The 55,815-nt window shown below is 63.4% G+C and carries 52 protein-coding genes, 2 tRNA genes and 1 pseudogene (2 of these 55 cut by a window edge); 35 read left to right on the top strand and 20 right to left on the bottom strand.

The window, feature by feature from the left end; translation table 11 throughout:
- Nucleotides 1–239, bottom strand: partial view of a M56 family metallopeptidase gene (locus F2P46_RS14930; RefSeq protein ID WP_166890928.1) — the beginning only. 1,030 nt of this gene lie to the left of the window's left edge; the window shows 239 of its 1,269 coding nt (coding positions 1–239); the start codon lies at nt 237–239; its stop codon lies off the left edge, out of view.
- Nucleotides 236–619, bottom strand: coding sequence for a BlaI/MecI/CopY family transcriptional regulator (locus F2P46_RS14935; RefSeq protein ID WP_166890931.1), 384 nt, complete (start codon nt 617–619; stop codon nt 236–238). The genes F2P46_RS14930 and F2P46_RS14935 overlap by 4 nt, the downstream gene beginning before the upstream one ends.
- A 262-nt stretch (nt 620–881) precedes the next feature.
- On the opposite strand from F2P46_RS14935, the gene F2P46_RS14940 reads away from it, so the two are divergent.
- Entirely contained in the window at nt 882–1,184 is a 303-nt protein-coding gene (locus tag F2P46_RS14940; protein ID WP_166890934.1) for a hypothetical protein, read from the top strand.
- Nucleotides 1,185–1,216: 32 nt separating this feature from the next.
- On the opposite strand, the gene F2P46_RS14945 is transcribed toward F2P46_RS14940, so the two are convergent.
- Nucleotides 1,217–1,570 (bottom strand): energy transducer TonB, encoded by a 354-nt coding sequence (locus F2P46_RS14945; RefSeq protein WP_166890937.1) that lies wholly within the window; start codon nt 1,568–1,570, stop codon nt 1,217–1,219.
- 186 nt (nt 1,571–1,756) lie between these two features.
- Between F2P46_RS14945 and F2P46_RS14950 the strand changes: the two genes are divergently transcribed.
- Nucleotides 1,757–2,476 carry an SIMPL domain-containing protein gene (locus F2P46_RS14950; RefSeq protein WP_166890940.1) on the top strand — a complete coding sequence of 240 codons (720 nt, stop codon included), beginning with the start codon at nt 1,757–1,759 and terminating at the stop codon, nt 2,474–2,476.
- Nucleotides 2,477–2,524: 48 nt separating this feature from the next.
- Here F2P46_RS14950 and F2P46_RS14955 read toward each other — a convergent pair whose 3' ends face one another.
- A complete protein-coding gene (locus F2P46_RS14955; RefSeq protein ID WP_166890943.1) occupies nt 2,525–3,826 on the bottom strand; it encodes a dicarboxylate/amino acid:cation symporter in 1,302 nt (433 codons plus the stop codon).
- Between the two features lie 457 nt (nt 3,827–4,283).
- Here F2P46_RS14955 and F2P46_RS14960 point away from each other — a divergent pair, with 457 nt between their 5' ends.
- Together F2P46_RS14960 and F2P46_RS14965 are read left to right on the top strand one after the other, a co-directional pair.
- Nucleotides 4,284–4,610 (top strand): low molecular weight protein tyrosine phosphatase family protein, encoded by a 327-nt coding sequence (locus F2P46_RS14960; protein WP_166890946.1) that lies wholly within the window; start codon nt 4,284–4,286, stop codon nt 4,608–4,610.
- 82 nt (nt 4,611–4,692) lie between these two features.
- Nucleotides 4,693–5,205, top strand: a complete 513-nt coding sequence (locus F2P46_RS14965) for a hypothetical protein (protein WP_166890949.1) — start codon at nt 4,693–4,695, stop codon at nt 5,203–5,205.
- Between the two features lie 678 nt (nt 5,206–5,883).
- Here F2P46_RS14965 and F2P46_RS14970 read toward each other — a convergent pair.
- On the bottom strand, nt 5,884–6,678 hold the full coding sequence (locus F2P46_RS14970) for a 3-hydroxybutyrate dehydrogenase (RefSeq protein WP_166890952.1): 795 nt from the start codon (nt 6,676–6,678) through the stop codon (nt 5,884–5,886).
- 258 nt (nt 6,679–6,936) lie between these two features.
- Between F2P46_RS14970 and F2P46_RS14975 the strand changes: the two genes are divergently transcribed.
- The 7 genes from F2P46_RS14975 to F2P46_RS15005 all read left to right on the top strand — a co-directional run bounded on the left by F2P46_RS14975 (nt 6,937) and on the right by F2P46_RS15005 (nt 13,533).
- A complete protein-coding gene (locus F2P46_RS14975; protein WP_166890955.1) occupies nt 6,937–7,818 on the top strand; it encodes an alpha/beta fold hydrolase in 882 nt (293 codons plus the stop codon).
- 8 nt (nt 7,819–7,826) lie between these two features.
- Nucleotides 7,827–8,177 (top strand): RidA family protein, encoded by a 351-nt coding sequence (locus F2P46_RS14980; RefSeq protein WP_166890958.1) that lies wholly within the window; start codon nt 7,827–7,829, stop codon nt 8,175–8,177.
- A 5-nt stretch (nt 8,178–8,182) separates the two neighbouring features.
- Nucleotides 8,183–10,423 (top strand): bifunctional (p)ppGpp synthetase/guanosine-3',5'-bis(diphosphate) 3'-pyrophosphohydrolase, encoded by a 2,241-nt coding sequence (locus F2P46_RS14985; protein ID WP_166890962.1) that lies wholly within the window; start codon nt 8,183–8,185, stop codon nt 10,421–10,423.
- On the top strand, nt 10,424–11,233 hold the full coding sequence (locus tag F2P46_RS14990; RefSeq protein ID WP_368737915.1) for an MlaE family ABC transporter permease: 810 nt from the start codon (nt 10,424–10,426) through the stop codon (nt 11,231–11,233).
- A gap of 130 nt (nt 11,234–11,363) precedes the next feature.
- The gene (locus F2P46_RS14995) at nt 11,364–12,227 is read left to right on the top strand and encodes an MlaD family protein (RefSeq protein WP_229505732.1); all 864 of its coding nucleotides are present in this window, start codon (nt 11,364–11,366) and stop codon (nt 12,225–12,227) included.
- Complete coding sequence (locus F2P46_RS15000; protein ID WP_166890968.1) at nt 12,224–12,895, top strand: hypothetical protein; 672 nt, start codon at nt 12,224–12,226, stop codon at nt 12,893–12,895. Before F2P46_RS14995 ends, F2P46_RS15000 begins: the two co-directional genes overlap by 4 nt.
- Before the next feature lie 23 nt (nt 12,896–12,918).
- Entirely contained in the window at nt 12,919–13,533 is a 615-nt protein-coding gene (locus F2P46_RS15005; RefSeq protein ID WP_166890971.1) for a hypothetical protein, read from the top strand.
- Here F2P46_RS15005 and F2P46_RS15010 read toward each other — a convergent pair whose 3' ends face one another.
- Together F2P46_RS15010 and F2P46_RS15015 are read right to left on the bottom strand one after the other, a co-directional pair.
- A complete protein-coding gene (locus tag F2P46_RS15010; protein WP_166890974.1) occupies nt 13,534–15,348 on the bottom strand; it encodes a DUF4153 domain-containing protein in 1,815 nt (604 codons plus the stop codon).
- A 71-nt stretch (nt 15,349–15,419) separates the two neighbouring features.
- On the bottom strand, nt 15,420–16,673 hold the full coding sequence (locus F2P46_RS15015) for a hypothetical protein (RefSeq protein ID WP_166890978.1): 1,254 nt from the start codon (nt 16,671–16,673) through the stop codon (nt 15,420–15,422).
- Between the two features lie 256 nt (nt 16,674–16,929).
- Between F2P46_RS15015 and F2P46_RS15020 the strand changes: the two genes are divergently transcribed.
- Complete coding sequence (locus F2P46_RS15020) at nt 16,930–17,328, top strand: VOC family protein (RefSeq protein WP_208296630.1); 399 nt, start codon at nt 16,930–16,932, stop codon at nt 17,326–17,328.
- A gap of 29 nt (nt 17,329–17,357) precedes the next feature.
- Here the strand turns inward: F2P46_RS15020 and F2P46_RS15025 are convergent, their stop codons facing one another.
- On the bottom strand, nt 17,358–18,050 hold the full coding sequence (locus F2P46_RS15025) for a DUF1349 domain-containing protein (protein ID WP_166890981.1): 693 nt from the start codon (nt 18,048–18,050) through the stop codon (nt 17,358–17,360).
- 187 nt (nt 18,051–18,237) lie between these two features.
- Here F2P46_RS15025 and F2P46_RS15030 point away from each other — a divergent pair, with 187 nt between their 5' ends.
- Both F2P46_RS15030 and F2P46_RS15035 read left to right on the top strand, forming a co-directional pair.
- A complete protein-coding gene (locus F2P46_RS15030) occupies nt 18,238–18,621 on the top strand; it encodes a MerR family transcriptional regulator (RefSeq protein ID WP_166890984.1) in 384 nt (127 codons plus the stop codon).
- An 80-nt stretch (nt 18,622–18,701) separates the two neighbouring features.
- The gene (locus tag F2P46_RS15035; protein ID WP_166890987.1) at nt 18,702–19,295 is read left to right on the top strand and encodes an NAD(P)H-dependent oxidoreductase; all 594 of its coding nucleotides are present in this window, start codon (nt 18,702–18,704) and stop codon (nt 19,293–19,295) included.
- Here the strand turns inward: F2P46_RS15035 and F2P46_RS15040 are convergent.
- The gene (locus tag F2P46_RS15040) at nt 19,292–19,831 is read right to left on the bottom strand and encodes a metal-dependent hydrolase (protein ID WP_166890990.1); all 540 of its coding nucleotides are present in this window, start codon (nt 19,829–19,831) and stop codon (nt 19,292–19,294) included. The two genes, F2P46_RS15035 and F2P46_RS15040, sit on opposite strands and share 4 nt — an antisense overlap.
- Before the next feature lie 599 nt (nt 19,832–20,430).
- Here F2P46_RS15040 and F2P46_RS15045 point away from each other — a divergent pair.
- On the top strand, nt 20,431–21,960 hold the full coding sequence (locus tag F2P46_RS15045; RefSeq protein WP_166890993.1) for a slipin family protein: 1,530 nt from the start codon (nt 20,431–20,433) through the stop codon (nt 21,958–21,960).
- Nucleotides 21,961–21,983: 23 nt separating this feature from the next.
- Here F2P46_RS15045 and xth read toward each other — a convergent pair whose 3' ends face one another.
- Complete coding sequence (gene xth / locus F2P46_RS15050; RefSeq protein ID WP_166890996.1) at nt 21,984–22,772, bottom strand: exodeoxyribonuclease III; 789 nt, start codon at nt 22,770–22,772, stop codon at nt 21,984–21,986.
- A gap of 199 nt (nt 22,773–22,971) precedes the next feature.
- Here xth and F2P46_RS15055 point away from each other — a divergent pair, with 199 nt between their 5' ends.
- From F2P46_RS15055 to F2P46_RS15090, 8 genes are all read left to right on the top strand, one after another.
- Nucleotides 22,972–24,549, top strand: coding sequence for an ATP-binding protein (locus F2P46_RS15055; RefSeq protein WP_166890999.1), 1,578 nt, complete (start codon nt 22,972–22,974; stop codon nt 24,547–24,549).
- Entirely contained in the window at nt 24,546–25,235 is a 690-nt protein-coding gene (locus F2P46_RS15060; RefSeq protein WP_166891002.1) for a response regulator, read from the top strand. The genes F2P46_RS15055 and F2P46_RS15060 overlap by 4 nt, the downstream gene beginning before the upstream one ends.
- Nucleotides 25,236–25,347: 112 nt before the next feature.
- On the top strand, nt 25,348–29,973 hold the full coding sequence (locus tag F2P46_RS15065; RefSeq protein ID WP_166891005.1) for a calcium-binding protein: 4,626 nt from the start codon (nt 25,348–25,350) through the stop codon (nt 29,971–29,973).
- 170 nt (nt 29,974–30,143) lie between these two features.
- Nucleotides 30,144–31,061 (top strand): STM4015 family protein, encoded by a 918-nt coding sequence (locus F2P46_RS15070; protein ID WP_166891007.1) that lies wholly within the window; start codon nt 30,144–30,146, stop codon nt 31,059–31,061.
- Nucleotides 31,024–32,208, top strand: coding sequence for an STM4014 family protein (locus tag F2P46_RS15075; protein ID WP_166891010.1), 1,185 nt, complete (start codon nt 31,024–31,026; stop codon nt 32,206–32,208). Before F2P46_RS15070 ends, F2P46_RS15075 begins: the two co-directional genes overlap by 38 nt.
- A complete protein-coding gene (locus F2P46_RS15080) occupies nt 32,198–33,031 on the top strand; it encodes an STM4013/SEN3800 family hydrolase (RefSeq protein WP_208296631.1) in 834 nt (277 codons plus the stop codon). The genes F2P46_RS15075 and F2P46_RS15080 overlap by 11 nt, the downstream gene beginning before the upstream one ends.
- Entirely contained in the window at nt 33,028–34,407 is a 1,380-nt protein-coding gene (locus F2P46_RS15085) for an STM4012 family radical SAM protein (protein WP_166891013.1), read from the top strand. The genes F2P46_RS15080 and F2P46_RS15085 overlap by 4 nt, the downstream gene beginning before the upstream one ends.
- Complete coding sequence (locus F2P46_RS15090) at nt 34,401–35,348, top strand: STM4011 family radical SAM protein (protein WP_229509297.1); 948 nt, start codon at nt 34,401–34,403, stop codon at nt 35,346–35,348. The genes F2P46_RS15085 and F2P46_RS15090 overlap by 7 nt, the downstream gene beginning before the upstream one ends.
- 133 nt (nt 35,349–35,481) lie before the next feature.
- Here F2P46_RS15090 and F2P46_RS15095 read toward each other — a convergent pair whose 3' ends face one another.
- The 5 genes and pseudogenes from F2P46_RS15095 to F2P46_RS15115 form a co-directional block, all read right to left on the bottom strand.
- Nucleotides 35,482–36,060 carry a hypothetical protein gene (locus F2P46_RS15095; RefSeq protein ID WP_166891016.1) on the bottom strand — a complete coding sequence of 193 codons (579 nt, stop codon included), beginning with the start codon at nt 36,058–36,060 and terminating at the stop codon, nt 35,482–35,484.
- Between the two features lie 76 nt (nt 36,061–36,136).
- A complete protein-coding gene (locus F2P46_RS15100; RefSeq protein WP_166891019.1) occupies nt 36,137–36,661 on the bottom strand; it encodes a hypothetical protein in 525 nt (174 codons plus the stop codon).
- Between the two features lie 190 nt (nt 36,662–36,851).
- Nucleotides 36,852–37,751 (bottom strand): CsgG/HfaB family protein, encoded by a 900-nt coding sequence (locus F2P46_RS15105; RefSeq protein WP_306667695.1) that lies wholly within the window; start codon nt 37,749–37,751, stop codon nt 36,852–36,854.
- A 22-nt stretch (nt 37,752–37,773) separates the two neighbouring features.
- Nucleotides 37,774–38,220 (bottom strand): annotated as a pseudogene (locus tag F2P46_RS15110) (curli assembly protein CsgF); the annotation flags it as partial.
- Nucleotides 38,210–38,617 (bottom strand): CsgE family curli-type amyloid fiber assembly protein, encoded by a 408-nt coding sequence (locus F2P46_RS15115; RefSeq protein WP_166891024.1) that lies wholly within the window; start codon nt 38,615–38,617, stop codon nt 38,210–38,212. The gene F2P46_RS15115 and the pseudogene F2P46_RS15110, both read right to left, overlap by 11 nt.
- A gap of 317 nt (nt 38,618–38,934) precedes the next feature.
- On the opposite strand from F2P46_RS15115, the gene F2P46_RS15120 reads away from it, so the two are divergent.
- Nucleotides 38,935–40,452 (top strand): carboxylesterase/lipase family protein, encoded by a 1,518-nt coding sequence (locus tag F2P46_RS15120; RefSeq protein ID WP_166891027.1) that lies wholly within the window; start codon nt 38,935–38,937, stop codon nt 40,450–40,452.
- 31 nt (nt 40,453–40,483) lie between these two features.
- Here F2P46_RS15120 and F2P46_RS15125 read toward each other — a convergent pair whose 3' ends face one another.
- Both F2P46_RS15125 and F2P46_RS15130 read right to left on the bottom strand, forming a co-directional pair.
- The gene (locus F2P46_RS15125) at nt 40,484–41,740 is read right to left on the bottom strand and encodes a PepSY-associated TM helix domain-containing protein (protein WP_166891029.1); all 1,257 of its coding nucleotides are present in this window, start codon (nt 41,738–41,740) and stop codon (nt 40,484–40,486) included.
- A gap of 1 nt (nt 41,741) precedes the next feature.
- Nucleotides 41,742–43,886, bottom strand: a complete 2,145-nt coding sequence (locus F2P46_RS15130) for a TonB-dependent siderophore receptor (RefSeq protein WP_166891032.1) — start codon at nt 43,884–43,886, stop codon at nt 41,742–41,744.
- 323 nt (nt 43,887–44,209) lie between these two features.
- Here F2P46_RS15130 and F2P46_RS15135 point away from each other — a divergent pair, with 323 nt between their 5' ends.
- Entirely contained in the window at nt 44,210–44,635 is a 426-nt protein-coding gene (locus tag F2P46_RS15135) for a hypothetical protein (RefSeq protein ID WP_166891035.1), read from the top strand.
- 47 nt (nt 44,636–44,682) lie between these two features.
- Here F2P46_RS15135 and F2P46_RS15140 read toward each other — a convergent pair whose 3' ends face one another.
- The 3 genes from F2P46_RS15140 to F2P46_RS15150 form a co-directional block, all read right to left on the bottom strand.
- Entirely contained in the window at nt 44,683–45,252 is a 570-nt protein-coding gene (locus F2P46_RS15140) for a hypothetical protein (protein ID WP_166891038.1), read from the bottom strand.
- 123 nt (nt 45,253–45,375) lie between these two features.
- On the bottom strand, nt 45,376–46,311 hold the full coding sequence (locus F2P46_RS15145) for an NAD(P)/FAD-dependent oxidoreductase (protein WP_166891041.1): 936 nt from the start codon (nt 46,309–46,311) through the stop codon (nt 45,376–45,378).
- A 259-nt stretch (nt 46,312–46,570) separates the two neighbouring features.
- Nucleotides 46,571–47,485, bottom strand: a complete 915-nt coding sequence (locus F2P46_RS15150; protein ID WP_166891044.1) for a cation diffusion facilitator family transporter — start codon at nt 47,483–47,485, stop codon at nt 46,571–46,573.
- 127 nt (nt 47,486–47,612) lie between these two features.
- On the opposite strand from F2P46_RS15150, the gene F2P46_RS15155 reads away from it, so the two are divergent.
- The 10 genes from F2P46_RS15155 to F2P46_RS15200 all read left to right on the top strand — a co-directional run.
- A tRNA-Val gene (locus F2P46_RS15155) sits at nt 47,613–47,689 on the top strand.
- Nucleotides 47,690–47,768: 79 nt separating this feature from the next.
- Nucleotides 47,769–47,845: transfer RNA gene (locus F2P46_RS15160), tRNA-Val, on the top strand.
- A gap of 218 nt (nt 47,846–48,063) precedes the next feature.
- Nucleotides 48,064–49,971, top strand: coding sequence for a threonine--tRNA ligase (gene thrS / locus F2P46_RS15165; protein WP_166891046.1), 1,908 nt, complete (start codon nt 48,064–48,066; stop codon nt 49,969–49,971).
- A gap of 32 nt (nt 49,972–50,003) precedes the next feature.
- The gene (gene infC / locus F2P46_RS15170) at nt 50,004–50,543 is read left to right on the top strand and encodes a translation initiation factor IF-3 (RefSeq protein ID WP_099878062.1); all 540 of its coding nucleotides are present in this window, start codon (nt 50,004–50,006) and stop codon (nt 50,541–50,543) included.
- Nucleotides 50,544–51,051: 508 nt separating this feature from the next.
- Complete coding sequence (gene rpmI, locus F2P46_RS15175; protein ID WP_054262960.1) at nt 51,052–51,249, top strand: 50S ribosomal protein L35; 198 nt, start codon at nt 51,052–51,054, stop codon at nt 51,247–51,249.
- Between the two features lie 27 nt (nt 51,250–51,276).
- A complete protein-coding gene (gene rplT, locus F2P46_RS15180; protein ID WP_054262959.1) occupies nt 51,277–51,636 on the top strand; it encodes a 50S ribosomal protein L20 in 360 nt (119 codons plus the stop codon).
- Nucleotides 51,637–51,760: 124 nt separating this feature from the next.
- The gene (pheS, locus tag F2P46_RS15185; protein ID WP_166891049.1) at nt 51,761–52,777 is read left to right on the top strand and encodes a phenylalanine--tRNA ligase subunit alpha; all 1,017 of its coding nucleotides are present in this window, start codon (nt 51,761–51,763) and stop codon (nt 52,775–52,777) included.
- A 17-nt stretch (nt 52,778–52,794) separates the two neighbouring features.
- On the top strand, nt 52,795–55,221 hold the full coding sequence (gene pheT / locus F2P46_RS15190; RefSeq protein WP_166891052.1) for a phenylalanine--tRNA ligase subunit beta: 2,427 nt from the start codon (nt 52,795–52,797) through the stop codon (nt 55,219–55,221).
- A 107-nt stretch (nt 55,222–55,328) separates the two neighbouring features.
- Nucleotides 55,329–55,676, top strand: coding sequence for an integration host factor subunit alpha (locus F2P46_RS15195; RefSeq protein WP_166879215.1), 348 nt, complete (start codon nt 55,329–55,331; stop codon nt 55,674–55,676).
- 8 nt (nt 55,677–55,684) lie between these two features.
- Nucleotides 55,685–55,815 carry the beginning of a MerR family transcriptional regulator gene (locus tag F2P46_RS15200; protein ID WP_166891055.1) on the top strand. 277 nt of this gene lie beyond the right edge of the window, so 131 of the gene's 408 nt are visible here — the first part of the coding sequence; it begins with the start codon at nt 55,685–55,687; its stop codon lies beyond the right edge, outside the window.

Genomic DNA, 55,815 nt, shown 5'->3' on the forward strand with positions numbered 1-55,815 from the left:
TGATCGCTCAAACGCATGGCCGTCGCGCCGGCGCCGCCATCGTGCAGGCGCATCGTCAGTTCGGCGGCGGGCCACAGCACGCAGGCCAGCAGCGCCGCGCAAGCGAGGTTGTAGCGGTATTCGGGCCGGGTGTTGCGCATCAGGTCCAGCAGGACCGCGCAGGTGCAGCCGATCAGCAAGCCTTGCCAGGTGAAGTGGAGCAGGGTCCAGCCGATGCTGTCGATGAGGGACGCCGTCATTGGTCTTCTTCCTTGAGCATGTTTTCGATCTCCTCGCGCTCTTTTTTGCTGATGCCGCTGCGCAGGGCGGCCATCACCAGCGCCTTGGCCGAGCCGGAAAAGGCTTTCTGGATCAGGTCCTTGAGCAAATTGGTCTGCAGCGAATCCTGCGCCTGGGCCGGCGCGTACACGTGCGAGCGTTCGCGCTCGTCGCGGATCAGCAAGCCCTTGGTGTGCATGATCTGCATCAGGCGCAGCACCGTCGCGTAGGTCGCCTCCGGCCGCTCCTTGAGGATGGCCTGGTGGACCTGCTTGGCGGTGGCCGCGCCGAGTGGCCACAGGGTTTGCAGAAGATCGAGTTCGGCCGCTGTCGGCTTGGGCGGGGCGGGAAGCGTTGGCATGATGCTTTTTTCCTTGAATGACAACTGTCAGCTTAGCCCATCTAGACTTTCGTGTCTAACAAAAATCCCGGCACGCCTGAGAATAGCGCTCGTCTATGGCGCTGCCTCGCCTTAACATAGACAACATGGTCTATGGCGGACGCGGCATGGCATATCCGGACGGGCGGCGGCCGGCGTTGCGCGGGTAAAGTTTGCTTTGCCAGCGACAGGCATGGCAAGTACCATGCCTGTGCCGCCATGGCAAACGACACAAGGAAATCCATTGAAGACCGCGCAACTTGCACTGGCGAGCATCGGCGTCGCCGTACTGACCTGCGCGCTGGCGATTCTTGTCACGCGCGGTACGTTGTCGGGATGGACCGGCGGCTGCGGCGACTTCGGCATGCGCTGCGTGGGGCAGGGCGTCATCGTGCTCGGGGTGGGATGCCTGGCCGGCGTGGTGCTGGCCGTGGCCGCGCTGGGGCATGCCGAGGCGCGCACCTGGCTTGGCTGGGCGGCGCTGCTGATGAACGGCTTGCCGCTGGCCGCGATCGGCCTCATGGCGCTGCTGATCGCGCTGCGTTAAGCGGCGCCGCCCGGCAGGTTTTTCGAGCTCCCCTACAGTTTCCAGACGTAGGCGACGTGAGCCCAGCTTTCCACCGGCTTGCCTTTGGCGCTGGCGGCGCTGAACTTGCACAGCTTGAGCGCCTGGTGCGCCGCGTCGTCGAGCGCGGGGTGGCCGCTCGATGTGTCGACCTTGCTGTCGGCCAGCTTGCCGTCGGCGCCAACCAGGAAGGCCAGTTTCACCGTGCCTGCGTGCCTGGCGGCGCGCGCATCGGCCGGGTACACCGGCTTGGCGCAGGATGCCAGGTCGGCCCTGGCTTCGGTGTTGCCGGCCGGGGCGGCATGCGCGCCGCCGGCCATGCAGGCTGCCACTGCCATTACGGCCAGCGAATTGATCAATGAGGTCATGCGAGTCTCCTTCTGCGGCGTCGTGCGCCATGGTTGAGGCGGGTGCCTGATTTATAGATTAATCTGTCTAGACAAAGTTGTCTATAGCTTTCTGCGCTCATTCGCAAAAGGATTCTTTTCGTAGACAACAGTGTCTACATTCAGTATTCTGGCGACTCCCGTTTCAGATCAATCTTCGGAGAACCCATGCTCAAAACGATCGCCGCCGCCGGCGCACTGACCTTGTTGCCGCTGGCCGCGCAAGGGGCCGACTTGCCCGATTATCCTTTCATCCATGTCAGCGGCGTGGGTTCTGCGATCGTCATGCCGGACCTGGGGCAGATCGATTTCGAGATCAGCGCCTTCGACGCCGATCCGGCCGCGGCGGCGGGCGTGGTCGAGGCGCGCGCCACCGACATCCGCGCGGCCATGGCGCAGGCGGGCGTGCCGCTGGAGGATGTGGAGATTCGCGATGTGCGCAAGGACTTCCGCAAGCAGGACCCGGCGGCTGCGTGCGCGCCGGTGCAGTACGATATCCGCGCCGGGGTGCGCATCAATGTGCGCAACCTGACCCTATGGCGCGCCGCCGCCACGCCGTTGCTGACCATGCCGAACCTGGATGGTTTCATGATCGTGTTCGATACCACCGGGCGTGAAAAAATCGAGACGGAGCTGGCGGGCGATGCGATCAGGATCACGCGCCGCAAGGCGGAGGGGATTGCGGCCGGACTCGGACGCAAGCTGGGAGCGGCGAGCGCCGTCAGTACGGGGGACTTGAAGAACCTGACGCGGGCCATGGGATTGGCGCCGAGCGAGCCCGGTTCACGTTCGTCGTCGCAGAAGATCGGCACGGAGCGCGCCGACCTGCTGACGGTGATGTCGCTCAAATTCGCGCAATCGGTCGATGTGATCTACCGCTTGAAATGAGCCGGGTTCCCGCGGGGGTTGCTTGTCCCCCGCGGGAGAGGGCGAGCGTCAGGCGGCTTTGCGAACAGGGTACATTTCGCGGTCGTCGTCAATATGGGTAGGATTGGCCAGTTCGTTTTTCATGCGCTCGTGATCGAGTTCTTTTTCCCAGTGCGAGACCACCACGGTGGCCACGCCGTTGCCTACAAAGTTGGTCAGCGCGCGGCATTCGCTCATGAAGCGGTCGATGCCGAGAATGAGGGCCATGCCGGCCACCGGGATGGTCGGCACCACGGCCAGGGTCGCGGCCAGGGTGATGAAGCCGGCGCCGGTGATGCCGGACGCGCCCTTGGAGGTCAGCATCGCCACGCCCAGGATGGTGAGCTGCTGGCTCAAGGTCAGGTCGGTATTGGTGGCCTGCGCCACGAACAGGGCCGCCATGGTCATGTAGATGTTGGTGCCGTCGAGGTTGAACGAGTAACCGGTCGGCACCACCAGGCCGACGACCGATTTGGAGCAGCCGAGTTTTTCGAGCTTGCGCATCAGGGCCGGCAGGGCGCTTTCCGAGGAACTGGTGCCGAGCACGATCAGCAGTTCTTCCTTGATGTAGGCGATGAAGCGGAAGATCGAAAAGCCGGTCATGCGGGCGATGGCGCCGAGCACGATGAACACGAACAGGGCGCAGGTCAGGTAGAAAGAACCCATCAGCTTGGCCAGCGGCAGCAGCGAGGCCAGGCCGAATTTACCGATGGTGAAGGCCATTGCGCCGAACGCGCCGATGGGAGCGACTTTCATCACAATCCCGACCACGCCGAAAATCACATGCGACATATCGTCGACCAGCTTGGCGATCGGACGACCGCGTTCGCCCAGCATCGACAGCGCGAAGCCGAACAAGATCGCAAACAGCAGCACTTGCAGGATGTCGCCCTTGGCGAAGGCATCGACGACGGTGGTCGGGATGATGTTCATCACGAAGTCGAGCGTGCTCTGGTTATGCGCCTTGGCGGTGTATTCGGCGACGGCCTTGGTGTCGAGCGTGGCCGGGTTGGCGTTGAAGCCATCGCCCGGACGCACCACGTTGGCGACGACCAGGCCGATCGCCAGCGCGAAGGTGGAGACAACCTCGAAATACAGCAGCGCCTTGCCGCCGACGCGGCCGATTTTCTTCATGTCCTGCATGCCGGCGATACCGGCGACGACGGTGCAGAAAATCACGGGGGCGATGATCATTTTGATCAGCTTGATGAAGCCGTCGCCCAGCGGTTTCATGTCGACCCCGAGTTTCGGGTAGAACACGCCGAGCAGCACGCCGCACACGATGGCGATCAGAACCTGCACATACAGGATCTTGTAGAAGGGTTTTTTCATGACGGTGTCTCCGTTCGATATTTGAATATCTGTATCTTTATCGAAATCCTGCACGTCATCTATTGTGGATACCCGCAGAATGCGAAGTTTCCTGATGTAAATATTTAATGGTTGATATGCGGCAATGTCAGTGTCTCTTATCGGGGACACGCCGAGCGTATGAAGTTGGCAATGACCTGTTCGCGCGCGTGGCCGCTGTGGGCAAACACGCCGATATCGCTGCCGTTGGCGATCGTCGCGCCAAGCCTGCGCGCCAGCTGGGAGGCGCGCGCAGCTTGCAGCTTGTAGCATCAGCCGAAAGAAATGCTGGGCAACAGGGTCGACAGCGCGAGGCGCAATAGTGATCGCACGGGCTTCCTTTGTTGGTACGGGAAGGGCCGTGGTGGCTGAGTCGGGCCACTGCGTCTGCATGGGCGTGGGGCGTGGGATAATGTTGGATTGACATTGAAGGAAATGCATGCAGCGAGCACTCTTTATCTGCAGCCAGAACCGGCTGCGCAGCCCGACGGCCGAGCAGGTCTTCGCCAGCTGGCCCGGGGTCGAAACCGATTCGGCGGGCCTGGGCGGCGACGCCTCGGTGCCGCTGTCGCCCGAGCAGATTGCCTGGGCCACCATCGTGTTCGTGATGGAAAAGGCGCACCGGCGGCGCCTGGGCGAGCGTTTTCGCGCCCATTTGAACGGCAAAAAAGTGATTTGCCTCGATATTCCCGACAACTATGCCTATATGCAGCCGGAGCTGATCGGCATCCTGGAAGCGAAAGCCGGAAAGTTCCTGCGTCCGTGAAGCAGCCAGTGTTACGTGGCGCCTTGTGCGCGCTGTTATAGTCATGCTTTCGACCCCGCGTCGGCCACCTGGGACACCCGCCATGAAACTACTCCGTCATCTGCTGCTCGTTGCCGCCATCGCACCAGCCATCGTGCACGCGGCGCCCAAGGCGAAACCGGCGCCCAAGTCGGTGACCTCGTTCTTCCCTCAACTCGAACTGGGCCGCTTCCTTGCCGATAACTTCGACCTGGCCTCGGTACGCAGTTCGCTGGCCGCGCGCCGTACGCCCGAGCTGCGCACCTTCGCCGATTTCGGCATGCTGCCGACCAACAGCGGCGACGACGTGGTCACCTTCGACGGCGAGCGCTGGCTGTACCAGCTGCGCGTGGTGCGCCGCGCCGACATCAACAACGACGGCATCGAAGACCTGGAAGTGTGCTTCACCGACCGCGCCAAGGGCGCCGCCTACGACTCGTCGCAAGGCCTGCTGGTGAGCCGCTATTCCGACGAAACCTACGCGGTCGCGCTGCGCTATGAATCGGAAGCCTGCGGCCCGGCCAAACGCGACAAAACGACCACCACGCTGACCGTTGCGCCAGCCAAGGCGCAATAGCGATGGCATAAGGCTGAGCTGGCAGGAGGGGCAGGCCCGGCTCCGGCTGGGAATTAACGCCGATTGTTTTTCGTTAATGGGACTGTTTCGTGCGCAAAGCACTCAATATTGTCGTTGTTCTTTGGGCTTGGGGATGCTGGGCTTGGGTAGCCTATAGCCATCAGTGGTTTTGGCTGGCTGTTTCCTCAGGCCCGTACTTGCTGTTTAATGCTTTTGGTCACCACCTGGATAAAAGCAAGGAGTAATCGGCAGGGCGGTGACGGCGGCGCGCTCTGGCGCCACTCCGTCCACCACGATGGCCCCGCTATGCCGGGAGCGACTGCACCAAAGGTAAGCTTGTCAAGAATCCTATTGATGGCGTCTGACGGTCTCGACAGACTTCCATTCCCCATATTTTCTTATCCGTTTCTTACCGATAGCGATGATCGTCTTCCGAGCGCGCCTGTCAATTGCCACAGGCCCGGAGGTGCTTCGATCTCTTCCGTGTTCTCAGTCGCAACGGCATCAACGGGGGACCTCGAAAAACCGTAGCGAGCGGTGCAAGTTTTGTCGCGCACGCGCATGTCCGAGAAGCGCAGCCGTACGAAGGTACGGTGAGCATCGCAGGGCGAAAATTGCTCCGCGCAGTAGGTTTTTCGAGGTCCCCTACTGTCAATGCGGCGGGCCGGACCCTGGTCCTTACTGCGCGGCCCACCCGCCATCCATGTTCCAGGCCACGCCGCGTACCTGGTTGCCGGCCGCGCTGCACAGGAACACGGCCAGCGCGCCCAGTTCTTCGGGCGTGACGAATTCGCCCGAGGGCTGCTTTTCGCCCAGCAGGGCCTTCTTGGCCTCCTCGTTGCCGATGCCGTCCTTGGCGGCGCGGGCGTCCACCTGTTTTTGCACCAGCGGCGTGAGCACCCAGCCAGGGCAGATGGCGTTGCAGGTCACCCCCGTGCCGGCGGTCTCCAGCGCGGTTACCTTGGTAAAGCCCACCAGCCCGTGCTTGGCCGCCACGTAGGCCGATTTCTGGGCCGAGCCGACCAGGCCATGCACCGACGCCAGGTTGACGATGCGGCCCCAGTTCTTGTGCTTCATGCTTGGGAGCGCCAGGCGCGTGGTGTGGAAGGCCGAGGTGAGGTTGATCGCGATGATCGCATCCCACTTCTCGGCCGGGAAATCCTCGATATTGGCCACGTGCTGGATGCCGGCGTTATTGACCAGCACATCGACGCCGCCGAATTTGTCTGTCGCGAACCGCATCATGGCTTCGATCTCGCTTGGCTTCGACATGTCGGCATTGTGATACGCCGTCTGCACGCCGCATTCGCGCGCCAGGTCGGTGTGCAGTTTGTCGATCTGCTGGGCGTCGCCGAAGCCGTTGAACACGATGTTGGCGCCTTCCTGGGCCAGCGCGCGCGCCATTCCCAGGCCAATGCCCGAGGTCGAACCGGTGACCAGCGCGGTTTTACCGCTCAACATACCTGATTTCATTGTGTCCTCTACAGAAAGAGTTTGGGGGGGATGATGTAGAATTCTAAACGCAGGGGACCTCGAAAAACCTACTGCGCGGCGCAATTTTCGCCCTGCGATGCTCACCGTACCTTCGTACGGTTGCGCTTCTCGCACGAAACTTGCGCCGCTCGCTACGGTTTTTCGAGGTCCCCCGCAGTAGCGAAACAAGCATATCAGGGAAAATGGAAGCATCTGATTGACAGTGGCGGCCTTGATAACGCCCAACCAGGAGCCGGCATGATCGAAGCAAGAATCAAGTTCGTCCAGTGCATGTCGCCCGCCGGCTTGCACCAGATGGCCTACAAGGAGTGGGGCGACCCGGCCAATCCGCGCGTGCTGGTGTGCGTGCATGGCGTCACGCGCGTGGGCGACGATTTCGACAGCCTGGCGCGCGCGCTGGCCGGTCACTATCGCGTGGTGGCGCCGGACGTGGTCGGGCGCGGCCGCTCCGGGCGCCTGGCCAACCCGCAGCTGTACCGCGTGCCGCAGTACGTGAGCGACATGGTGACCTTGATCGCGCGCGTCACCGACGGCAATGGCATTGATGGCGTCGACTGGTTCGGCACCTCGATGGGTGGCCTGATCGGCCTGGCCCTGGCGTCGCTGCCCGGCACCCCGGTGCGCAAACTGGTCTTGAACGATATCGGCCCGACGCTCGACCCGGCGGCGCTGCTGCGCATCGGCGACTATATCGGCCAGGAGCTGCGCTTTCCGACCTTTGACGCGGCCGCGCGCTTTGTGCGCGAGGTGTCGCAGTCGTTCGGCGAGCACACCGAAGAGGAGTGGCGCAAGCTGGCCGGCGACGTGCTGCGCCAGGAACCGGACGGACAGTGGGTGCGTCATTACGACATGGGCCTGGCGCTGCCGTTTCGCTCTGCCACGCCGGAGAGCACGCGGGCCGATGAAGCCATGCTGTGGGCCGCCTATGATGCAATCGGCTGCCCGACCCTGCTGGTGCGCGGCGAACACTCCGACCTGCTCTCGCGCGCCACCGCCGCCAGCATGGCCGCGCGCGGGCCGCGCGCCACGCTGGTGGAGATTGCCAACGTGGGCCATGCCCCGACCTTTATTCACGACGACCAGATCGCCATCGCACGACAATTTTTGATTGGTACTTGAAAGACATTATGGAAATTACACGACTGCACGTAGGAAAACGCCTGTCCGAAGTGGCGATTCACAATGGCACGGTCTACCTGGCCGGCCAGATCGCCGAAGACACCGGCGCCGACATCGTGGGCCAGACCCGCGAAGTGCTGGGCCACGTCGACCGCCTGCTGGCCGAAGCGGGCAGCGACAAGAGCTGCATCTTGATGTGCCAGATCTTCATCGCCGACATGGCCGGTTTCGCCGGCATGAACGCGGTATGGGACGAATGGGTCGCATCCGGCCACACGCCGCCGCGCGCCACCGTCGAATCGAAGCTGGCCGACCCCGCATGTCTGGTTGAGATCGTCGTTACCGCAGCCCTGCGCTAAGCCGCATGGTCTCGATTGCAGCACTCGGCAGCACAACGGCCGAACTGGTACAGGGGCTCACTCCGGACGACTGCGCGCGCGTCGAAAGCGCGCTGGCGTATGCGGGCGACGCCTACAAGGACATGGCCTGCGCGTCGGGCCAGAACGCCTTCGATTTCGCGGTCGGCGTGGCCAGCACCCTGGCATATTTGCGAAGCGACGCCGAAACCCGCATCGCCGGCTTGATGTTCGAGCTGACGGTGCTCGATCCGAAAGCGGTGGAGGGCCTGGAAGGGCGCGTAGGGCGCGAGGCGACCGACCTCGTGACCGGCGTGCGCCAGCTGATCCGCCTGCGCGACATGACGGTCGGCCACCAGACTGTCGGCCGTGGCAAGAACGCGGCCCAGCAAGCCGTGGCCCAGGTCGAAACCCTGCGCAAGATGCTGCTGGCGATGGCCACCGACATGCGCGTGGTGCTGGTGCGCCTGGCCTCGTGCGTGACGACCCTGCGCTATTTTGCCGACATCAAGCGCTTCGACGACCTGACCTGCGCTTACGGGCGCGAAACGCTCGACCTGTACGCGCCGCTGGCCAACCGGCTCGGCATCTGGCAGCTCAAGTGGGAGCTGGAAGACCTGTCGTTCCGCTTCATCGAGCCCGATACCTACAAGCGCATCGCCAAGATGCTCGAAGAAAAACGCATGATGCGCGAAGGCTTCGTGCAGTCGGCCATCGTGCGTTTGCAGAACGAACTGGCGGCGGCCGGCATCACGGCCGAAGTGTTCGGGCGGCCCAAGCATATCTACAGCATCTGGAGCAAGATGCGCGGCAAGGAGCTCGATTTCAACGAGCTCTATGACGTGCGCGCCTTCCGCGTGATCGTGGCCGACGACAAGACCTGCTACACGGTGCTGGGCGTGGTCCACAATATCTGGACCCCGATCCCGAAGGAGTTCGACGACTATATCTCGCGCCCCAAGTCGAACGGCTACCAGTCGCTGCACACGGTCGTCACGGCCGATGATGGCCGTCCGCTCGAAGTGCAGATCCGCACCCAGGAGATGCACAACTTCGCCGAGTACGGCATCGCCGCGCACTGGCGCTACAAGGAAGAGGGCGGATCGAACTTCAAGGGCCAGGCCTACGACGAGAAGATCGCCTGGCTGCGCCAGCTGCTGGCCTGGAAGACCGACGTGGCCGACGCCGTCGTCGGGCAGGAGGAAATCCAGCGCGAGTGGGTCGAAAAGCTCAAGTCGACCACCCTGGACGACCGCATTTTCGTCCTCACGCCGCAGGCGCGCGTGCTGGAACTGCCGGTGGGCGGCACGCCGATCGACTTTGCCTATCACCTGCACAGCGAAGTCGGGCACCGCTGCCGTGGCGCGCGCGTGGACGGCATCATGGTGCCGCTCAATACCGCGCTGAAAAACGGCCAGACCTGCGAGATCATCACCGCCAGTCGCGCCTCCGGCAGCGCCGGTCCGTCGCGCGACTGGCTCAATGCCGATTACACGGTCAGCACGCGCACGCGCGCCAAGGTGCGCGCCTGGTTCCACGCCATCGACCTGGAAGAGACGCTGGCGCACGGCCGCGCCATGGTCGAAAAGTCGCTCCAGCGCGAAGGCAAGACCGCCGTCAACCTGGAGCACCTGGCGCACAAGCTGGGCTTCGCCAAGGTCGACGACCTGTTCATCTCGGTCGGCAAGGAAGAATTCAGCCTGCGCCACGTGGAGCAGGCGCTGCACGACACCGGCGAAGTGGTGGTGCCGGAAGACGCGGTGGTGCTCGGTAAAAGCCGGGCCTCGAGCGTGGAGCAGGGCGCCAAGTCGGGCGTGCTGGTGGTCGGCACCGAGGGCCTGATGACGGCGCTGGCCAAGTGCTGCAAACCGGCGCCGCCGGACGGCATCGTCGGTTTTGTCACGCGCGGCAAGGGCGTCTCGATCCACCGCGCCACCTGCAAGAACTTCGCCGAAATGCGCGCCAAGGCGCCCGAGCGGGTGATTCAGACCGACTGGGGCCGCGCCGGGCATGACACGGTCTACCCGGTCGACCTGTTCATCCTGGCGGGTGACCGCCAGGGCCTGCTGCGCGATATCTCCGAAGTGTTCTCGCGCGAGAAAATCAACGTCATCGGCGTCAATACCCAAAGCGCCAAGGGACAGGCGCGCATGACGTTTACCGCCGAAATCGGCTCGACCGCGCAGCTGCGAAAAGCCCTGGGGGCGATCATGGAGGTGGGCGGCGTACAAGAAGCGCGGCGGCAGTAAGTGGTGATCCTGCCCAAGTCGTTCCTGTACTCCAAGCCGCGCGATTGGGGCCGCCACGCCTGGCGCTTCTTTTTCAGCTGGTGGTACATGGTGTACCTGGGGGCGGTCGCGCTGGTGATGGCGTTTTCGCCCTCGACCTACAACCGCACCAACCGCCTGGCCACGTCGCGCTACATCTACACCAGCACCTGGCAGGTGCTGCCGTGGTTTACCTTGCTGGCGGCGCTGGTGAGCCTGGTGCTGATCAGGGTGGTGGTGGTGACGTCGCAAAGCTACGGCCTGTCGCGCTACGCGCTCGAGATGGTGGTGCGGGTGCTGGTGCTCGAACTCATTCCCCTGACCGCCGCCATGTTCGTGGCGCTGCGCGCGGGACTGGCGTTTAACGCCGGCGACGCGCTGGCGCTGGCCGCCGCATCGACGCCCGACCGTTCGCGCCAGGCCCAGAACCGGCTGCGCCAGGACCTGGTGCCGCAGGTGATCGCCAATGCGTTCGCGGTCCTCTCCCTGGCCATGGTCAGCAGCGTGATCGTGCTGGTGCTGGCCTACACCAGCGTGTATGGCCTCTCGCCCTGGGGCCTGGGCGACTACACGCGCACGGTGGGGCGCATTTTCAATCCGGCGGTGACGATTGGCTTCGTGCTCAAAACCGTGTTCTTCGGGCTGTCGGTGGCGGTCATTCCGAGCGCCGCGATCCTCGAAGCCCACCGTTACGGGCGCACCTCGTCGTCCACCGTGCAGCCGGGCGCGGTGCGCCTGCTGTTCGTGCTGCTGCTGATCGAAGCCGGCTCGCTGGCCGTCAAATACATATAGGTGGAACAAACAAGTGGAATCGAAGATGAGCCAACAGGGTGAGAATGCGGCCAATCCGGCCAACCCGGACGACGCCCCGGCCGAGGCGGTCGCCAACGTGGAAGTCAAGGCGGTCGTGCTGCTGGTGCTGATGAGCGCCCTGATCATCACCTTTTTGCTGTACGTGATGTATGCGCGCGGGGTGTTCGAAAGCACCCAGCGCCTGGTACTGCTGTCGGAGGATTCGGACGGCGTCATCCCCGGCATGGACGTGACGTTTTCGGGCTTTCCGGTAGGCCGGGTGCAGCGCGTGGAGCTCGCGCCCGACGGCAAGGTGCGCATCCTGGTCGACGTGCCGCGCAAGGATGCCAAATGGCTCAAGACCTCGAGCGTGTTTACCGTCGAGCGCGGCCTGGTGGGGGACACGCGCATCAAGGCCTTCAGCGGCATCCTGAGCGATCCGGTGCTGCCGCCCGATTCGGTGCGCACCGTGCTGCGCGGCGACACCGCCGCCGAGATCCCGCGCCTGGTCGCCAGCGCGCGCGCCTTGCTGGAAAACCTGGAGAACATGACGCGCAGCGATTCGGCCATCAATACCAGCCTGGCCAACATCCAGGCGGCGACCGGGCGCCTGTCGGGCAAGTATGGTTTGCTCGGCACGGCATTGGGCAGCGAGGGCGAGGCCAAGAAACTGCTGCAAACGCTGGAACATGTCGACCAGCTGCTGCTCAAGGCCGACCAGCGCGTGTTCGGCAAGCAGGGCGTGATGGACGAGGCGCAGCTGGCCATCGTGCAGTTGCAGGTGGTGCTCAAGGATGCCAGCAACAGCCTGAAAAAGGTCGATGCGGTGCTGGTCGAAGCGCAGGCCGTGGGCGCCAACGCCAAGGTGGCGACCAAGGACCTGGGCGCGCTGCGCGCCGAGGTGGACGCCAGCCTGCGCAAGGTGACGCGCCTGATCGATGAAATCAACCGCAAGTGGCCCTTTGCACGCGAGACGGAGCTGAAACTGCCATGAAGACCATCTACCTCACCGCCTTGACCGCCGCCGTCCTTGCTGGCTGCTCCGGCAACCCGCCGCCGCCAGCGTGGAAGGGCAATGCCGGCAGCGCGCTGGCCAGTTTCAGCGACGCCTACCTGCGCGGCGAGAGCGGCATCGCCGCCACCGAATTCGCGCGTGCGCGCGCCGAGATGGCCAGCACCGGCCGCCCCGACCTGGTGGCGCATGCGGAGCTGGTGCGCTGCGCCACGCGCGTGGCAAGCATGGAATACGATACTTGCCCCGCCTTCGAGGCCCTGGCGCAGGACGCCACCCCGGCCGAACGCGCGTATGCCGCCTACCTCGCCGGACGCTGGGACGGCCTCGATGCGTCTCTTTTGCCCGAGCAGCACCGCGCGGTGGTGGCCAGTGCGCGTGCCAGCGACGGCAAGAGCGTGCTGGCGCCCATCGCCGACCCGCTCGCGCGCCTGGTCGCCGCCGGCGCCCTGATGCGCCAGGCGCGCATTACGCCGGCCGACATCGCGCTCGCCACCGATACCGCGTCCGAACAAGGCTGGCGCAGGCCGCTCTTGATGTGGCTGGGCGTGTCGCTCAAGCGCGCGCAGGCCGCCGGCGACACGCTGGAAGCTGCGCGCCTGCAGCGCCGCATCGACCTGGCCGGCGCCACGCCGCTGCCGGCCCCCTGATTTTCTTCACTAACAAAGGCTGTATGAATCAATCCCTGCGCAGCATGGCCAAATGGAGCATGCTGGCCGTGCTGTTATCGAATATCGCTTGCAACGCCAAGGAGATGCCGGACTCGCGGCGCGACTATCTGCTGGCGCACGATCATGGCTGGATCGACTTGGTTGTCAAGGCGCCGGCCACCGCGCCAGGATTCAAGCCGGGCGAAGCCTGCTCGGTGGGCCTGAGGATCAACGGCGACATGCTGCTGTTCGAGAACGCCAACCTGGCCGACGCCGGCAGCGCCGGCATTCCGGTCGGCTTTCGCTTCGTGGCGCCGGCCGGCAAGCTCGATGCGGCGCTGCACCTGCACGGCTGCGTCAAGGATGAACTGGTGCTCAAGCTGCCGCTGCAACTGACCAAGGACCATCTGATCGAGCTGGCCTTTGACGGCGTTGCGCTCACGGCCGGCGAGGCGACTCCGTTCGAACCGACCTCGCTCGAATGGGTACGCACCGAAATGCTCAGGATGCAGGCCAACGCCCACGCCGGCGACGCCGCCACCGGCAAGCTGACCACGCTGGCCACCGCCAGCGTGGCCCTGAACGCTTTCGGCCTGCTGGCACTGCTGGGCTATGCCTGGAGCCGGCGCCGCCGCTGATCAGTCCGCGGCCGTCGCGCCGGCGCCGCTCAGTTGGGCGCAGGACTTGAAGTCGCCCGGGCCGGTCGCATCGAACTGCAGCGGCACGCCAGCCATTTCGATCTGCCGGGTGCGCGGCGCCACCAGCTTGTAATCCCCCTTTTTCAGGCGCTCGGTAAACTGAGGGCAGCGCGCCATGCTGTGCATTCTGGCGGTGACGGTCCATTTGCCTGGGGCGGATTCGGCAAACACCGCCGGCGAGGTATAGGAACCGACACCGACGAACAGCAGTTCATCCTTGCCGTCGGTGTCGAAATCGATCAGGAACACATCGCACAGCGCTTTCGCCTCGAACAGGCAGTCGGGGACGTCGCCGGTGCGCTTCCAGCCCGACAGCGGAAAACTGGCCGGCAAGCGCGCCGCCGCCGGCCATACGTTCAATTGCTCGACCGGCTTGACGGTGTGCACCTCGACGAAGCGCTCGCCGTTGTCCGGTGTTTCCAAGGTGATTTTGGCGCGTTCGGCAATGAGCGCCGCGTTCGGGCCGGTTTTGCCTTCTTTAAGGCGGAGCAGGGCGGCGGCGCCGTAGCGCTTCGATGCCGATTTGAGGAAGTAGTAGTCGAACTTCTCGGCGCTGACGGCGCCGCGCTCGAGGCGCGCGACCTGGCTGTTGACGGCGATCCGGTCCGGGTCGGCGAGCGGGGAGATCAGCGCGGTCAGCACGGCAATGACGGCATACGCCGCACCCAGGTTGACCGGCGCCACGCGGCGCAGCCACGCGCCTTTGTCGATGGCGGCCCCTAGGTAACCGAACGCGTAAAAGCTCGCCACCAGCAGCGCGGCGGCGGCGAAGATGCGGTCCGAGGTCCAGCCATGGTCGCCCACGCGCAGGGCCAGCGCATAGGTGGCGACGGCGGTCAGCGGCAGCAGCAGCACGCAGGCGATGCGCGCGGAGAGGCGCACCAGGCGCGCCACGGCGTCGCCGACCCCGCCGTTTTGCCAGGCGGCGTTGATCAGCACCACCAGCAGCGCGTCGGCGGCCAGCAGGGCCACGCTGGCGTGGCGCGTGGCCCACAGCGCATCGAGCCCGGTGAAAGGCAGGCATAGCACAAAACCGCCGATCAGCAAGGTGGCCACCGGCAGCAGCCATGACATCAGCACCAGCAGCAGGTTGCGGATGCCATGCACGATGGCGGGCCGCACATCGGTCAGGTGCAGGGCGCAGGCAAAAGCGCAGCACAGCAGCGGGGAGACGAACAGCGGGGACTGCATCAGTTCCGACAAGAAGCTGATCTTGACCAGTTCGAACAGGGTCGCGCCCAGCCACATGGCCAGTTGCAGCGCGCCGGTGAAGAAGGCGGAAAACACCAGCTGGATGAAGAGCTTCCAGGCGATGTCGAAATGGGTGGCGTAGCTGGCCAGGCGGCGCCGGTCATGGGCCGCCGCCAGCACCAGCGAGTGGCCGATGAACAGGATCACCACGCAGAAAAAGAAGACCAGCGGCAGCATGCCCGGCCATCCGGACACCCGTTCCGTGGCGTGGAGGACAGGCGTTTCGCGCCACCCGGTGTGCCAGCCGATGCCGGCCAGCACGCTCGCCGCCAGTGCGCACCAGAGGCCGAGCAGCTTGGGGCGCAGGTGGCCGAGGCTGGAAATGGCCAGCACCGGCACCAGCGCGCCGATCAGCAGCGCCAAGGGGCGAATGAGCGGGGAGAACAGCTCGCTGTGCTGGAACAGCACGTACAGGAACAAGCCCTGCAGCACGCCGATGGCGGCGCGCGCCAGGCCGACAGATTGCGAGGTTTCCGGGGTGGCAACGGCAGGGGAGGTCGGCATGATGGGTTGAGGATGATCGCGGGTCGGGAAAAGGCAGCGCCGCCCGCTGGGAGCGGCGCTGCCGGCTGCGCTTACTTGTGCTTGAGCGTCCAGGCGCCTGGTGCGGCGGCGCCGGCCAGCTGGCCGCTCATGTCGAACAGGGCGGCCTGGCCGGACTGGGTTTCGCTCGTTCCGCCGGCCACGCTCATGTTCAGTTTTACCACGCCGGCCTTGTCGACGCTGCCCGTCACGGCCGTCGTGCGCGCAGCTGCCTTGCACGAGCCGGTGATCACGCCGGTGAAGCCGATGTTCAGGTCGCAGGCGCCGTACCAGGCGCCGAAGTTACCGCTCCACGGGCCGGCAAAGCGGATCGGATCGAGGTATTCGCGGTTGGTCGAAGCCTGTCCGTAGCTGACCAGCTCGGTCGTGCTGGAGAAGCTGACGTCGCCGGAACCTTTGGACGTGGTCGAGGTGTTGCATGCCACCATCAAGCCGGTGATGATGTCGCGCCAGCAGGTTTTTTCAACCCAGTAGTTAACGTAGACGTTGGCGGTGCGCAGGTCCAGATTGGTTTCGCTGGAAATGATCTTGAGCGTGGAGAAGGTGCCCGCCGGAACAGTCTTGCTTTCGATACCGACCACCTTGCCCTTGCTGGTGAGCGCGCGCGAGGTTTCTTCCTTGGAGCATGGGATGCTCATGGTGCTGGCGAAGTCGAAGCTGTCACCGACCGCTGCGCTGTACGGCGCCTGCATGGCGGCCGGTGCGTAGGTGGCGGTGCAGGCGGCGTACGAATTGGTGGACCGCATGCCGCCCTTGCCATCGAAAACCTCGATGGTTTGCGCGCCTTTTTCCTGGCTGACCGAATCGGCGTTTTCCCAGCCGCCGTCGGCGTTGACCTTGGTGATGCGCTGGGTGACGGACACTTTCCAGCCCATCGTCACATCCGTGTAAGTGGCAAAATCGCCGACGCTGCGGGCCGGCAGGGTGTACGGGCCGCCGCTTGCCGGTGGCGTGACCGGGGTTGGCATCGGGGTCGGCGGCGTCGGCACCAGGACCGGCGGGGTCGGAACCGGTGGCGTTGGAACCGGTGGCACGGCGACCGGTGGGATGACGGTCAGCGGCGGGTCGACGGGCACCCCCGGGACGGGAATTGGCGTCAAGGGCGGCGTCGGCGTGACGGGAGCCGGGGTCGGCTCGCTTGGCGCCGGCGGCGTGACGGGCGTCACCGCCGGCGGTGCGACGGGGACCGTGGGAAGTGCCGGCGTTGGCGCCGGTGGCGCATCGCTGCCGCCGCCGCACGCAGTAAGGGCCGTCGCCGAAATCAATCCAAGTAGTCGCATCCGCATCGCAGTCATCCTTTTTTTGTCATTATATATACCTCTTCAGTCAACTATAAAAACTAATGTTGAATAAAGAGCATCGAGGGGTGCGATTATACATGTTGCATATCGTCAAAAATTGCCGTGAATACTGTTTGGCTGTTTTTGCAACAATATTGGCCGAAAGTAGCGGTTTTTCTTCGCGCGTGTCGAACCTGCGCCCGCCCGTTCGTCGTCGGGATGCAGCACGCTTGTTTCGATCATTTTTCAATACGGAGACATCATGAACAAACAGATCATCTTTAACCTGCCGGTCAGGGACCTGGGCAAATCGAGGGCATTCTTTGCGGCACTCGGCTTTGGCTTTAATGAAGAGATGAGCGGCGAGAGCGCGGCGTTCATGAACATCGTGGACGGCAGCATCCATGCCATGCTGATGACCGACGACTTCTTCGCGTCCTTTACCAACAAGCCCGTGGTACGGGCGCTGGAGGCCAACGAGGTGATCATTTGCCTGAGCTGCGAGAGCGCGCAGGAAGTCGACAGCCTGATCGCCAGGGCCGCCGCGGCCGGCGCGCGCATCCCGCACGCGCCCGAGGATCATGGCAACATGTACGACCAGGGCTTCGAGGATCTCGATGGCCACCTGTGGAACCTGGTCTGGACGGCGGGCGATGCTTGATTGTCAATACTGGCTAAGCTTAGCCTTGACTATTCGCCCTGCCAGAAGTCCTTGAAAGTCGCATTCCTGAACTTGATATCGGAGAAACGGGCGCGGAACTCCTCGCCCATGGGCGATTGCGCCGAGAAGCCGACTTTGACGGTGGCCGCGCCCGGCAGGCTGAAGGCGCGCACCATGCTCCAGCTGGCACCATCGGGCGAGGTGTAGAACACGAACATGTCCTTGCGCCGCACGACCTTGAGGTAGACCTCGCTGCCTTCCCGGGTGCCGTGGTGAGCGTCATCGCCCGCGCCCCTGGCCACCGTGGTGGAAATGCCTGGCTTGCCTGTCTTGGCCAGTTCGAACAGCAGCTTTCCCCAGGTCGCCTTGTCGCCGTACACAATCAGCGCTGCGCCGTCGAAGGGTTTGCCGAAGCTGGCCGCGGCTTTGGCGGAAAAGATAAAGTCGCCAGCGGGCTGGAACAGGACGCGCGGGGTGTTATCGGCCGTCTCGGTGCCGTCGGTATTGGCGTACAGATCGGTGCCTTTTTTGGCCACCAGCACCAGCGTTCCGGCTTGCACCTGCGCCGCACCCGGATCGACGCGCATGTCGAGCGCAAATGGCAGCGTGGCGATCGCCGGCCTGACCTCGCTCGGGATGGGGGCGCTTGCCTGTGCTTGCAGGGCGAACAGGGCCGCTGCCAATGCGACTGTACCAACTACCGATGCCGGACCGCTTTTCATATCGGGATTCCCGTTGTGGCGAGGTGGGGCGCGCGCTGGAGTGGCGTGCCAGAAAGAGGTTGGAATCGCTTCCAATCTGTTTTTTGAAGGTACCATGCTCGCTTCCGCATTGTCAATATTCGCCTTCGGCCCCCGTCGGGGATACACTGCTGCCGTGTTTCTTTCATTCCATCATCGACAGACCAGCATGTATATCAGCGAACTAGGGCGCCGGACCAAGGCCTCGCCCAAGGCAATCCGGCTTTATGAATCCCTGGGATTATTGGGCAAGGTGGGCCGCAAGGGGACTTACCGGGTCTATTCCGACCAGAACCTGCAGCAGGTCCAGCTGATCCGCCAGGTGCAGGCGCTCGGTTTCAAGCTGGCCGAGATGGGGCCGCTGCTGGTCGCGGTGCAGGGTACGCCCGACTGGGCGCAGCTCCTGCTGGTCGTGGAGCAGCGCCGCGCGCAGGTAGCCGCCGAGGTGGCGCGTTTGCAAGAGCTCGAACGCGCGCTGGGCGAGGTCGGCGCCGAGATCGGCGCCTGCCTGGCCGCACCGCTGCCGTCGACCCTGGCCGATTGCGTGGACTAGCGGCCAAGCTGCCAGGCCCTTGACTCTGCCCCATGGGACAAGCTGCATACTTCCTGAAATTCATTTTTCAGGAGCATGACATGGGCGGCAAGACAGGGGCAAAACGCGTTCTGGTGATCGCTGCGCACGCGTCGGACGGCACGTTCGGCAGTGCGCTGGCGCAGGCATACGCGCAAGCGGCAGGGCAGGCCGGGCACGAGGTCCGGGTGCTGGCCCTGGACCAGATCGCCTTCGATCCGATCCTGCATCATGGCTACAAGGTGGTGCAGGAACTGGAGCCCGATCTGAAAAAGGCGCAGGAGTCGATAACCTGGGCCAATCACCTGGTGTTTGCCTTTCCGGTCTGGTGGGGCGGCATTCCCGCGCTGCTCAAGGGTTTTCTGGACCGGGTCATGCTGCCCGGCTTTGCCTTCAAATACCAGAAGGGCAAAGCCTTTCCGGCCAAGCTGCTTGGCGGGCGCAGCGCGCATCTGTTGGTAACGATGGATACGCCGCCGTGGTACTACCGGCTGGTGTACCGCGCGCCGGCGATTCGTCAAATGAAAACGACCACGCTGGAGTTTTGCGGCATTACGCCGGTAACGACCCTCCACTGCGGCCCGATTCTCGATTCCACGCTTGACAAGCGAAGCGCCTGGCTGGACCGGGCACGCGCCATGGCCGGCACCATTTAAGCGCGCCGTTTTCCCTGCTTGCCGCTGGCAAAATACAGCGCCAGTCCGGCCAGCGCGGCCGGCAGCCATACCCACAGCAGCTCGGAGACGATCACCACGATGCCGCGCCCGCTGAGGAAGGTCTTGATGGTCAGCGGGCTGACCCGGATCACGCGCACCGGGAAGAACAGGCGCGCGTCCGACACCGGCCAGGCCAGCGCCACGCCCAGCCCGCCGGTGGTGAACATGTCGAGCAGGCCGTGCGAGACGGCGCTGGCGGCGATGAACAAAAAGGCGGCAAGGCGCGACGCGCGCAACTGTCGCGCAAAGGCCGCCGCCAGCAATCCCAGCACAATGGCGAACGCCAGCGAATGCGATGCGCCCCGGTGGCCGAGTTCGTTCGCGTAGGGAACGCCCAGGTGCAAACCGGCGACGTCGAAATCCGGCACGATCGATGCCAGCACGCCGGCCGCCAGCAAGCGGCCCGGAATAATGCGCGATCCGAGCGCCAGGCCGATAGCGAGAGGAACCGCGGGGTGCGAAAAAATGGTCGGCATGGGAATAATCGTGGTGGGCTGTCGATATTGACGGGCGAGATGATAACGCGGCGCCGTGTTATCGGGAGTGGTTATCAGATAAATCTTTGTGGCAATTTGTTATCGCTTTTGCGATATACTTCGATGGCGTTGCCATGGCGGGGAAGCCACCGGATAAAGCAGCGGTCCTGGCTCGTGAGCACAGGCTGGCGCGACGGCGTTACCGTTCGCGTACCGCATTATCCGGCCTTTCTCAGGTTCGATTCCTGATGACGCAGCCGGTAGTTTTTTCCGGACTCACCATCCGGTTCGTGCGGGGTAAACTCTCGCAACACTTAAGCAGCATCCCTCAGGCGGCCAATTTCCGGTTGCTGCGCCGCGCGGCGTCAATCCATCGGCGCCGCATTGCGCAACGACAGCGTGCCCCGGCTTTGCATGGCAGTCACTTGGTGCCGGCCCTGCGTTTCAAACCGACGTATCAACGGTTATCCCGATCATCCTGCGCCTTGGGCTGGTCTGCATGACCCTGCGTACCCGGCCCGATTCGGCAGCGCCATCCCGATACCGTCATCCGCCCGGTTGCGTGGAAGGCTGCCGCGAGGGTTTTATCGAGATACTCCATGTTCCAGCGAAAATTGATAGAAGAACGTCAGGTCGGCCTGCTCTCCACACCAAAAGGATTCGACAAGATCCTCGGCGCGGGCAGCTACTTCCTGGCGTCCTCGAAAACCCTGCAGGTGCTCAGCTTGTCGGATTTTCCCGCGAACGTGCCCAACCTGGAATGGCTGGTCAACATGCATGGCGCCACCTTGGCGGCCCACCTCGATATCGTGCGCACCGGCGTCGATGAAGTGGCGCTGGTGATCAGCGGACAAACCCAGCATGTGGTGCCGCCCAATTCGCTGCAAGCGTTCTGGAAAAACGGCCTGCCGATCGAGGTCTTGCGCGCCAGGGCCGGCAGCGACCTGACGGTGCCGGCCGACTGGCTGGCGCGCCTGCCGATCGGGGTGTCCATGGCGTGCATTAAACAGGTCGCGATTCCGGCGGCATCGTTCGGCATGCTGTTCGTCGACGACATGTTCGCCGATTTCCTGGCGCCGGGGCGCCATGCGTACTTTGACGTGCTGCCTAAAACCAAGCTGGTGACGTCGCTGCAAGCGCAGGTGCTCGAAGCGAAAGACGTGGTCAGGTCGATTTTGGGCAGCGGCCATGCGGCTATCGGCGAGCACCTGTTTTCGGTTGAAACCGGCGGCAAGCAACTGGCGCTCTGGTGGGATAAAAACCAGCTGGTGCATGTGTCGGGGCCGGCCAGGCAGGCGTTGGCCAGCAGGCAGTTGCGCGCCGAATTGATCGAACTCGATGGCGCGCCCTTGCCGGTGCCGGCCCATATCGTTGCGGCCATGCGCGGCAATGCGGCGGTCGCGGCCTTGCTGCAGCCGTACCTGACGACTTGCGAGGTGCCATCGGAGCATGTCGGCATGTTCCATGTGGACGGCGTGTTCGACGCGACCCTGAAACCCGGTTTTTATGCCTACTGGCATGGCGGCAAGCGCCTGGCCATGACGGCCATCGATACGCGTCTGATCGTGATCGAAGTCACCGGGCAGGAAATGCTCACGCAAGACAAGGTGCAATTGCGCGTGAATGTCACGGCGGGCTACCAGATTACCGATGCGCAGCTGGTCACGTCCAAGCTGAACGACTATAAGGATTTCATCTACAAGGAAATCCAGTTCGCCCTGCGCGCCGCGATCGGCAGCCGCACGCTGGACGGTTTGCTCGAGAATAAGAACGACACCGACGAGCAGATTCTCGGCTACATGCAGAAAAAGGCCGCCGTGCTGGGCATCGCGATGATCTCGCTCGGCATCAAGGACTTGATATTGCCGGGTGAAATCAAGGCGATCCTGGGCAAAGTCGTGGAAGCGGAAAAAGCGGCACAGGCCAATGTGATCCGGCGCCGCGAAGAAACCGCGGCCACCCGTTCGCTGATGAACACGGCCAAAGTCATGGAAGACAATCCGGTGGCGTTGCGCCTGAAAGAACTCGAAACCCTCGAAAAGATTACCGAGAAAATCGAGCATCTGAATGTGTACGGCGGGCTGGAAGGCTTGCTCAAGCAGTTGGCGCCGTTGAAGGGGCCCGGTTAGAGCGCTTGCCGGGATCGCCTGCGCTACCTGGTGATTTTCGTCATGTCCAGTTCAATCCAGGTGGGCGCGTGGTCGCTCGGCTTGTCGCGTCCGCGCACGTCGCGGTCGACATTGGCGGCCGTGAGCGCGCCGGCCAGCATGGGGCTGAGCAGCAGATGGTCGATGCGCAGGCCGGCGTCGCGCCCATACGCATCGCGGAAATAATCCCAGAACGTGAAAATGCGCTCGTCCGGGTGCATGCTGCGCAGCGCGTCGGTCCAGCCCTGCGCCACCAGGCGCTGGAAGGCTTCCCGCGTTTCGGGACGGAACAGGGCGTCGGTAACCCAGCGCTCGGGTTTGTAGACGTCCAGCTCGGTCGGGATGGCATTGAAGTCGCCGGCCAGCACCACCGGCGCGCCGCTGGCCAGCAGCCCTTCGGCGTGGGTGATCAGGCGTTCGAACCAGGCCAGCTTGTAATCGAACTTGGGGCCGGGGCAGGGGTTGCCGTTGGGAAGATACAGGCAGGCCACCAGCACGCCGTCGATGGCCGCTTCGAGGTAGCGGCTTTGCTCGTCGGCGTCGTCGCCCGGCAAGCCGCGCCGCACTTCCACCGGTGTCGTGCCGCGCGCCAGGATCGCCACCCCGTTCCAGCTTTTCTGGCCGATCCACAGCGCCTGGTAGCCGGCCTCGTTGAGGGCCGCTTCGGGGAACCTTTCTTGCGGCGCCTTGAGTTCCTGCAGGCAGGCGACGTCCGGTTGGGTTTCTTTCAGCCATTCCAGCAGGGCGGGTAAGCGGCTGCCGATGCCGTTGATGTTGTAGGTGGCGATGCGCATGGGAGGTCCGCGTCAAGTCAATGTCATGCTATTTTGAACGCAGATGCGCATCGGGCGCCGCACGTTAGTGGCGTAGAGCTCGAGCGGCAAACAAGATCGCGGTTGAGGATTGCTTTTAGGAATGAATAGTTTGGGATAGAATTGCCTGTTCCGGCGTACTGACGCGCGCGCAATCCCGAGGCATGTTGTTCACTTTCCCATGACTTTACGCTGGCACAGTACGCCCCTGGCGCGTACGGTTCTCATCGGCCTGATCGTCGCCGGCACCTGCCTGCGGCTGGACTGGCTCGCCACGCAGTCGTTCCACGCGCGCGAGCGCGCCCGCGTGGCCGAACAGGTCGCTGCGCTGCGCTCGATGCTGGAACAGCGGCTGCACCTGCACCTGGCGCCGCTGGCGGCGGGCGCGGCCGTGGTGCAGCTGAAACCGGACCTGACGCAAGCCCAGTTCCAGCGCCTCGGCCAGAGCCTGCTCAAGGACGCGCCCGCCGTGCGCACGCTGGCCTTGTCGCCGAATGCGGTGGTGCGCCATGTGTTTCCGCCCGATCAGGCTGCTCATCTGCATACGATGCCGACCTTGGCCGAGGTCGAGCAAAGCGCGCGCGACGGCACGGTGCGCCTGGCCGGGCCGATGCAACTGGGCGATGGCGGCCTGGGCATGGTGGCGCGGCGCCCGGTCTACCTCGACCCGGACAGCCGGCTGCAGTTCTGGGGCTTTGTCAGCGCCGTCATCGATTACGACCGCTTCATGACGCTGGCCAAGCCGCTGCTGGCCGCGCCCGACATCGCTTTCGCACTGCGCCACGTCAGCCCGGGCGGTGCGCCGCGCACCGTTTTCCACGGCTCGCCGGCGACCTTCGACGCGCTGTCGGAAACGGCGCTGATCGCCACGCCCGACGGCTTTTGGCAGGTCGGCGCGCGTCCGCAAGGCGGCTGGGAGCAGCCGCGCCCGTATTCCCTGGCGCTGCGCCTGCTGATGCTGGCCGTGCTGCTGGTGACCGGCGCCGCCACCTGGGTGTTGCGCGCCCGTGGCCTGCGCAACAAGATGCTGCTGCGCGAGCTGGAAGCGGGCGAGGCGGCCCGGGTGCAGTGGGTGGCCGATACCTCGCACGAATTGCGCACCCCAATCACGATCCTGGCGACCCATCTGGACGCCATGCAGGACGGCATCATCGCCCCGACTCCCGACAAGCTGGCAGTCTTGTCCGACACGGTCAGGGAGATGGAGCGGCTGGTAAGCGACCTGCACGTGCTGGCGCGTGCCGATGCCGGCGCCCAGGCCTTGCTGTGCCAGCAGGTCGATGTGGCCGAGCTGTGCGGCGAGGTGGCGACCGCCTTTGCGCCGCGCCTTGCCAGCCATCCCTTGCACTATCGCCTGATCGATGAACTGGCGCCCGGCTTTCTGGTCCAGGGCGACCGCCAGCGCCTTGGCCAGGTGCTGACCAATCTGATCGGCAATTCGCTGCGCTACACCGCTGCCGGCGGCGCCTTGCAACTGACGCTGGCGCTGGCCGGCCCGCACATCGTCATCCGGGTCGAGGATTCCGCACCCGGCGTGCCCGATGCCGCGCTGGCGCGCCTGTTCGAGCGTTTTTACCGGGTCGACGAGTCGCGCAGCCGGGCCAGCGGCGGTTCCGGACTGGGCCTGGCGATCTGCGAGGCCATCGTCGCCGGCCACCGAGGGCGCGTGCAGGCCAGCCATTCGCCGCTGGGCGGCTTGCGTATCGATATTTTGCTGCCGGCCCATGCGCCGCACGCCTACTACGGAGATTGCCCATGACATCGCCCCTCGTTTTGCTGGTCGAGGATGAACCGCGCATTGCCGAGATTCAGCTTGCTTACTTGCAGCAGGCCGGCATGCGCACCCACCACTTGCTGCGCGGCGACGAAGTGGTCGAGTGGGTGCGCGCCAAGCTGCCCGACCTGGTTTTGCTCGACCTCATGCTGCCCGGCCTGGACGGGACTGCCGTGTGCAGCCAGCTGCGTACGTTTACGGACGTGCCGGTGATCATGGTCACCGCGCGGGTGGAAGAAATCGACCGCCTGCTCGGCTTCGACGTGGGCGCCGACGACTATCTGTGCAAACCGTTCAGCCCGCGTGAACTGGTGGCGCGCGCGCAGGTGTGCCTGCGCCGGCGCGGGAAAGCGGCGGCCGGGCCGCGTACGCCGACCAGCGCGCTGTCGATCGACGAGGAGCGCCAGTGCGCCACCTGGAACGGTGCGCGGCTGGAACTGACGGCGCAGCAATTTCGCCTGCTGAACGTGATGGCGCGTCAGCCCGGACGTATTTTTTCGCGCGCGCAATTGCTGGAGCTGGCCTTCGAGGCCGGCAGCGAACGTTTCGACCGCGCCATCGACAGCCAGATCAAGAACCTGCGCAAGAAACTCTCGCAGCAAGTGGTGGACCAGGAATTGATTCATTCCGTCTACGGCGTCGGCTACCGTTTCGAATGCCAGCCGGCATGATGAATCTTGCCCAGACGCCATACTGGACGCCATACTGGACGCCATAATTGCGCCACATTTGCTCGTCAATATGCAGGCTCGGAAGACAGCCATCATGCATTTGGGAGAGAAAATGGGTTTCACAAAATGGGTCAAGAAGACGGTCAAGAAGGTCGGCAAGTCGTTTAACGATGTCGTCAACGACACGGTCAAGGATATCGGCGGCGGCATCGACGATATCGGCAGCAGCTTCGACGACATGGGCAATGCGGCGCGCGAGATCGCGGAAGACATCGCGGAACTGGGCTACACCAAGAAGAATTTCGGCAACGGCAACGACAATTTCACCTCCAGTTCGGCGGGCGGCAACTTTTTGTATGGTGGTGGCGGCAGTGACACCCTGCGCGTCACGGCTGGCGCTTACAACGTGCTCAAGGGCGAAGACGGCGACGATACGCTGAGCGTGCAGGTCGGCGGATACAACAAGCTCGACGGCGGCAACGGCAACGACAACCTGTCGGTCAGCGCCGGCGCGGACAACGTCCTGTTCGGCGGCGAGGGCGACGATACCATCTCGATCGGCGCCGGCGCGAGCGCCGAGATCGATGGCGGCGGCGGCAATGACCGCATCAACGTGGCGGCCGGCGGCGCGGTCAAGGTGAGCGACTGGAACGGCCACAACACGATCAATTACAACGCGCTGTCGGGCACGGTGAACACGGGCGGCGGCAACGACACCGTGAGCGGTAACGGCGCCAAAAACACCATCAACACCAACGACGGCGACGACAAGGTCGAGATGACGGGCGCGAGCAACAAGGTCAACGTCGGCAACGGCAACAATACCGTCAACCTGACCGGCGGCAGCAATGTGCTCAACGCCGGCAACGGCAACGACCGCATCACGGTCGGTGGCGGGCGCAACGTGGTCAACGCGGGCGACGGCGCGAATGTGGTCAAGGCGGACGGCATCGCCAACAAGATCACAAGCGGCAACGGCGCCGACAAGGTGACCGTGAGCGCGGTGTCGAACGAGATCAACACCGGCCAGGGCAACGATGACGTCGTTGCCAGCAGCGCCAGCAATATCATCGATACCGGCGACGGCAACGATACGGTCAAGGTCGATGGTGCGTCCAACATTGTCCGCACCGGCAACCACGACGACAGCGTCAACGCGAGCGGCGGCTCGAACCTGCTGGAACTGGGCAGCGGCAACAACAGCGCCAATGCGGCGGGCTTGTCGAACGTGATCAAGGCGGGCGATGGCAACGACACCGTGGTTGCCATGGGCGGCGTGAATACCGTTTTGGTCGGCAATGGCGCCAACAGCGTGACCGTGGGCGGCGGCGCCAACATCGTCACCACCGGCAACGGCAACGACAAGATCCACGCTGTCGGCGGCAGCAACACGCTGACCATCGGCAACGGCAGCGACAAGCTGGTGGTGCTGGGCGGCGTCAACGTGGTGGTCGCCGGCGACGGTGGCGACAGCATCATCGCCGGTGGCGGTGGCAACGTGATCGGCAGCGCCGGCGGCAATAACAGCATCCTTGCCGGTGGCTTGCTGAACGTGGTGTACAGCGGCGGCGGCGGCAACCAGATCGGCGCGCTCGGCAATACCAACGCGCTGGCGACCAATGGTGCGTCCAACCTGGTTGCGGCGGTGGGCAACACCAACGTCGTGCTCTCGAACGGCGCCAAGAACACCGTGCTGGCGGCCGGCATGGGCAACCTGGTCGCGACCACGGCGGGCGGCAACACGGTTGCCGCGGTCGGCGGCGCGAACGTGATCCTGACCGAAGTGGGCGGCATGCTCGACGCCGCCAGCGGCGGCCTGGGCAAGATACTGGCCGGCGCAGTGCCGGACAAAACCATCGCCAGCGCGATCAACAGCGCCACCGGCAAACTGAGCGGCGCCATCCAGAGCGGCAGCGGCAAGGACGTGGTGATCGCGGTCGGCGGCACCAACGTCATCTATACCGGCGCGCAGGACGACATAGTCGGGGCCATCGGCGGCAATAACGTGCTCCTGGCCAACGGTGGCAACAATGTCAGCACGGCCATCGGCTCGAACAACCTGCTGATTAATACCGCCGGCAACAACGTGGTGACGACCCTGGGCAGCGCCAACGTGGTGCTGACCGGCGCGGGCGAAGGCATCACCGACCTGGCGAAGAAGCTGGACAAGGCCACTGCCGGCAGCGCCGCCAGCGCGCTGTCCAAATTCCTCGGCAGTAACCTGGCCAAGGGCGACGGCAACGATATCGTTACCGCGATCGGCGGGGCGAATGTGGTCTACACCGGCAGCGGCAATGATGTGGTCACGACGCTCGGTTCCACCAACGTGGTGTGGGCCGGTGCGGGCAACGACGTCGTCACCGCAGCCGGTGCCAACAATATTGTGTGGGCCGATGGCGGCGTCGATCTCGTGACCGCAGCCGGTAACAACAACCTGGTGGTAACCGGTAATTACGCCGAAGTGGCGGCCACTGCCGTTGGGCTGGTCGATGCGATCGCCGCCGGCGTTGCCGCCATTGACCTGGTCGGCAAGGCAGGTTTGGGCGCAGCGGCGAGCAGCCAGGGCGGCACCGACGTGGTGACCGTGATGGGCAAGAACAATGTGGTGGTCGGCGGCAGCGGCGCGACCGTCGTCACGGCACTGGGCAGCAACAATTTGCTGGTGACCGGGGCCGATAACGACGTCATCAGTGCGGCGGGCAGCAAGACCGGCATTGTGGCTGGCGCCGGCAACGATGTGGTGACCGCGCTCGGCTCGTACAACGTGGTGGTGGCAGGCGAGGGCAACAACGTGGTCACCGCCGTCGGCAAGGGTAACCTGATCAGTGGCGGCAGCGGCAACGATGTGCTCACCGCGATTGGCGTGGGCTCGGCCGGTGCCAGCAAGTCGAACCTGAACGTGCTGCTGGGCGGCGACGGCAACAACGTCATGACGGTCGTCGGCAAGGACAATATTGCCATCAGCGGCAGCGGCAAGGATGTGCTGGTCATGGCATCGTACGGCTCGCAAGAGAAAACCACCGAAAGCGGCAAGGAAGGCGCCGACACCACGACCACCAGCACGACCAAATTCGACACGCAGGCGAACGTGGCCTGGACCGGGGGCGGCGACGATACGGCCGTGCTGTACGGCTCGCACAACGTGCTGGTGGCCGACAGCGGCAACGATACCGTGATCGTGGTCAATGCCGGCAGCAAGCTCGATTACAAGAGCGAAACGACCAACGGCGCCAACGAAGTGGTGTCGTCGACCAAGGTGAACGCCGATACGGGCTTCAATTTCGTGCACGCCGGCAGCGGCAACGATACCGTGGTTCTGGCAGGCACCACCACGGTCGGCATGGGCGGCGAGGGCAATGATGTGATCGTCACTGCTGCGCAGAACAATATCGCCATCGGCGGGGCGGGCAACGACGTCATCATCGGCCTGTCCGAAATGACGGTGTTCAACGCCGTCGAAAGCCTGGTCGAGAACGACTACGAGTCGGCCGGCGACTGGGTCGGCGCGGCCATGAACTACAACTTCGCCTCGTCGCAGGTGAAAGCCTTGACCAGCGGCAGCCTGGGCAAACTCAATTTGGTCGGCAACGTGTTGCTGGGCGGCGAGGGCAACGATACGGTGTTCGCCACCAACGCCGGCACCTATATCAGCGGCGGCAATGGCGACGACGTGATGATGGGCATGGGCTGGGGCGTGATTACCCAGTTGCTGGGCAAAAATGCGGCCACCTTGGGCGGTGCGGTCGGTGGCGGCTTTGCCGATGTCAGCAAGTATCTGGGCGAGAGCATGCTCAAGGACTTGTCGACCGGCTGGGACCAGATGGGTCCGGGCATCAAGGCCAAGCTGGCGGCGGCCACGGCCAGCGCCGCTGCGCTGGGCACGAGCCTGGACGGCGTGAGCGGCAAGGCGCTCGATGCGGTGTCGGGCGTGACCGGGGTGGAACTGGGCGACTTCAACGTGGCCGGCGGCATCAAGGGTGCGATGAATGGTATCTCGACCGGTGTCAACACGGCGGTGGCCGGCATCGGCAAGGGTTTCAGCTACGTGGCGGACGCCGACGTGGCCGGCGCGCTGGCCGACAGCGCCAGCTTCCTCGGCAGCAAGGTTGCCGCAGGCAGCGAGGCGACCTTCGACGGGCTGGCGTGGCTGACCGACAAGCTGGGGCTGGACATGGACTTCGGCGATTTCAATGGCGCCGAAGGCCTGGTCGGCGGCTTCCTTGCCTATCTGATCGGTTACAAGTATGCCGGCGACAACGACCTGCACGGCGGCGCCGGCAACGACACCTTGTACAGTGGCATGGGCAACGATGATTTGCGCGGCGACAGCGGCAGCGACACCTACGTGGTCTCGATGGGCGACGGCAAGGATACGATCTACGAAAGCGCGGGCGGCAACGACATCCTCCAGTTTGCGGCCAACAGCATTTTCTCGGGCGTGACGATGCAGGCGGCCGGCGTGAAGGCCAATATCAGCGGCAAGGACCTGGTGATCAATTACGTCAACGACAAGGTGTCGTTCGCCAAAGTCACGATCGCCGACTATGCCAGCGTCAACATGAAGGAAGTGCAGTTGATCGACCAGTCGGGCGTGCTGGTGTCTACTATCAGCATGAATAGCCTGATCGCCGGCGCTGGCGACAGCGACCCGTATGCGATGACCTCGGTGTGGACCGCAAACCACCTCGATGCCTTTGCCGAGCTCATTCTCGTGGGCACGCAGCAGCAGGCGGCCTAAGCCGGTTTGCGCGCAACAGACAACGCAGCCTGTGCCAGGGCTGCGTTTTTTGTTGTTGGCGCCCGCCGCGCCGCGTAGGCAAGCCGGAAATATTTCCATGGCATGGTAAAATTTTAAGATTGCCAGGGCGATGGGCGCCATCGGCTTTTACCTTTTTGCGGACGCACACCATGCCGATTTCAGAAGAAACTGTCACCTTTTTCAACCGGACGGTCACGGAATACGATCCCGCCGAGCCGGTCACCTTGTCGGACGATACCGTCTACCGTCTGTCGCTCGACTACGAAGATGAGCAATCGATGTCGGAGCTGATCGAAGAATTCCTCGGCCTCATCGACAAATCCCAGCTGAGCGCGCTCATTATCGGCGCGTGGAGCGACGAATCCGACGTCAGCTCGGCCGCGCTAGTCGAAACCCTGGTCCGGCACGCCGGCGAGCTGCCGAACCTGCGCGCCCTGTTCATCGGCGACATGACATACGAAGAGCGCGAAATTTCCTGGATTGTGCAGAGCGATCTGACGCCGCTGCTGAACGCTTTCCCGCAGCTGGAAGAGTTTCGCGTGCGTGGTACCGACGAGCTGAAGTTCCAACCGTTCACCCATGCCAAGCTGCGCACCTTGACCATCGAAAGCGGCGGCTTGCCGGACAGCGTGGTCCAATCGTTGGCCGCCTCGACAATGCCTGCGCTGAGCCATCTGGAATTGTGGCTCGGTACGGATGGCTACGGTTTTTCGGGCAATGTGGCGCTCTACCAGGACCTGGTGGCCAAGCTGCGCACGCCGACCCTGGCGTACCTGGGCCTGCGCAATGCCGAGATCGCCGATAAGCTGGCCGTGTGGCTGGCCGGCTACGAGCTGGTCGGCTGCCTGACAACGCTCGACCTGTCGCTCGGCACCCTTGGCGACGTCGGGGCCGAAGCTTTGTTCAACAGCCCGTACGTGCCCAAGCTGAAGACACTGAACCTGGAGCATCACTACATTTCCGAAGAATGGCAGGAAAAGCTCAAATCGCTGCCGATCACGGTCGATCTGTCCGATCCGCAAGACGAAGATGACGACGGCGATCGCTACGTTGCTGTTTCCGAGTAACGGTGCAGCCGGCCTGCCGCGCATGCCAGGCGATGGCGGCGGCGAACGCTTGCCCCTGGTGTTGTTGGGCGTGCGTGGCGACAAGCGGGAAACGCTGACGCAGGCGGCCCGCGCCGCGCTCGGCCTGCCGCCGGCGCTGGTGCTCGACTGGTGCGAATGGCTGCAACAGCCGTCCCTGCTGGCGGCCAGCCTGGCGCGGCCGTGCGTGTTCAAGATTGATTCGACGGGCGACGATGCGCGCGTGCATGCGCGGCTGATGCGGCAGGGCTGCGACGCCCTCGGGCGTGCCGTGCCGCGCTTGCCGGACAGGGGCGAAATCGCCGTCTCCGGCGAATGGTTTGCCGGCTTGTCGCTGGCGCTCGGGAGGGTGGCGGCTGAACTTTCTGCGCTGCCCCATGTCCAAGTAATGAATTCGCCGCATGAGCTGCTGTTAATGACAGACAAGCTGGCTTGCCAGCGGCATTTTGCCGAGCGCGGCATTCCCATTCCGGGTTTGCTCGGCCCGATCGAGGGCTATGCGCACCTGCGCGCGGTGTTGGACGAGCACGACCTGCAACAAGTGTTCCTGAAAACGCGTTACGGATCGAGCGCGTCCGGCGTGGTGGCGTACCGGCGCAACGGGCGCGGGGCCGAGCAAGCCACCAGTTCGGCCGACCTGGTGCACGGCGAGGGCGGGGCGCGCCTGTACAACGTCAAGCGCCTGCGCACCTACAACGCGCAGGCCGACATTGCCCGCTTGATCGACTTGCTGGCGCGCCAGCAAACCTATGCCGAGGCGTGGATTCCCAAGCCGCGCCACGGCGACGGGCATTTCGACGTGCGCGTGGTGACCTTGGGCGGGCAGGCCGCGCACCGCGTGGCGCGGGTTGGCGCGCGCATGATGACCAATCTGCACCTCGACAACCAGCGCGCCGATGTGGCCAGCTTGCTGGGCGAGAAAGACCTGGCCGTGCTGGAGCGGACCGCCTGCGCGGCGGCGGCCACCTTCCCGCATAGCCACGTGATCGGCCTCGATCTGGTGGTGCGCAAGGGGCGCGCCCATGTGCTCGAAGCGAACGCCTTCGGCGACCTGCTGCCCAAGTTGCTGTGGCAGGGCCGCGATACTTACGCGGCCCAGTTGCACAGTTTTGCATCCCATGAAGCCTGATCCCCGTTCGATTCCCGACATGAACCAGGTGGTCGGCAGCCACGACATTGTGTTCATCACGCTCGACACCCTGCGCTACGACGTGGCCCAGCGCCTGTACGAGGCGGGCGAGTTGCCGGTGCTGGGGCCGCGCCTGCCGCCCGGCGGCTGGGAGCGCCGCCACAGCCCGGCCAGCTTTACGTATGCGGCGCATCACGCGTTTTTTGCCGGCTTCTTGCCCACGCCCGACCATCCGGGACGCCATCCGCGCCTGTTCGCCACGTCATTCCGGGGCAGCGAGACGACCTCGGCCCACACCCATGAGTTTGCGCAGGAAAGCGTGCCGGCCAGCCTGGCTGGCGCTGGCTATCGCACGATCTGCATCGGTGGCGTCGGATTTTTCAACAAGGAAACGGCACTCGGTTGCGTGCTGCCGGGCATGTTCCAGGAAAGCCACTGGAAGCGTTCGCTCGGCGTGGACGGCCGGCATTCGACCGAGCGCCAGGTGGCGCTGGCGATTGCGCGCCTGGACGCGCTCGGCCAGCAGCGCGTATTCCTGTTCATCAACGTCGCGGCGATTCATTCGCCCAACCGTGGCTACCTGCCGGGCTGCACCAGCGACAATATCGACAGCCATGCCGCCGCCTTGCGCTATGTGGACGGGGCGCTGGCGCCCTTGTTCGCGGCTTGCGCGGCGCGCGCGCCGACCTTTGCCATCGTCTGCTCCGACCATGGCAGCGCGTATGGTGAGGATGGCTTTCGCGGCCACCGCATCGCCCATGAAAGCGTATGGAACGTTCCATACGCCCATTTCTTTATCGACTTTGAGGGAACGACGCCATGAATCATTCCGCCACTCCCGGCACGCTCGCCCAGCGCATGCGTCACACGCCGTACCAGGCGTATTCCTATTCCTATCCGCACAAGGCGGCGTACCGCACCCTGGCCGCGCCGGCGTCCCTGGCGCAGCTGTGGGCGGCGCAGGACCGCTCGGCCCTGTTCGCCTACATCCACATTCCGTTTTGCGAAATGCGCTGCGGCTTTTGCAATCTGTTCGCGATGGCGCGCCCGACGCCGGAGATGGTGGAACGTTATGTGGCGCAGGTGGTCCAACAGATGCGTGCACTCGACCAGGTGCTGGGCGAGCGCAAGTTTGCCCGCTTTGCGCTCGGTGGCGGCACGCCCACGTTCTTGTCGGCGGCGCAGTTGCAAACGCTGCTTGAGGGCGCGCGCGATATTCTCGGCATCGATCTGCAGAGCACGCCGGCCGGCATCGAAGCCTCGCCCGAGACCGTCACGCCCGAGCGCATGGCGGTGTGCCGCAGCATGGGCATCGACCGGGTGAGCCTGGGTATCCAGAGCTTCGCGGCGGGCGAGATGCGCTCGCTGGCGCGGCCGCAGCAGAACGAGGTGGTGACGCGGGCGATCGGCTATATCCGCGATGCGGGTTTCCCGACGCTCAATCTCGACCTGATTTACGGCATTGGCGGGCAAACGGTGGAGAGCTTGCTGGCGTCGATCGACAGCGCCCTGGCGTTCAGGCCGGAGGAGCTGTATTTGTATCCGCTGTACGTGCGCCAGCATACGGGGCTGGGCAAGATTGCCAACAGAAAGGGGGCGGCCTCATTCGATCCGATTGTGCTGAACCAGGAAGGCGACAGCCGCATGCAGCTGTACGAGGCCGCGCGCGATCATTTGCGCGCGCGCGGCTACGTGCAGGTGTCGATGCGCATGTTCCGCGCGCCGCACGCGCCGAGCGACAGCGGGCCGTCCTACTGCTGCCAGAACGATGGCATGGTGGGGCTCGGTACCGGTGCGCGTTCGTACACGCGGGACCTGCACTATTCGACCGATTACGCGGTGGGGCGGGCCGATACCATCGGCATCATCGACAATTATTTGGCGTTGGACGCCGACAGTTTTACCCATGCGCACCACGGTTTTGCGCTGGGGCCGGACGAGCAGCGGCGCCGTTACGTGATCCAGTCGCTGTTGACCGATCCCGGGCTCGATCCGGCGGCGTACACGCAGCGCTTCGGCGGCGACTGCATGCAGGACTTGCCGCAACTGCATGAACTGGGCGCCCTCGGCTTGCTGGAAGAGGGCGCGACGATCCTGCGCCTGAACGATCGCGGCTATGGTTACGCCGATACCATCGGTCCGTGGCTGGCGTCGGACCAGGTGCGCCACTTGATGGCCGACGGCGGCACGACATGCTGAGCATGCTGCCGGCTGCCGCGCTTGACCAGGCGCAGCCGGCGCGGCAAGCGGAGATGCCGGGGCAGCAGCCGCGGCAGCCGGTGCTCTCGCTGCTGTATCGGGGAACGCTGTCCGGATGTAATTACGATTGTGCGTATTGCCCTTTCGCCAAACGGCGCGACAGCCGGGCCAAGCTGGCGCGCGACGCGGCCGAAGTGGCGCGCTTTGTCGTCTGGGTGGGCGCGCAGGAACGGCCCATCAGCGTGTTGTTCACGCCGTGGGGCGAAGGCATGATCCGGCGCCATTACCGCGATGCGATCACGGCCCTGTCGGGCATGGCCCATGTGCGCCAGGTGGCGATCCAGACCAATCTGTCCGGGCCGCTGGCATGGCTGGAGCAGGCCGATCGACGCAAGGTGGGGCTGTGGTGCACCTACCATCCGAGCCAGGTGCGGCTGGAGCGCTTTGTCGAGCGCTGCGCGCGGCTGGCGCGCATGGGGGTGGATTTTTCGGTGGGCATCGTCGCCATGCCCGAGCATTTCGATGATATCCGCGCCTTGCGCGCTGCATTGCCGGAGCAGCACTATCTCTGGCTCAACGCCTACGACCGGCGCGCGCCGGGGTATTACCAGGCCGAGGACCTGGCCTGGCTCGATGCGATCGATCCGTGGTTCAGCTACAGCCGCAATCCCGAGATGTCACGCGGCAAAGCCTGCCGGGCCGGTTCGGAGGCGCTGTCGGTGGACGGGGATGGCGAGGTACAGCGCTGCCATTTCTTGCCGCAGCGCCTGGGTAATCTGTACCAGGATAGCCTGGAAAACATGCTCGTCGAGAAACCGTGCAGCCGCCTGCGCAAATGCGACTGCTATATTGGTTACGCGCACCGGCAGGACTTGCCGTTCTATGATGACTTCGGCGCCGGTGTGTTGGCGCGCATTCCATTGCGGCCGGCGCAGGGGTGATCGGTGAAGGGCTGCGGAGCGCGCCGGCGCGGCACCTTGCGCGTCAGTTGGGGACCGGCCCGATTCTAGCTGAGGGAAAGTGAGGCAAGGCCTCACTTTCAGTCCGGATTGAACGATCAAGGTGTTAAGCAAGTCATTGGCGTTGGACAATCGTGACGACATTGTTGGTGGCGTAAGGACCTTGCATGATCGACGCATTGAGGTTGCTACCGACCTGCGTGATGCTGGCGATGTTGTTGACGCCGGACTGGACGATGTCGGCGCTCATTGCCGAACCGATTTGCGTAATATCGGCCCGGCTGTTGGAGGTTCCCCTGTCCTGAATACGGGCTTGTACACTGAAGCCGGTTTGCTCGATCATGAAAGTATTTCCTCTGCTGCCAATCCCATCGTACGACATAATTTCCGCTGTCATGGCGCCGCCGTCACGCTGGATAATCGTGGACTGGTTATTGCCCCCGAGCTGAACGATCACGGCCTGCGACCCGTAGACATTTGTCTGGTGAATCGTGGCAATCTGGCTCTCGTCGCCGTAGGAAGCACCGCTTTGATGCACCACCGCCATGTTTTCCCCGGTATTGCCGCTTTGTTGGATCGTAATCGCGGAGGCGCTGCTTTCCTGTGAAATCAAGATGCGGTCGCCCGCCCAAGCAGCCGATGCGGCACATGCAAGGACCAGGGTGAGCGACATAGAACGGAGTGCTTGTTTCATGGTGTTTTCTCCTTGAACGAAAGGCCGTGAAGAAAAACCGATTCAGTGGCCTTAGTACTGAATCACGCTAAATACATTACGGTCGCCCAGCTGGCGGCACGACCAGTGTCGACTGTGCGCCGTGCTGCACGATGTTGGCGCGGTTGCCGTCGCCGCTTTGCTCGATCAACACCCCGTTGGCGCTGCCGGTTTGCGTCACGCTGAGGTGATTGGCGGCGCCGTGCTGGTCCAGCTCGGCGCGATTGAGCTGGCCCGACTGGACACTGATTGCCACGTTGTCGCTGCCCCGCTGGATCAGGTCGAGCGCGTTGCCATGCCCCGATTGCTGCGCCTGCAGGCGGTTTTCGATGCCGATTTGCTGGCTGCGCGCCGCGTGCGAGGCGCCCCACTGGTCCAGTCCGGCGCGATGGCCTTGACCGTCTTGCCAGACGCTCGCGCCGCGCCGCGCCTCCACGGCGAAGGGCGGTTCCGGGGCCGCCAGATCGCCGCCCCAGGCGCCGGCGGCGCTGCCGGCCAGCGCGGCCGCCATGCACGCCGTTTGCAGGGTCCGGCGCCAGGATCGAAGCCAGTCGGGGCCGTGCTTGTGTTTGGACTGCATCATGCGTTCTCCGGATGGCGCAAGCGGTGATGAACCAGTGTCCCGAGTTAGAAATTCGTTGAATAAATATGGCGACAATCGCACCGATACTGCGTCACAAATGCTCGCCAGGCCTCGGCCTGTCTGCGCTTTGTTCCTTGTCTCGTTACGATTTCACCACATTTAATCATCAACGAATTTCTAACTCGGGACACTAGGGAATGGCGTCGCTTGCCTCGGCTAGCGTTTCGGCATCGCCGGCCGCATACGAGCGGATCAGCGGATGGGCGCGTTCCTGTGGGTGTTGCAACTCCCAATTGCCGTCCTCGATTCCCCGCACGATCAGGTGAATGACGGCGGCCTCCAGCGCTTCGCGCACGCACAGCTGGGCGGGTTCATTGCGGGTGATGCCGGCTTCAAATTGCACCAGGTCTTTAAAATTGACGAACTTGAAGACGCTGGGACGCACTTCGAAGGAGTAGATGCTCTTCGTGGTCGAGACGCTGTTCAACACTTTGCCGCTGCGAATGTCGATACTGCGCAGATTCAGGGTGACCTGATCGACCCGGTACTGGGTCGAGAGCCCCACACCGAGAAACACCGCGCCGGAGCCGCCGGTGCGCACATTGCTTTCGTACGCCGTCAGGCCGCCTTCGATAATGATCGACGCCGGCGTCAGTTGCGGGATCTGCACGGGGCGCTGATCCTTCTCCTGCGGCGCTTCGAGCGCCCGCACGATCTTTCTTTCGGTCAGCAGATTCTGCAGGTTTTCACGCTCGACCGGGGCGAACCAGCGCGAGTCCATCAGCGCTTTGACCAGAATCGAGGCCGCGCCCTGGGTCAGCGAGGTCGAAAACGAACTGTCGGGCGCCGGTTTGTATTGGCCGGTCTGGTCGCGGAAGCCGTACACGGCAACCGCGATCTTCCCTTTTGGCAGCGGAAGGCGGGCCAGGTCGCGCGTGATGCCGGTGCGCGGCGCCACTGTTGCGCTGGGGGCGCGGGTGGTGGCCGGGCTTGTCGTACAGCCGGCCGCGCCGGCGAGCAGGATGGCGCCGACAGCACCAAGCCCCAGCCTGGCCGCCCGGCGACCCGCCTGCATGCATGCTGTCGTCATTGCCCCCCCCCACCTGGAAGGTGGTGCTGGCGCCGCTCAGCTTGTCCGTGGTGGTGATGGTCAGCACGCCGCCGCCGCTGTCGGCAATGTCGATGCGAAAGTTGCCGGTCTCCACGCTGCCGGGACGCAGCTTGCCGCCGGAACCCATCACCCCCGATGTGGCGGCGGACGACAGTTGGCCCAGGATGGAGCGCTCCAGCATGTCGGTAAATTGCTGCAAGGGGGAGGCCCGGGCGGCGCCGGCTTGCACCGCCGCCGGGTCCTTGTGCTTGTTGGTGAGCTGGGCGGCACTGAGCAGGATCTGGCCGTTCAGCGCACTGCCGCCGAACGCGGGATTGACCGGGACATACACCATCTCGGTCGCGCCGGCATATTGTGCGCTCAGCTCCAGGCAGATGGCCGCGATCCATGGCGCGGCGTGTTTCAGGTGTCTCATGAGATGGGTCTCCGCTGCGTGTTCAGAATTCATCGGCTGCAAGGTCTTGTTCGCTGAAAAGAAGGCGTTGCACCAGTTGATTCGCCATGTGCTCGTAGACAATCTGCACCGCGTCGTCGCTGACCTGCTCGATGCCTGCGCGGCTGGCCGGCAGCTGGGCCTCGAACAAGGTGCGCTGCGCGTACTCGACCACGATGCGCCTGCCGCGCCGCGCCGACGGCCGTTCGAGCACCGTGATCGAGAAGAACTCGAGCGGGGGGCGGTCGCTCCACAAGGTAGTAAATTGCCTGTAGAAATCTTGTCCGGCAACCGAGGTGGTTTGATCGGTGACGATGCCGCCTGATCGGTCTGGCTCGGCGCCGCTTGCGCAGTGCGCCAGCGCCAGCTGGGTCAGGATAAAGCCTGTCGAGAGCATGCGCGAAAACGTCATTGGCATCCTTAAGGGGGCTGGCAATTGCATGGCGGGGACAAGGGGATGGCACCGATGACGTCGTGACCGCCGCCAGGGCTGTGCTTGCAGTAATCATGAGTTAATTCGCATAGGAAATTATTGTCTTCTATCAACTGCATCGCAGAAGATTTGCTTGTTGCAATATTCGCTCGTGCCAGCCGCTGCGGGCATGCGCACCGTACTGTTGCAGCTGAACAAAGTGTCGTCCCTGGCGCTGTTGGCTATTGCACCAGCGGCATGCCGGGCGCAAAATCGATCGCATCGCATCGCATCGCATCCACAAGGGAGACCTGGCAATGGCTAATTCAGTGCTGGCTGGCATGCTTGCAGCGGCGGTAGCGGCATCCCCGGCGCCACCGGCGACGCTGAAGGTGAGCGGAGGCAGTCTTGCCGGCCTGGTCATGGCCGATGGCAGCAGCATTTACTACGGCATCCCCTACGCGGCCGCGCCGGCGGGCGAGCGGCGCTGGAAACCGCCGGCCGAGCGCGCGCCATGGAGCGGCGTTCTCGACGCGCGCAAGCCGGCGTCCGCTTGCGTGCAGGAGAATGTCGGCTGGAATGGCGATTTTCTTGCCGGCGCCAGCGAAGATTGCCTGACGCTCTCGATCCGCGCGCCGGCCGCCGCCGGCAAAAGCAGGCTGCCGGTATTGGTCTATATCCACGGCGGTTCGAACTCCGCCGCCGGGGCGGGCAATATGGCGGAAGACGCCCTGCACAGGGAAGGCGTGCTGCTGGTCAGGATCCAATATCGGCTGGGCCTGTTCGGCTTCATGGGCCTGGATGCCTTGCGCGAGGAAAGTCCGAACAAGACGTCCGGCAACTATGCCCTGCTGGACCAGATTGCCGCGCTGAAGTGGGTCAAGGCCAATATTGCCGCTTTCGGCGGCGATCCCGGCAACATTACCATCAGCGGCAATTCGTCGGGCGCCTTCGATGCGCTGCTGCTGACCATCTCGCCGCTGGCGAAGGGCTTGTTTCAAAAAGCCATACTGCAAGCGGCGGCGCCGGGCGCGCCCATGACGGCGCAGCAGAACGAGGAGCTCGGCAAGGTGGTGCTGGAGCGGCTGAAGTTGCCGCCGGGCGCGGCCGGCCTGGCCCAGTTGCGGGCGCTGCCGGCCGACACGGTGATCAAGGCCGGGCTCAAGCTGCCGGTGCGCACGGGCATCGATCAGAGTTTTTTGTGGGAACAACAGGTCGTCGACGGCTACGTGTTGCCGTATGCCTATAACGAGGCGTATGCCAACGGCGCCGGTCGTGGCCTCGCCATCATCATCGGCAACAATCGCCAGGAGCTCGGGGCCGACCGCAAGCCGGACGTCGTCCCCGCCATGTTGGCGTCGGCATTCGGTGCGCAGGCGGGCGCCGCGCGCGCGCTCTACAGCGACGATGCGCGCCTGGGCAGCATGCCCACCCAGCTCCTGACCGATATGTGGTTTCGTTGCCCGGTCCATTGGCTGACCGGCCGCATGCTCAAGGCGACCCCGAAAGTGTGGCGTTACGAATTCGGTTTCGGCGTGCCCGGATCAGGCCGGCCGCCCGAACACACCAGCGAGATGCACTACGTGTATAACGCGGTGCCGGCGAGCGCCATCGACGCCGCCTGGCCGCCGCTGCAGCGTTACTGGGCCAATTTCATGCGCAAGGGAGATCCGAACGGCAGCGGCTTGCCGCCGTGGCCGGCCATGGGAGCGCGGGGGACGTATTTGTCGGTCGCACCGGAAGGCATCGGCACCGGGGAGGGGTTGCGCTCGGCGATCTGCGAGCTGATGTACAAGGAACGCGATTATCCGGCCTCGCCAGTGGCGCCCGGCTGATGCGTGGGGCCACTGGCGCAGCTTGGCCGCCTTATTCGAGGACGGCGCCGCTACCCTGAGGCAGCCGCTGGCGCGCCGGAACCTGGCTTGCGCCGGGAGCACGCGCGGCAAGCAGCCGCGCACGCCGTTTGCGCACCCAGATAATCACCCCGGTCACGCTCAGCATGGCCACCACCACGCCCAGGAACGACAGGACAATCCGGCCCGGCAGACCGGCGATGCGGCCCGAATGCAGGGGGAACTGGAGTTGCAGGAAGATATCGCCGGCACTGCCCGTGCCCGGCACGCGGTCGGCCACGAAGTTACCATCCTTGCCGTCGAAATACAGCCAGGAATTGCCCAGGCCGACATCGCCGTGATCGTTGCCCGGCTGGAAGAAGCCGACACCGTAGAGGCCGTAAGCGGAGGCGTAAAACACGCCGCCGACCGGTTCGGTCCAGCCGCGCTTGTTGCCTTCGGCGCGCGCCAGCGCCATCACCTGGTCGCGGCTGATGAGCGCCGGAATCGGTTTTTCCGGCGGGTTCATGGTGCGCGCGGCAAACGCATCCGGGCTGAGTGTGGAGACGGTCGAAAGCAGCGGGCGCACCACGCGGTCGGTCAGGTTCATCGACACCGAGGTGATGGCCAGCACCAGCAAGAGCAGCCAGGCCCACACGCCGCCGGAGCGGTGCAGGTCGAAGTTAAGCTTGGGGCCGCCTGCTTTCCAGCGGAAAGCGAAGGACTTGCGCCAGCTGCGGACGTTGGGAAACGACAAGTACAGGGCGATGAAGCAATCGAGCACCCATACCATGGCGATGATGCCCATGAGCCAGATGCCCAGTTCGATGCCCTTGACCTCGGGAATATGCATCGAATAATGCAGCTTGTACAGGAAGGGCAGCAGGTTTTCGCGCGCCAGCGAAATGTCGCCCCACTGGCGCCTGGCCTGGATCTTGCCGGTCACGGGATCGACGCCGATCTGGTTAAAGCCCAGTTCGTGCGGCTTGCCGGTGGCCGGATCGATCGTCCCTTCGACCGACATCATCGAGGTGTGGCCCGGCTCGACCTCGGTCATCACGTAGCCGATGCGCACGCGCGGATCAAGCGCTTCGATCGCCCGCGCCAGCTCGGCGCCGGGGATCTGGCGCTGGGCCGCCTGGCCGCTGTGGGCATGGAACAGGTCGGGATTGAGGGCCGCGTCAAGCTCGTGATCGAAGGAGATCAGGGCGCCCGTTGCACCGGAAATGAACAGGAAGATCGCCACGCCGAGTCCGAACCAGCGGTGCAGGATGACCAGTGCGGGGCGCATATCAGTATGTCCAGTTGAGGGTGGCGCTGGCGCTGCGTGGCGCCGCGTAGTACGCCTGGCTCCAGTACAGCGAGGTCAGGTACTTTTTGTCCGTCACGTTGTTCAGGTTCAGGGCCAGGGTCATGTTGCGGTTGATCTCATAGCGCGCCATCAGGCCCAGGGTGGCGTAGCTGTCCTGGCGCGTGACGATGCCCGGTTTCTGCTCGCGCTCGATGTCGCTCTGCCAGTTCAGGTTGGCGCCGATCTTGAGCTGGGGCACGGCCGGCAGGCGGTAGGTGCTCGCCATGCGCAGCAGGCGGCGCGGCACGTAGGTCTTGGTCTTCTTGCCCTCGCCATCTTCCACTTTCAGGTGGGTGTAGCCGACGCTGGCCAGCCAGCCCTTGGCCAGTTCGCCCGTCACTTCCAGCTCGGCGCCGGTCGATTCGGCATTGATGCCGCGATAGTAGGCCTTGCCGCCATTCATGTCGGCTTGCTCGGCGGTATTGTCCTGGCGTGCGCGGAAGAGGGCGCCGGAGTAGCTGGCCTTGCCACCGAACAGATCGCCCTTGAAGCCGGCCTCGGCGCTGCTACCCATGATCGGATCGAGGGCCACGCCATTGATGTCCTGCTCGCTTTGCGGGCTGAAAATTTCGGTGTAACTGGTGTACAGGCTCAGCTGCGGCGCCACGTCAAGCACCAGGCCCAGGTACGGCGAAGTCCGGCTGGCCGATTTCTGTTTGCTGCTGCCGTAAGACAGGCCGCTCGAATCGGCCTTGGCCGCGTTCAAGCCGGTGAGCAGCTTGACCTTGTCGGCCAGGGTAAAACGCGCCGCCGCGTACACGCTCTTGCGCACGTCCTGGTAGGTGCTGCCGTCGAAGCGCTCGTCGAATTCCGGCAGCGGATAGGCGCCGGTAAAGTCGGTGCTGGCGGTGAGCGGGGTGCCGCTGCCGCGGCCGTAGCCGGACAGGTCGTCCAGGCGCGAGCGCGACCAGCTGGCGCCGAAAGAAAGATCGTGCTGGCGGCCGGCCAGCTTGAACTGTCCGCTCGCGCCGATGTCGAACAAGCTCTGGCGATGGTCAGAGCGGTAGGCCGACGGGTACGAGAACAAGCCTGCGCCGGTGGCCTTGTCCGGCGTGCCGTACACATAGAACAATTTCGAGCGCGACGATTCCGTGTTGTGGCTCAAGGTCGACTTGAGCGCCCAGCCCTGGCCCAACTGATGGTTCAACTCGACAAAGCTGCCCTTGGTCGTGCTGTCCCAGAACGACCAGTCGGCCGAGGTGCTGGCGCCAGTCGGGTAGTTGGTGGGGCTGCCGTCGGTGAAATACAGGGGCAGGGCGCCCCACATGCCGCCGCGCGACTTGTTGTCTTGCCAGGTGTGGCCGATGCTGAGCAGGGTGTCGCTGCCCAGTTTGGCTTCGACGATGCCGTAGGCAACGTTCTTTTTCGTTTCGTAGCGATCGAGGTAGGAATCGCCCTGCTGGCTGGCGACCACCACGCGGCCCTTGACGCTGCCGCTGTCGTTCAGCGGGCTCGACACGTCGGCATCGATGCGGCGCGTGTTCCACGAGCTCACGGTCAGGCCGGCGTTGGCGGCAAAGGCGGCGCCGGGACGCTTGCGGATGAAGTTGACGGTGGCGGACGGGTTGCCGGTGGAGGCGGCCAGGCCGTTGGCGCCGCGCACGATGTCGACACGGTCGAACAGGGCGGTATCGAGGTTGCCCATCATGTTGCCGAATACCAGCGGGGTGCCGACACCGTCGACCTGGAAATTGATGATGTCGAAACCGCGTGCAACATAATAGGTGCGTTCGGTTTCGACTTTTTCGACGGTCACGCCGGTGGTGTTGGCGAGCACGTCGTTCACCGTGTCGAGACGGAAATCGTCCATGCGCGCGCGCGTGACGACCGAGACCGATTGCGGGGTTTCGCGCAGGGTCAGGTTGAGTTTGCTCGCACTGTCGCTCTCGCGCACCTTGTAGCTGCCATGCTCGTTCGCGCCGGTGATGGTGATGACCGGCAGCACGGTGGCCTCGGGAGCATCGGGCGCCTCGTCGGCGGCGCTGGCGGCGCCAGCATGGCCGAGCGCCACGGACAGGGCGAGGACCAGCGGACGCAGGCGTGGACAGGGAAAGGACGAGACAGACGTGTTGATACGGCGAGGCATGCAAAAACTCCTGAGGTGAGAAAGATCGTCACTGGCTTGGAGACTGCGCCTGGCTTGCGAACGATGGGTGCGGATGTGCTGCGGATACGGTGCGCTGTCGTCACGACAGATGCGAATGATTCTCATTTTATCAAAAACGCCATGAGGGCGCAAACGGCCTCGCGGCTTGCGTCTTTGTCATCATGAAACAACTGTTGCAAAATTGGCTGTTTGGAGCGGATTGGCTTGGCTGGACTGCCGTGCCGGGTTACGCTTCCTACTGAAGCGAACAATGCTGGCAAGTAAAGAAAACGGGAGGGTGACGGATGCGTTCTGGTGGACTGATGTTGGTGGCGCTACTGGCCTGTTCCGTTCCGGCGAGCGCATGTGATATACCGCCCGTCACCATTGCCGATTACGTTCATGGCGCGGCGAATGGCAGGGTTGTGTTCGTCGGCAGCGTGGTGTCGTCGGCAACGCAAAAAACGGGCGGCGTGGTGATCGAAGACGTAACCGTGCGCGTGGGCAGGGTGTTTGGAAACAGCAATCTCCCTCCGACCTTGCCAGTTCTAAACCGCATCACCGGTGGCATGAATCCCTGCGGGATCAGGGATTTTTCCGCCGGGACTGGAGACCAATGGCTGATTTTCGGCCAGCGAGACGCGGAGCGCGTCTATCCAAACCTTCACCTGAGCCGCAAATTGGTCAACGGACACATTGACCAGTCGCTCTTGCGGCAGATCACGCCCTCACTCCGGTCGGGAAAATGAGCGCGCTCGCGCGGCAGCTGTGCAGGGGCGCCTGCGCTGGCAAGCGCTCAATAATCGCAGCGGTAGAAATGCCCCATGATCGGCACCACGCGACCGGCGCAGTCGGAAAAGAGGGACAGGTCGCTGCTGGTCCACGCCGCGCTGTCCTTGGGCTCGGCGATGCGTCCGCTGGCGTCGTAGATCACGTAGGTGGTGTTGGTGTCGATCTTGCTCCAGTCATAGGCCAGCACCGGGCGCTTGCCGGGCGGATGGGTCACCAGTTTTTTATCGAAGCTTTGCCCTTCCGACATCAGTTGCACCACGTTCGAGGCGCGGCCGACGGTCGCTTGCAGCAATTCGGGTAGCGAGAACAGGGCCGCCAGCACGACGATATAGGTGGCCATGGATGCTGCGCGGCGCCATCGATGGTGCAGCAGGGCGCGTACCAGGCCGAACAGCGAACACAGGGCGCCGAACAGTGCGACCGGCAAGATCAGCATGCCCGCGAGGCCGGAAAACGGCACGACAAGGACAAAAGCGAGGAGCGAGGCGCCCAGCAGCCAGATTGGCCAACTGAAGTAGGCGTCGCGATGGTGGATGGGGCTTGCGTGTTTGCTGCCGTGCGCGATAGTTGACATGATCGTAATCTTTCGCAAGTGAACTGGCGACTTGTTTTTAGCGTCCTGGGCCAGTGGCGTGGCCTATATTGTCACTACCTTGCCGTTAGCGCAATTTGTTTTTGCTGTCGTGCGGCCCCGCCCCTATGCGGGACGGTCACGAAAATGAGAGGGCAAGACATTGTGGATGCGGGTCGCCGCGACCGCGGCTTGCCCTGCGGCTACACTTATCTGGTTCAAGCCCTGGGCCACGTCGCCGATGGCATACAGGCCCTCGACGCTGGTCTGCTGGTGGGCGTCGACCCGCAATTCCATGCAGGCCGAGGTATGCGCGCCGAGCGCCGCCGCCAGGTCGGAGCGCGCCGTTTCGCCCAGCATGGGATAGAGCACGTCGCACTGGTAGGACTCGCCGTCTTCCGTATGCATCACCGGCGTCATGCGCTCGCTCATGGTCACCCCGCGCAGCGGCGAGGTGAGGTAGCCGATGCCGGCGCTGGTGAGGCGCTCGCGGTCGGCCGGGTCGACCAGGGCGTCCTTGGTGCGCTCGAACAGCATCACGTCGGCCGAAAAGGTGCGCATGAACAGGGCGTGGCCGACCGGGTTGGTGGCGGACGTGACCACGGCAATTTTCTGGTCGAGCACATCGAAGCCATCGCACACCGGGCACAGCCTGACAGCGCCGCACGCCACCGCCTCGAGGAAGTTTTCGATCGGCATGCCGGTGTCGGCGATGCCGGTCGCCAGCAGCACCGTGCGGGCGCGGATTTCGCCGCCGTCGTACGCGGCCACGAAGCAGCCGTCTTCGCGGATCAGGCGGGTGACTTCGCCCTCGATCACGTCGCCATCGTAGCGTTTGAGCTGGGCACGCAGTTTGTCGAGCAATTCCTGGCCATGGATGCCGTCCGGGAAGCCCGGATAATTATGCGTGACGGGAATCCAGCCCAGCCGGCTGTTGCCTTTGTCGACCAGGATGACGTTACGGCGAAAGCGGCGCAGGTAAATCGCCGCCGTCAGCCCGCCGGGGCCGCCGCCAATGATCAGGGTATCGTGGATGACGGGGGAGGGAATGTAGGGAATCATGGGCGCATTATCGAAAATGGCCGCACAAACCGGCATCGGTGCGACTCCCGCTGATGGGTAAGACAGGGCTTACACCATCGTTTGCCGGGCACACTTACTTAGAGCCTATTCTTGTAGGCAAGGCGCCGCTTGCTGCCGGCCCCTCGGAAGCGGGGACGGCGTTGCTCGTCGTAGCATGGCTAGCCATGCGTCCTCCTCCCGCCTTGTCCGCGCTCCCGCTGGACCGGCATCCAGCTACGCTCCCTACAAGAATAGGCTCTTAGTCGTGCGCCTCCGGTTGCAGGGTCACGTGGTCGATACCGTGCCTGGCGAGCAGCATCTCCTTGACCGTGGACAGCACTTCCGGCCAGTCGCGCAGGTTGCCGATGCGCAGGTGCCCGATCAGGGCTGGCTGGCCGGGCGACATGTCCCACACATGCAGGTCGTGCACCGACAGCACGCCCGGCACGGCGGCGAGGTCGGCGCCCACTTGCAGGTAGTCGATCTGGTGCGGCACGCCTTCCATCAGCGCGTGGTAGGAGTCGCGCAGCACGCCGATGGTGGACTGCAATATCAACACCGATACAAACAGCGACAGGAGCGGGTCGATCGGCATCCAGCCGGTGAAGTAAATCACGGCGCCGGCGGCAATCGCCGCGATCGAGCCGAGAATGTCGCCCATCACATGCACCAGCGCGGCGCGGGTGTTGATGCTTTCCTGGTCGCGCGAGAGCAGCCAGGCCACCAGCAGGTTGACGGCCAGGCCGATCACGGCGACCACGAACACGGCGCCGCCCTCGACCTGCTGCGGGCTGCGGAAGCGGTGCAGCGCTTCGAACACGATCCAGCCGACCACGGCCAGCATGGCGAGTGCGTTGACGAAGGCGGCCAGCGCTTCGGCGCGGCCGAAGCCGAACGAGTGGCGCGCCGAGGGCGGGCGCTTGGCGATCAGTTGCGCCAGCAGCGCCAGGCCGAGCGCGGCGCCGTCGGTGACCATGTGGCCGGCGTCGGAGATCAGGGCCAGCGAATTGGAGATGAAGCCGGTCAGCACTTCGATCACGGCGAACACCAGGGTCAGGCAGAGGGCGAAGGCGAGCGCGCCTTGGCTGCGGCCGACGCTGACGTGGGTATGTTTGGCGTCGCCCTTGTGATGGGCGTGCAGATGGGCGGAGGAGGGGGTGGGTTTGGCGTGCATGGCAGGAGTGTAATAGAAAACGCCAGCGCATTTCCCTGCCGTCAGGCGGGGTACTTCGAGGCGCTTGAACATCGTGGTTAAAAAGCGCTTGTCATTCGGGGAATGGCTCTCTATAATGCTGGTCTTCGGGCGGTTAGTTCAGCTGGTTAGAATACTTGGTCGACATCCAAGGGGTCGGGGATTCGAATTCCTCACCGCCCACCAGTTTTTGCAGTATCGTAGTGGAAGTAGTGGTAAAGCGCAGTACCGGCAGAGTTGTTCCAGCAACGCTCATGCTATATCAGGGCGGTTAGTTCAGCTGGTTAGAATACTTGGTCGACATCCAAGGGGTCGGGGATTCGAATTCCTCACCGCCCACCAGAACATGCAGTACTGAGTAAGAGAGAGAAAGGCACCATGGTTATGGCACCGCGAACTACGACGGAGTTATTCCAGCGACGCTAGTCGAGGTGCTTCCTTTTGCTTACTCAAAATGAAAAACGCGGCTAGTCCGCGTTTTTTTTCGTCCGCATTTTTGCGCACCCCTTTGTTTATACTTCTATTTGTCATTCCCTATCAGTTTCGTTCAGGAGAACAGCATGGTTTCAGTCCGCCTTCCCGATGGTTCAGAGCGCCAGTTTGATGGCCCAGTCACCGTAGCCCAGGTTGCAGCGAGCATCGGTACAGGCCTGGCCAAAGCGGCGCTGGCCGGCAAAGTCGACGGCAAAGTCGTCGATACCTCCTTCCTGATCGAGCAAAACGCCGATCTGGCCATCATCACCGATAAAGATCCCGAAGGCCTAGACGTGATCCGTCACTCCACCGCCCACTTGCTGGCCTACGCGGTCAAGGAACTGTATCCGGAAGCCCAGGTCACCATCGGCCCGGTGATCGAGAATGGTTTCTTCTACGATTTCGCCTACAAGCGCCCGTTCACGCCGGAAGACCTGGTCGCGATCGAAAAGAAAATGGCCGAACTGGTCAAGAAGGATGAAAAAGTCACGCGCACCGTGTTGCCGCGCGACGAGGCTGTCGCCTATTTCAAATCCATCGGCGAAGCCTATAAAGCCGAAATCATCGCCTCGATTCCGGCCGGTGAAGACGTGTCGCTGTACGCCGAAGGCGGTTTTACCGACCTGTGCCGCGGCCCGCACGTGCCCAACACGGGCAAGCTGAAAGTATTCAAGCTGATGAAGGTGGCGGGCGCCTACTGGCGCGGCGACTCCAAGAATGAAATGCTGCAGCGTATCTACGGCACCGCCTGGCTCAAGAAAGAAGACCAGGAACTGTACCTGCACAACCTGGAAGAAGCGGAAAAGCGCGACCACCGCAAGCTGGGCAAGGCGCTTGACTTCTTCCACTTCCAGGATGAAGCGCCAGGCTTGATCTTCTGGCATCCGAAGGGCTGGACCATCTGGCAACAGGTTGAGCAATACATGCGCAATGTGTATCAGGTCAACGGCTACCAGGAAGTGAAAGCGCCGCAGATCCTCGATCGCGGCCTGTGGGAAAAGACGGGTCACTGGGACAACTATCGCGAAAACATGTTCGTCACCGAGTCGGAAAACCGCTCGTACGCACTGAAGCCGATGAATTGCCCTGGCCACATCCAGATTTTCAATTCCGGCATGAAGAGCTACCGCGACCTGCCGCTGCGCTACGGCGAATTCGGCCAGTGCCACCGCAACGAGCCGTCCGGCGCGCTGCACGGCATGATGCGCGTGCGCGGCTTTACCCAGGATGACGGCCACATTTTCTGTACCGATGAGCAGATTCCGGGCGAAGTCGCCGCTTTCCACGCGCAGGCGATGGAAGTCTATACCGCCTTCGGCTTCGAGAACATCGACGTCAAGCTGGCCCTGCGTCCGGACAGCCGTATCGGCAGCGAGGAAAGCTGGGACATCGCCGAGGAAGCGTTGCGCAGCGCGCTGCGCGCCTGCAAGGTGGAATGGACCGAGCTGCCGGGCGAGGGCGCGTTCTACGGTCCGAAGATCGAGTACCACCTGAAAGACAGCCTGGGCCGCGCATGGCAGGTCGGCACCGTGCAGATCGACCCGTCGATGCCGGGCCGCCTGGGCGCCGAGTACACCGCGCCGGACAACACCAAAAAGGTGCCGGTCATGCTGCACCGCGCGATCGTCGGTTCGCTCGAGCGTTTCATCGGCATCCTGATCGAAAACTACGCCGGCGCGATGCCGCTCTGGTTGTCGCCGGTGCAAGTATCGGTGCTCAATATTTCGGATGCGCAAGCTGACTACACCCAGGAAATCGCAACGAAGTTGCGCAAACTCGGGTACCGCGTTCACGCTGATTTGCGCAACGAGAAAATTACGTTTAAAATACGTGAACATTCCGTCCAAAAAGTACCGTACATCCTCGTGATCGGTGACAAAGAGCGGGATGCCAACACTGTGGCCGTGCGAGCTCGTGGCAATGTCGACTTGGGAGTCATGTCCCTCGATGCCCTGGTGGAGCGCCTCAAACACGAGGTCGATTCCAAAGCTTGACGAGTTAAATCTCGACGCGGCTAATTCATCAGATTTTAAAAGGAAACAACATAGCTACTGACAAGTCGCATCGCATCAATGGCGAAATCACCGCCCCCGAAATGCGTTTATCCGGGGTGGAAAACGAGCCGCTTGGCATTGTGAGCCTGGCTGAGGCTTTTCGTCTGGCCGAAGAAGCGAACGTAGATCTGGTGGAAATTGCGCCGACCGCGCAACCACCGGTATGCCGTCTGATGGACTACGGCAAGTTCAAATATTCGGAGCAGAAGAAGGCGCACGAAGCCAAATTGAAGCAAAAGATCATCCTCGTGAAGGAAGTCAAATTCCGTCCGGGTACTGATGATGGCGATTACAATATCAAGCTGAAAAACCTGATGAAGTTCCTCGATGAGGGTGACAAAACCAAGATCACGCTGCGTTTCCGCGGTCGTGAGATGGCTCACCAGGACATCGGCTTCCGCATGCTGGAACGTTTGAAGGCCGATCTTGAGCCGTATGGCCAGGTCGAGCAGTTCCCGAAGATGGAAGGTCGTCAGATGATCATGATCCTCTCGCCGAAGAAGAAGAAATAAGCAAAGAACGGGCTGCCCAGGCAGCTTGTGCAAAGAAGCGCCCCGCCACGCAAGTGCCAGGGGCGCTTTGTTTTGTGGGCTTGCTGGGGTGAATGGCGCCTTGCCGCTCCTCCAGGCCAAGGCGGCTTTAAGCGCTGCGCTGACCCAAACACCGTCTTCCCCGCGCAGGCGGGGATCCCATTCCGTGGCGTAGCAGCGAACTTGGATTCCCGCCTGCGCGGGAATGACGGTGCTGGAGGTGGTGGTCGCTGAACGCGTCCCTTTTGAGGCAGCCTCCTGCGCGGGAATGGCGGATAAAAGAGCGGTGCTTGCCTAAAGCCGCTTCGGAGCGCAACCGTATGCCGAAAAACTTCCTTCGCCAAGCTTGCATTTGACCCTAACTTCTGTGTTATGATCTTCGGCTTCCTCCTTCACTGGCGGAAGACAATGTGAAAGCAGGCATCTAAGTGCAGCACAGCGTTGCCACCTGCAATCCTATAATGGAGCTGTCCGGAAGGACAGAACTGCTATGCCTAAAATGAAGACCAAAAGCTCCGCGAAGAAGCGTTTTCGCGTGCGTCCAGGTGGAACCGTTAAATCGGGTCACGCTTTCAAACGTCACATCCTGACCAAGAAAACCACCAAGAGCAAGCGCCAACTGCGCGGAATCACGAACGTCGATGCAGCGGATGTCAAGTCCGTCATGCGTATGATGCCGTCGGCTTAATCTCACCACTCACATTAAGGAGTTACTATGCCTAGAGTAAAACGTGGGGTTACAGCTCGTGCCCGTCATAAGAAAATTCTTGTACAAGCTAAAGGCTACCGTGGTCGCCGCAGCCGTGTATACCGTGTTGCCAAGCAAGCAGTCATGCGCGCTGGCCAATACGCTTACCGCGATCGCCGCAACAAGAAACGCGTATTCCGCCGCCTGTGGATCGCTCGTATCAACGCCGCTTCCCGTGAGCATGGCGTAACGTACAGCGTATTCATGAACGGCCTGAAAAAAGCATCTATCGAACTGGACCGTAAAGTCCTGGCCGATATGGCTGTGATGGACAAGCCGGCCTTCGCCGCGATTGTCGCAGCAGTGAAAGCCAAGATCGCTGCGTAAGCAATGATCGATGCAAGCGCCGCCCCCGGGTGGCGCGCAAAGAGCGGGGCAGAGGTTCAAACCTGTGCCCCGTTTTTGATTGTGGCGCGTGCGCCAGTCCCGCTCAACAGGAAAAAAACATCGCATGAACTCCCTGGAAGAACTCGTCGTCTCGGCACAGGCTGACTTTATCGCCGCCGAAGATGCTGCCGCACTGGAAAACGCCAAAGCCAAGTACCTTGGCAAGACTGGCCAGATTACCGAGCAAATGAAGGGCCTGGGCAAGCTCGACCCGGAACAGAAAAAGACCCAGGGCGCGCTGATCAACGCCGCCAAGGTCCGGATCGAAGCCGCCCTGACCGCACGCCGCGACGCGCTGGCCAACGCCCAGCTCGAAGAGCGCCTGAACGCCGAAGCGATCGACATCACCCTGCCGGGCCGTGGCCACTCTGGCGGCGGCATCCACCCGGTGATGCGCACCTGGGAACGGGTCGAGGAAATCTTCCGCTCGATCGGTTTCGATGTGGCCGACGGCCCCGAAATCGAAAACGACTGGACCAATTTCACGGCGCTCAACAGCCCGGAAAACCACCCGGCGCGCTCGATGCAGGACACCTTCTACATCGAAGGCAAGGACAGCACCGGTAAGCCCTTGCTGCTGCGCACCCACACCAGCCCGATGCAGGTGCGCTACGCGCGCACCCACACGCCGCCGATCAAGGTGATCGCGCCCGGGCGCACCTACCGCGTCGACAGCGACGCGACCCACTCGCCGATGTTCCACCAGGTCGAAGGCCTGTGGATCGCCGAAGATATCTCGTTCGCCGACCTCAAGGGCGTGTACCTGAATTTCGTCAAGGCCTTCTTCGAGACCGACGACCTGCAGGTGCGCTTCCGTCCGTCGTACTTCCCGTTCACCGAACCGTCGGCCGAGATCGACATCGCCTTCGGCAGCGGCCCGCTCAAAGGGCGCTGGCTGGAAGTGTCGGGCGCCGGCCAGGTGCACCCGACGGTGGTGCGCAACTTTGGGCTCGACCCGGAAAAATTCATCGGCTTCGCGTTCGGCTCCGGCCTCGAGCGCCTGACGATGCTGCGTTACGGGATCAACGACCTGCGCCTGTTCTACGAAGGCGACCTGCGCTTCCTGAAGCAATTTAACTAATTCAAGGTTCACTGATTATGCAATTTTCCGAAAATTGGCTCCGTACCATGGTCGATCCGAAGATGACTTCGGATGAACTGGCTCACCTGCTGACCATGTCCGGCCTGGAAGTGGAAGAAGTCGAAGCGGTCGCGCCGCCATTCTCGAACGTGGTCGTGGCCGAAGTGCTGGAAGTGGCCAAGCACCCGAACGCGGACCGCCTGAATGTGTGCAAGGTCAATGTCGGCACCGGCACCCTGCTCAATATCGTGTGCGGCGCGCCGAACGTGCGAGCCGGCATGAAGGCCATCTGCGCCATGGCCGGCGCGATCCTGCCGCCGGGCGCGGACGGCAAACCCTTCGTGATCAAGGTCGGCGAACTGCGCGGGGTGGAATCGCAGGGCATGATGTGCTCGGCCAAGGAACTCAAACTGTCCGAGGAAACGAGCGGGCTGATGGAGTTGCCGGAAGATGCGCCGGTCGGCCAGAATATCCGCGACTACCTTGCGCTAAACGACCTCAAGTTCACCATCAAGTTGACGCCGAACAAGGCGGACTGCCTGTCGGTGCTGGGCGTGGCGCGTGAAGTGTCGGCCCTGACCGGCACCCCCCTGGTCCTGCCGCAAACGCGCCAGGTCGCGGTCAACGGCAGCGAAATCTTGCCCGTCAAGATCAGTGCGCCAGACCTGTGCGGCCGCTTTAGTGGGCGCGTCATCCGTGGCCTGAACGCCAAGGCCGCCACCCCGGACTGGATCAAACAGCGCCTCGAGCGCAGCGGCCAGCGTCCGCTGTCGGCCCTGGTCGATATTTCCAATTACGTCATGCTGGAGCTGGGCCGTCCGTCGCACGTGTTCGACATGGACAAGATCCATGGTTCGCTGGACGTGCGCTGGGGCAAAAAGGGCGAGTCGCTCAAGCTGTTGAACGGCAACACCGTGGAAGTCGACGACTGGATCGGCGTGATCGCCGACGAGCAGGAAATCGAATCCCTGGCCGGCATCATGGGCGGCGACGCCACTTCGGTCTCGCTCGAGACCACGAATATCTACCTGGAAGCGGCGTTCTGGTGGCCGAACGCGATCCAGGGGCGCGCGCGCCGCTTTAACTTTTCGACCGATGCGGCGCACCGCTTCGAGCGCGGCGTCGATTTTGCCACCACCGTCGAGCACATCGAGCGCATCAGCGCGCTGATCGTGGAAATCTGCGGCACCCAGGACACCGTGATCAGCCCGATCGACGACCAGATCGTCAACGTGCCGCTGCCGAAAGCGGTCACCCTGCGCACCGCGCGCGCGCAAAAAGTGATCGGCGTGCCGATTACCGACGCCATGGTGGCCGACATTTTCACCCGCCTGGGCTTGCCGTTCACGCAGGAGCCTGGCGTGTTTTCCGTCACCGCGCCGACCTACCGTTTCGATATCGAAATCGAAGAAGACCTGATCGAGGAAGTGGCGCGCGTGTACGGCTTCGAGAACATTCCGGCCTTGCCGCCGGTGGCCGCCAGCCAGATGATCATCGCGCCCGAAAACACTCGCTCGCTGTTCGCCGTGCGCCACCAGCTGGCCGACCTCGGTTACCAGGAAGTGGTCAACATGAGTTTCGTCGATTCCGCATGGGAAACCGACTTCGCCGACAATAAAGACCAGATCAAGCTGGTCAACCCGATCGCCAGCCAGATGAACGTGATGCGTTCCTCCCTGATCGGCTCGCTCGTTGCCAACGTGCGCTACAACCTGAATCGCAAAGCGGGCAGGGTGCGCGCCTTCGAAGTGGGCGCCATCTTCCGCCGCAATGCGCAAGCGCTCGACGGTCCGTTGTCGATCGCCGGTTTCGAGCAGCCCAAGCGCGTCGCCGGTATCGCCTACGGCCCCGCGCTGGACGAGCAATGGTCGGTGAAATCGGCGCCGGTCGATTATTTCGATGTCAAAGCCGATGTGGAAGCCCTGTTCGCGCCGCGCACCCTGCGTTTCGTCAAGACCAGCCACCCGGCCCTGCATCCGGGACGCTCGGCTATGATTGAACTGGACGGCCAGGAAATCGGCTTTATCGGCGAATTGCACCCGCGCTGGCTGCAAAAGTACGATTTGCCGCAGGCGCCGGTCCTTTTCGAGGTGGATGCCATTGCGTTGCAGCAACGATCCGTGCCAAAATATGAAGAGATTTCAAAATTCCCCGGCGCCACGCGCGACCTTGCCTTTGTCGTGAAAAACACGGTGGCGGCGCAGGACCTGCTGGACGCTTTCACTGCGGAATTGCAAGTAAATCCGGCAGGAAAGATTGTGCAAGCCATTGTTTTGTTTGATGAATATCGCGGAAAAGGATTGGAGGCGGACGAAAAAAGCCTTGCTTTCCGCTTTAGCTTGCAAGATACTCAAACCACCCTGCAGGACGATGTGGTCGAAGGCGTCATGAAGGCGCTGGCTGCGTCGGCCGAGCAGAAACATGACGCGAAGCTGCGTTCATAACCGATCCCACCAGCACTAACGACACGAGGCAGGGCTGTAAAATTAATAACAACGACGTTGATTCCGCCGTACTCCAGTCGGCGCTGGCGGCCGACCTGCACCGCGCGATGCAGGACGCCAGGGTGCGCCAGGACGCGGCGAAGAATCTGCCGACCCTGACCAAGGCCGAGCTGGCCGAACTGCTGTTCGAGCAGGTCGGCCTGAACAAGCGCGAAGCCAAGGACATGGTCGAGACATTCTTCGACGAGATCAGGAACGCGCTCGAGCGTGGCGAGGCGGTGAAGTTGTCGGGCTTCGGCAACTTCCAGCTGCGCGACAAGCCGCAGCGCCCTGGCCGCAATCCCAAGACCGGCGAAGAAATTCCCATCACGGCGCGTCGCGTCGTGACCTTTCACGCCAGCCAGAAGCTCAAAGGCATGGTTGAAGAAACCAGCCCGATGGCGCGCGCCGCCTGAAGTGACCCATGAATGATCGTGCGAGCAAGTCTGACCTGATCGTGCTGCCGGCCATCCCGGCCAAGCGCTATTTCACGATCGGGGAGGTCAGCGAGTTGTGCGGCGTCAAACCGCATGTACTTCGTTACTGGGAACAGGA

Origin of the sequence: Massilia sp. CCM 8734, from assembly GCF_011682155.1 — a bacterium.
Classification (GTDB): Bacteria; Pseudomonadota; Gammaproteobacteria; order Burkholderiales; family Burkholderiaceae_D; genus Telluria_A; species Telluria_A rubra.

Excerpts from the sequence above, each read along its gene's own strand:
- F2P46_RS14935 (WP_166890931.1), bottom strand. The coding sequence starts at position 619 with ATGCCAACGCTTCCCGCCCCGCCCAAGCCGACAGCGGCCGAACTCGAT.
- F2P46_RS14945 (WP_166890937.1), bottom strand. The coding sequence starts at position 1,570 with ATGACCTCATTGATCAATTCGCTGGCCGTAATGGCAGTGGCAGCCTGC.
- F2P46_RS14950 (WP_166890940.1), top strand. The coding sequence starts at position 1,757 with ATGCTCAAAACGATCGCCGCCGCCGGCGCACTGACCTTGTTGCCGCTG.
- F2P46_RS14955 (WP_166890943.1), bottom strand. The coding sequence starts at position 3,826 with ATGAAAAAACCCTTCTACAAGATCCTGTATGTGCAGGTTCTGATCGCC.
- F2P46_RS14960 (WP_166890946.1), top strand. The coding sequence starts at position 4,284 with ATGCAGCGAGCACTCTTTATCTGCAGCCAGAACCGGCTGCGCAGCCCG.
- F2P46_RS14965 (WP_166890949.1), top strand. The coding sequence starts at position 4,693 with ATGAAACTACTCCGTCATCTGCTGCTCGTTGCCGCCATCGCACCAGCC.
- F2P46_RS14970 (WP_166890952.1), bottom strand. The coding sequence starts at position 6,678 with ATGAAATCAGGTATGTTGAGCGGTAAAACCGCGCTGGTCACCGGTTCG.
- F2P46_RS14975 (WP_166890955.1), top strand. The coding sequence starts at position 6,937 with ATGATCGAAGCAAGAATCAAGTTCGTCCAGTGCATGTCGCCCGCCGGC.
- F2P46_RS14980 (WP_166890958.1), top strand. The coding sequence starts at position 7,827 with ATGGAAATTACACGACTGCACGTAGGAAAACGCCTGTCCGAAGTGGCG.
- F2P46_RS14985 (WP_166890962.1), top strand. The coding sequence starts at position 8,183 with ATGGTCTCGATTGCAGCACTCGGCAGCACAACGGCCGAACTGGTACAG.
- F2P46_RS14995 (WP_229505732.1), top strand. The coding sequence starts at position 11,364 with ATGAGCGCCCTGATCATCACCTTTTTGCTGTACGTGATGTATGCGCGC.
- F2P46_RS15000 (WP_166890968.1), top strand. The coding sequence starts at position 12,224 with ATGAAGACCATCTACCTCACCGCCTTGACCGCCGCCGTCCTTGCTGGC.
- F2P46_RS15005 (WP_166890971.1), top strand. The coding sequence starts at position 12,919 with ATGAATCAATCCCTGCGCAGCATGGCCAAATGGAGCATGCTGGCCGTG.
- F2P46_RS15010 (WP_166890974.1), bottom strand. The coding sequence starts at position 15,348 with ATGCCGACCTCCCCTGCCGTTGCCACCCCGGAAACCTCGCAATCTGTC.
- F2P46_RS15015 (WP_166890978.1), bottom strand. The coding sequence starts at position 16,673 with ATGCGGATGCGACTACTTGGATTGATTTCGGCGACGGCCCTTACTGCG.
- F2P46_RS15020 (WP_208296630.1), top strand. The coding sequence starts at position 16,930 with ATGAACAAACAGATCATCTTTAACCTGCCGGTCAGGGACCTGGGCAAA.
- F2P46_RS15025 (WP_166890981.1), bottom strand. The coding sequence starts at position 18,050 with ATGAAAAGCGGTCCGGCATCGGTAGTTGGTACAGTCGCATTGGCAGCG.
- F2P46_RS15030 (WP_166890984.1), top strand. The coding sequence starts at position 18,238 with ATGTATATCAGCGAACTAGGGCGCCGGACCAAGGCCTCGCCCAAGGCA.
- F2P46_RS15035 (WP_166890987.1), top strand. The coding sequence starts at position 18,702 with ATGGGCGGCAAGACAGGGGCAAAACGCGTTCTGGTGATCGCTGCGCAC.
- F2P46_RS15040 (WP_166890990.1), bottom strand. The coding sequence starts at position 19,831 with ATGCCGACCATTTTTTCGCACCCCGCGGTTCCTCTCGCTATCGGCCTG.
- F2P46_RS15045 (WP_166890993.1), top strand. The coding sequence starts at position 20,431 with ATGTTCCAGCGAAAATTGATAGAAGAACGTCAGGTCGGCCTGCTCTCC.
- xth (WP_166890996.1), bottom strand. The coding sequence starts at position 22,772 with ATGCGCATCGCCACCTACAACATCAACGGCATCGGCAGCCGCTTACCC.
- F2P46_RS15055 (WP_166890999.1), top strand. The coding sequence starts at position 22,972 with ATGACTTTACGCTGGCACAGTACGCCCCTGGCGCGTACGGTTCTCATC.
- F2P46_RS15060 (WP_166891002.1), top strand. The coding sequence starts at position 24,546 with ATGACATCGCCCCTCGTTTTGCTGGTCGAGGATGAACCGCGCATTGCC.
- F2P46_RS15065 (WP_166891005.1), top strand. The coding sequence starts at position 25,348 with ATGGGTTTCACAAAATGGGTCAAGAAGACGGTCAAGAAGGTCGGCAAG.
- F2P46_RS15070 (WP_166891007.1), top strand. The coding sequence starts at position 30,144 with ATGCCGATTTCAGAAGAAACTGTCACCTTTTTCAACCGGACGGTCACG.
- F2P46_RS15075 (WP_166891010.1), top strand. The coding sequence starts at position 31,024 with ATGACGACGGCGATCGCTACGTTGCTGTTTCCGAGTAACGGTGCAGCC.
- F2P46_RS15080 (WP_208296631.1), top strand. The coding sequence starts at position 32,198 with ATGAAGCCTGATCCCCGTTCGATTCCCGACATGAACCAGGTGGTCGGC.
- F2P46_RS15085 (WP_166891013.1), top strand. The coding sequence starts at position 33,028 with ATGAATCATTCCGCCACTCCCGGCACGCTCGCCCAGCGCATGCGTCAC.
- F2P46_RS15090 (WP_229509297.1), top strand. The coding sequence starts at position 34,401 with ATGCTGAGCATGCTGCCGGCTGCCGCGCTTGACCAGGCGCAGCCGGCG.
- F2P46_RS15095 (WP_166891016.1), bottom strand. The coding sequence starts at position 36,060 with ATGAAACAAGCACTCCGTTCTATGTCGCTCACCCTGGTCCTTGCATGT.
- F2P46_RS15100 (WP_166891019.1), bottom strand. The coding sequence starts at position 36,661 with ATGATGCAGTCCAAACACAAGCACGGCCCCGACTGGCTTCGATCCTGG.
- F2P46_RS15105 (WP_306667695.1), bottom strand. The coding sequence starts at position 37,751 with ATGACGACAGCATGCATGCAGGCGGGTCGCCGGGCGGCCAGGCTGGGG.
- F2P46_RS15115 (WP_166891024.1), bottom strand. The coding sequence starts at position 38,617 with ATGACGTTTTCGCGCATGCTCTCGACAGGCTTTATCCTGACCCAGCTG.
- F2P46_RS15120 (WP_166891027.1), top strand. The coding sequence starts at position 38,935 with ATGGCTAATTCAGTGCTGGCTGGCATGCTTGCAGCGGCGGTAGCGGCA.
- F2P46_RS15125 (WP_166891029.1), bottom strand. The coding sequence starts at position 41,740 with ATGCGCCCCGCACTGGTCATCCTGCACCGCTGGTTCGGACTCGGCGTG.
- F2P46_RS15130 (WP_166891032.1), bottom strand. The coding sequence starts at position 43,886 with ATGCCTCGCCGTATCAACACGTCTGTCTCGTCCTTTCCCTGTCCACGC.
- F2P46_RS15135 (WP_166891035.1), top strand. The coding sequence starts at position 44,210 with ATGTTGGTGGCGCTACTGGCCTGTTCCGTTCCGGCGAGCGCATGTGAT.
- F2P46_RS15140 (WP_166891038.1), bottom strand. The coding sequence starts at position 45,252 with ATGTCAACTATCGCGCACGGCAGCAAACACGCAAGCCCCATCCACCAT.
- F2P46_RS15145 (WP_166891041.1), bottom strand. The coding sequence starts at position 46,311 with ATGATTCCCTACATTCCCTCCCCCGTCATCCACGATACCCTGATCATT.
- F2P46_RS15150 (WP_166891044.1), bottom strand. The coding sequence starts at position 47,485 with ATGCACGCCAAACCCACCCCCTCCTCCGCCCATCTGCACGCCCATCAC.
- thrS (WP_166891046.1), top strand. The coding sequence starts at position 48,064 with ATGGTTTCAGTCCGCCTTCCCGATGGTTCAGAGCGCCAGTTTGATGGC.
- rpmI (WP_054262960.1), top strand. The coding sequence starts at position 51,052 with ATGCCTAAAATGAAGACCAAAAGCTCCGCGAAGAAGCGTTTTCGCGTG.
- rplT (WP_054262959.1), top strand. The coding sequence starts at position 51,277 with ATGCCTAGAGTAAAACGTGGGGTTACAGCTCGTGCCCGTCATAAGAAA.
- pheS (WP_166891049.1), top strand. The coding sequence starts at position 51,761 with ATGAACTCCCTGGAAGAACTCGTCGTCTCGGCACAGGCTGACTTTATC.
- pheT (WP_166891052.1), top strand. The coding sequence starts at position 52,795 with ATGCAATTTTCCGAAAATTGGCTCCGTACCATGGTCGATCCGAAGATG.
- F2P46_RS15195 (WP_166879215.1), top strand. The coding sequence starts at position 55,329 with ATGCAGGACGCCAGGGTGCGCCAGGACGCGGCGAAGAATCTGCCGACC.